Annotated in this window: 51 protein-coding genes, 1 tRNA gene and 3 pseudogenes (1 of these 55 only partly in view); 24 read left to right on the top strand and 31 right to left on the bottom strand. The window is 42.1% G+C overall.

The genetic code is table 11. The annotated features are described in order from the left end of the window. The 9 genes from HEQ19_12150 to HEQ19_12110 form a co-directional block, all read right to left on the bottom strand. Positions 1 to 804, bottom strand: the 5' portion of a protein-coding gene (locus tag HEQ19_12150; protein ID WYM00157.1) for a glycosyltransferase family 4 protein. Its footprint begins 402 nt before the window's first position; 804 of the gene's 1,206 nt are visible here — the first part of the coding sequence; the start codon lies at positions 802 to 804; the stop codon falls past the left edge of the window. Between the two features lie 52 nt (positions 805 to 856). After that, positions 857 to 1,654: a methyltransferase domain-containing protein gene (locus HEQ19_12145; protein WYM00156.1), complete on the bottom strand. Its 798-nt coding sequence runs from the start codon at positions 1,652 to 1,654 to the stop codon at positions 857 to 859. A 47-nt stretch (positions 1,655 to 1,701) separates the two neighbouring features. Further along, entirely contained in the window at positions 1,702 to 2,886 is a 1,185-nt protein-coding gene (locus tag HEQ19_12140; GenBank protein ID WYM00155.1) for a glycosyltransferase family 4 protein, read from the bottom strand. Between the two features lie 48 nt (positions 2,887 to 2,934). Then, positions 2,935 to 4,290 carry an O-antigen ligase family protein gene (locus HEQ19_12135; GenBank protein WYM00154.1) on the bottom strand — a complete coding sequence of 452 codons (1,356 nt, stop codon included), beginning with the start codon at positions 4,288 to 4,290 and terminating at the stop codon, positions 2,935 to 2,937. A gap of 136 nt (positions 4,291 to 4,426) precedes the next feature. Further along, on the bottom strand, positions 4,427 to 6,469 hold the full coding sequence (locus tag HEQ19_12130; protein ID WYM00153.1) for a GNVR domain-containing protein: 2,043 nt from the start codon (positions 6,467 to 6,469) through the stop codon (positions 4,427 to 4,429). A gap of 127 nt (positions 6,470 to 6,596) precedes the next feature. Further along, the gene (locus HEQ19_12125; protein ID WYM00152.1) at positions 6,597 to 7,106 is read right to left on the bottom strand and encodes a glycosyltransferase; all 510 of its coding nucleotides are present in this window, start codon (positions 7,104 to 7,106) and stop codon (positions 6,597 to 6,599) included. After that, entirely contained in the window at positions 7,103 to 7,573 is a 471-nt protein-coding gene (gene pssD / locus HEQ19_12120) for a PssD/Cps14F family polysaccharide biosynthesis glycosyltransferase (protein ID WYM03373.2), read from the bottom strand. Before pssD ends, HEQ19_12125 begins: the two co-directional genes overlap by 4 nt. A 1,493-nt stretch (positions 7,574 to 9,066) precedes the next feature. Then, positions 9,067 to 10,389: a HEAT repeat domain-containing protein gene (locus tag HEQ19_12115; GenBank protein ID WYM00151.1), complete on the bottom strand. Its 1,323-nt coding sequence runs from the start codon at positions 10,387 to 10,389 to the stop codon at positions 9,067 to 9,069. Positions 10,390 to 10,419: 30 nt separating this feature from the next. Further along, positions 10,420 to 10,845, bottom strand: coding sequence for a ubiquinol-cytochrome c reductase iron-sulfur subunit (locus HEQ19_12110; GenBank protein WYM00150.1), 426 nt, complete (start codon positions 10,843 to 10,845; stop codon positions 10,420 to 10,422). A 534-nt stretch (positions 10,846 to 11,379) separates the two neighbouring features. Here HEQ19_12110 and HEQ19_12105 point away from each other — a divergent pair. The 9 genes and pseudogenes from HEQ19_12105 (at position 11,380) to HEQ19_12065 (ending at position 21,938) form a co-directional block, all read left to right on the top strand. Beyond that, positions 11,380 to 12,999: a ferredoxin--nitrite reductase gene (locus HEQ19_12105; GenBank protein ID WYM03372.1), complete on the top strand. Its 1,620-nt coding sequence runs from the start codon at positions 11,380 to 11,382 to the stop codon at positions 12,997 to 12,999. 544 nt (positions 13,000 to 13,543) lie between these two features. After that, the gene (locus HEQ19_12100; protein WYM00149.1) at positions 13,544 to 14,866 is read left to right on the top strand and encodes a CmpA/NrtA family ABC transporter substrate-binding protein; all 1,323 of its coding nucleotides are present in this window, start codon (positions 13,544 to 13,546) and stop codon (positions 14,864 to 14,866) included. Between the two features lie 236 nt (positions 14,867 to 15,102). Further along, on the top strand, positions 15,103 to 15,945 hold the full coding sequence (gene ntrB / locus HEQ19_12095) for a nitrate ABC transporter permease (protein WYM00148.1): 843 nt from the start codon (positions 15,103 to 15,105) through the stop codon (positions 15,943 to 15,945). Between the two features lie 225 nt (positions 15,946 to 16,170). Continuing rightward, positions 16,171 to 16,965 (top strand): annotated as a pseudogene (locus HEQ19_12090) (nitrate ABC transporter ATP-binding protein). Between the two features lie 130 nt (positions 16,966 to 17,095). Continuing rightward, positions 17,096 to 17,944 (top strand): nitrate ABC transporter ATP-binding protein, encoded by an 849-nt coding sequence (locus HEQ19_12085; GenBank protein WYM00146.1) that lies wholly within the window; start codon positions 17,096 to 17,098, stop codon positions 17,942 to 17,944. 189 nt (positions 17,945 to 18,133) lie between these two features. Beyond that, on the top strand, positions 18,134 to 20,332 hold the full coding sequence (locus HEQ19_12080; GenBank protein WYM03371.1) for a nitrate reductase: 2,199 nt from the start codon (positions 18,134 to 18,136) through the stop codon (positions 20,330 to 20,332). A gap of 506 nt (positions 20,333 to 20,838) precedes the next feature. Then, positions 20,839 to 21,291, top strand: a complete 453-nt coding sequence (locus HEQ19_12075) for a phosphate-starvation-inducible PsiE family protein (GenBank protein ID WYM03370.1) — start codon at positions 20,839 to 20,841, stop codon at positions 21,289 to 21,291. A gap of 5 nt (positions 21,292 to 21,296) precedes the next feature. After that, positions 21,297 to 21,749: a nitrate reductase associated protein gene (locus tag HEQ19_12070; protein ID WYM00145.1), complete on the top strand. Its 453-nt coding sequence runs from the start codon at positions 21,297 to 21,299 to the stop codon at positions 21,747 to 21,749. A gap of 45 nt (positions 21,750 to 21,794) precedes the next feature. Continuing rightward, positions 21,795 to 21,938 (top strand): hypothetical protein, encoded by a 144-nt coding sequence (locus tag HEQ19_12065; protein WYM00144.1) that lies wholly within the window; start codon positions 21,795 to 21,797, stop codon positions 21,936 to 21,938. Positions 21,939 to 21,995: 57 nt separating this feature from the next. Here HEQ19_12065 and HEQ19_12060 read toward each other — a convergent pair whose 3' ends face one another. Continuing rightward, positions 21,996 to 22,232: a type II toxin-antitoxin system Phd/YefM family antitoxin gene (locus HEQ19_12060; protein WYM00143.1), complete on the bottom strand. Its 237-nt coding sequence runs from the start codon at positions 22,230 to 22,232 to the stop codon at positions 21,996 to 21,998. Positions 22,233 to 22,719: 487 nt separating this feature from the next. Here HEQ19_12060 and HEQ19_12055 point away from each other — a divergent pair, with 487 nt between their 5' ends. Next, a complete protein-coding gene (locus HEQ19_12055) occupies positions 22,720 to 24,087 on the top strand; it encodes a PrsW family glutamic-type intramembrane protease (protein ID WYM00142.1) in 1,368 nt (455 codons plus the stop codon). A 465-nt stretch (positions 24,088 to 24,552) separates the two neighbouring features. On the opposite strand, the gene HEQ19_12050 is transcribed toward HEQ19_12055, so the two are convergent. The 7 genes and pseudogenes from HEQ19_12050 to HEQ19_12020 form a co-directional block, all read right to left on the bottom strand. Further along, positions 24,553 to 24,726 (bottom strand): hypothetical protein, encoded by a 174-nt coding sequence (locus tag HEQ19_12050; GenBank protein WYM00141.1) that lies wholly within the window; start codon positions 24,724 to 24,726, stop codon positions 24,553 to 24,555. 101 nt (positions 24,727 to 24,827) lie between these two features. Beyond that, complete coding sequence (locus HEQ19_12045) at positions 24,828 to 25,475, bottom strand: hypothetical protein (protein WYM00140.1); 648 nt, start codon at positions 25,473 to 25,475, stop codon at positions 24,828 to 24,830. A gap of 248 nt (positions 25,476 to 25,723) precedes the next feature. Further along, a complete protein-coding gene (locus tag HEQ19_12040) occupies positions 25,724 to 27,307 on the bottom strand; it encodes a CHAT domain-containing protein (GenBank protein WYM03369.1) in 1,584 nt (527 codons plus the stop codon). Between the two features lie 355 nt (positions 27,308 to 27,662). Further along, a pseudogene (locus HEQ19_12035) lies at positions 27,663 to 27,821 on the bottom strand (RNA-guided endonuclease TnpB family protein). A 265-nt stretch (positions 27,822 to 28,086) separates the two neighbouring features. After that, a tRNA-Pro gene (locus HEQ19_12030) sits at positions 28,087 to 28,160 on the bottom strand. 179 nt (positions 28,161 to 28,339) lie between these two features. Further along, positions 28,340 to 28,891: a GNAT family N-acetyltransferase gene (locus HEQ19_12025; protein WYM00139.1), complete on the bottom strand. Its 552-nt coding sequence runs from the start codon at positions 28,889 to 28,891 to the stop codon at positions 28,340 to 28,342. Positions 28,892 to 29,173: 282 nt separating this feature from the next. Next, positions 29,174 to 29,278 (bottom strand): annotated as a pseudogene (locus HEQ19_12020) (zinc ribbon domain-containing protein). Between the two features lie 325 nt (positions 29,279 to 29,603). On the opposite strand from HEQ19_12020, the gene HEQ19_12015 reads away from it, so the two are divergent. Both HEQ19_12015 and HEQ19_12010 read left to right on the top strand, forming a co-directional pair. Next, positions 29,604 to 30,323 (top strand): hypothetical protein, encoded by a 720-nt coding sequence (locus tag HEQ19_12015; GenBank protein ID WYM00138.1) that lies wholly within the window; start codon positions 29,604 to 29,606, stop codon positions 30,321 to 30,323. A 203-nt stretch (positions 30,324 to 30,526) separates the two neighbouring features. After that, complete coding sequence (locus tag HEQ19_12010) at positions 30,527 to 31,447, top strand: alpha/beta hydrolase (protein ID WYM00137.1); 921 nt, start codon at positions 30,527 to 30,529, stop codon at positions 31,445 to 31,447. Here HEQ19_12010 and tsaD read toward each other — a convergent pair. Continuing rightward, entirely contained in the window at positions 31,432 to 32,481 is a 1,050-nt protein-coding gene (tsaD, locus tag HEQ19_12005; GenBank protein WYM00136.1) for a tRNA (adenosine(37)-N6)-threonylcarbamoyltransferase complex transferase subunit TsaD, read from the bottom strand. The genes HEQ19_12010 and tsaD overlap by 16 nt on opposite strands. Positions 32,482 to 32,771: 290 nt before the next feature. Here tsaD and HEQ19_12000 point away from each other — a divergent pair, with 290 nt between their 5' ends. From HEQ19_12000 to HEQ19_11990, 3 genes are all read left to right on the top strand, one after another. Then, positions 32,772 to 33,266 (top strand): Photosystem I reaction center subunit III, encoded by a 495-nt coding sequence (locus tag HEQ19_12000; GenBank protein WYM00135.1) that lies wholly within the window; start codon positions 32,772 to 32,774, stop codon positions 33,264 to 33,266. Between the two features lie 43 nt (positions 33,267 to 33,309). Further along, a complete protein-coding gene (gene psaJ, locus HEQ19_11995; protein ID WYM00134.1) occupies positions 33,310 to 33,456 on the top strand; it encodes a photosystem I reaction center subunit IX in 147 nt (48 codons plus the stop codon). A 146-nt stretch (positions 33,457 to 33,602) separates the two neighbouring features. Continuing rightward, positions 33,603 to 34,121 (top strand): photosystem I reaction center protein subunit XI, encoded by a 519-nt coding sequence (locus tag HEQ19_11990; protein ID WYM00133.1) that lies wholly within the window; start codon positions 33,603 to 33,605, stop codon positions 34,119 to 34,121. A 150-nt stretch (positions 34,122 to 34,271) separates the two neighbouring features. Here the strand turns inward: HEQ19_11990 and gmk are convergent, their stop codons facing one another. Then, the gene (gene gmk, locus HEQ19_11985; GenBank protein WYM00132.1) at positions 34,272 to 34,871 is read right to left on the bottom strand and encodes a guanylate kinase; all 600 of its coding nucleotides are present in this window, start codon (positions 34,869 to 34,871) and stop codon (positions 34,272 to 34,274) included. Between the two features lie 173 nt (positions 34,872 to 35,044). Next, on the bottom strand, positions 35,045 to 35,311 hold the full coding sequence (locus HEQ19_11980) for a DUF370 domain-containing protein (protein WYM03368.1): 267 nt from the start codon (positions 35,309 to 35,311) through the stop codon (positions 35,045 to 35,047). A 328-nt stretch (positions 35,312 to 35,639) separates the two neighbouring features. On the opposite strand from HEQ19_11980, the gene HEQ19_11975 reads away from it, so the two are divergent. Next, positions 35,640 to 36,515, top strand: a complete 876-nt coding sequence (locus tag HEQ19_11975; GenBank protein ID WYM00131.1) for an Rpn family recombination-promoting nuclease/putative transposase — start codon at positions 35,640 to 35,642, stop codon at positions 36,513 to 36,515. Between the two features lie 36 nt (positions 36,516 to 36,551). On the opposite strand, the gene HEQ19_11970 is transcribed toward HEQ19_11975, so the two are convergent. The 3 genes from HEQ19_11970 to HEQ19_11960 form a co-directional block, all read right to left on the bottom strand. Next, positions 36,552 to 36,791 (bottom strand): hypothetical protein, encoded by a 240-nt coding sequence (locus HEQ19_11970; protein ID WYM00130.1) that lies wholly within the window; start codon positions 36,789 to 36,791, stop codon positions 36,552 to 36,554. A 251-nt stretch (positions 36,792 to 37,042) separates the two neighbouring features. Next, positions 37,043 to 37,597, bottom strand: a complete 555-nt coding sequence (locus HEQ19_11965; GenBank protein ID WYM03367.1) for a phosphate-starvation-inducible PsiE family protein — start codon at positions 37,595 to 37,597, stop codon at positions 37,043 to 37,045. Positions 37,598 to 37,678: 81 nt separating this feature from the next. After that, entirely contained in the window at positions 37,679 to 38,635 is a 957-nt protein-coding gene (locus tag HEQ19_11960) for a tetratricopeptide repeat protein (protein WYM00129.1), read from the bottom strand. 283 nt (positions 38,636 to 38,918) lie between these two features. On the opposite strand from HEQ19_11960, the gene HEQ19_11955 reads away from it, so the two are divergent. After that, positions 38,919 to 41,006, top strand: a complete 2,088-nt coding sequence (locus HEQ19_11955; protein WYM00128.1) for an elongation factor G — start codon at positions 38,919 to 38,921, stop codon at positions 41,004 to 41,006. 406 nt (positions 41,007 to 41,412) lie between these two features. After that, positions 41,413 to 42,513: a DNA (cytosine-5-)-methyltransferase gene (gene dcm / locus HEQ19_11950; GenBank protein WYM00127.1), complete on the top strand. Its 1,101-nt coding sequence runs from the start codon at positions 41,413 to 41,415 to the stop codon at positions 42,511 to 42,513. Positions 42,514 to 43,218: 705 nt separating this feature from the next. Here the strand turns inward: dcm and HEQ19_30920 are convergent. Next, entirely contained in the window at positions 43,219 to 43,500 is a 282-nt protein-coding gene (locus HEQ19_30920) for a hypothetical protein (GenBank protein ID WZI67191.1), read from the bottom strand. A 216-nt stretch (positions 43,501 to 43,716) separates the two neighbouring features. Between HEQ19_30920 and HEQ19_11940 the strand changes: the two genes are divergently transcribed. After that, a complete protein-coding gene (locus HEQ19_11940) occupies positions 43,717 to 44,613 on the top strand; it encodes an SPFH domain-containing protein (GenBank protein WYM00126.1) in 897 nt (298 codons plus the stop codon). A 312-nt stretch (positions 44,614 to 44,925) separates the two neighbouring features. On the opposite strand, the gene rpsU is transcribed toward HEQ19_11940, so the two are convergent. Further along, a complete protein-coding gene (gene rpsU, locus HEQ19_11935) occupies positions 44,926 to 45,114 on the bottom strand; it encodes a 30S ribosomal protein S21 (GenBank protein WYM00125.1) in 189 nt (62 codons plus the stop codon). Between the two features lie 444 nt (positions 45,115 to 45,558). Continuing rightward, on the bottom strand, positions 45,559 to 45,864 hold the full coding sequence (locus tag HEQ19_11930) for an RNA-binding protein (GenBank protein WYM00124.1): 306 nt from the start codon (positions 45,862 to 45,864) through the stop codon (positions 45,559 to 45,561). A gap of 490 nt (positions 45,865 to 46,354) precedes the next feature. Between HEQ19_11930 and HEQ19_11925 the strand changes: the two genes are divergently transcribed. Next, the gene (locus tag HEQ19_11925) at positions 46,355 to 46,540 is read left to right on the top strand and encodes a DDE transposase family protein (protein ID WYM03366.2); all 186 of its coding nucleotides are present in this window, start codon (positions 46,355 to 46,357) and stop codon (positions 46,538 to 46,540) included. Positions 46,541 to 46,622: 82 nt separating this feature from the next. Here HEQ19_11925 and ctpC read toward each other — a convergent pair whose 3' ends face one another. Both ctpC and ispG read right to left on the bottom strand, forming a co-directional pair. Continuing rightward, positions 46,623 to 47,906 carry a carboxyl-terminal processing protease CtpC gene (gene ctpC / locus HEQ19_11920; GenBank protein WYM00123.1) on the bottom strand — a complete coding sequence of 428 codons (1,284 nt, stop codon included), beginning with the start codon at positions 47,904 to 47,906 and terminating at the stop codon, positions 46,623 to 46,625. Between the two features lie 239 nt (positions 47,907 to 48,145). After that, positions 48,146 to 49,372, bottom strand: coding sequence for a (E)-4-hydroxy-3-methylbut-2-enyl-diphosphate synthase (ispG, locus tag HEQ19_11915; GenBank protein ID WYM00122.1), 1,227 nt, complete (start codon positions 49,370 to 49,372; stop codon positions 48,146 to 48,148). A gap of 430 nt (positions 49,373 to 49,802) precedes the next feature. On the opposite strand from ispG, the gene HEQ19_11910 reads away from it, so the two are divergent. After that, positions 49,803 to 50,843, top strand: coding sequence for an isochorismatase (locus HEQ19_11910; protein ID WYM00121.1), 1,041 nt, complete (start codon positions 49,803 to 49,805; stop codon positions 50,841 to 50,843). Positions 50,844 to 52,106: 1,263 nt separating this feature from the next. Further along, positions 52,107 to 52,307, top strand: a complete 201-nt coding sequence (locus HEQ19_11905; protein ID WYM00120.1) for a hypothetical protein — start codon at positions 52,107 to 52,109, stop codon at positions 52,305 to 52,307. A 386-nt stretch (positions 52,308 to 52,693) separates the two neighbouring features. On the opposite strand, the gene HEQ19_11900 is transcribed toward HEQ19_11905, so the two are convergent. Beyond that, positions 52,694 to 53,569, bottom strand: a complete 876-nt coding sequence (locus HEQ19_11900) for a M23 family metallopeptidase (protein WYM00119.1) — start codon at positions 53,567 to 53,569, stop codon at positions 52,694 to 52,696. A 366-nt stretch (positions 53,570 to 53,935) separates the two neighbouring features. On the opposite strand from HEQ19_11900, the gene HEQ19_11895 reads away from it, so the two are divergent. Beyond that, complete coding sequence (locus HEQ19_11895) at positions 53,936 to 55,141, top strand: HhoA/HhoB/HtrA family serine endopeptidase (GenBank protein WYM00118.1); 1,206 nt, start codon at positions 53,936 to 53,938, stop codon at positions 55,139 to 55,141. Positions 55,142 to 55,221: 80 nt separating this feature from the next. On the opposite strand, the gene HEQ19_11890 is transcribed toward HEQ19_11895, so the two are convergent. Together HEQ19_11890 and tnpA are read right to left on the bottom strand one after the other, a co-directional pair. Continuing rightward, complete coding sequence (locus HEQ19_11890) at positions 55,222 to 55,566, bottom strand: DUF760 domain-containing protein (GenBank protein ID WYM00117.1); 345 nt, start codon at positions 55,564 to 55,566, stop codon at positions 55,222 to 55,224. Positions 55,567 to 55,779: 213 nt separating this feature from the next. Then, positions 55,780 to 56,187 (bottom strand): IS200/IS605 family transposase, encoded by a 408-nt coding sequence (tnpA, locus tag HEQ19_11885; protein ID WYM00116.1) that lies wholly within the window; start codon positions 56,185 to 56,187, stop codon positions 55,780 to 55,782. A 103-nt stretch (positions 56,188 to 56,290) separates the two neighbouring features. Between tnpA and HEQ19_11880 the strand changes: the two genes are divergently transcribed. Then, positions 56,291 to 57,598, top strand: coding sequence for a transposase (locus HEQ19_11880; GenBank protein ID WYM03365.1), 1,308 nt, complete (start codon positions 56,291 to 56,293; stop codon positions 57,596 to 57,598). Positions 57,599 to 57,671 lie beyond the last annotated feature (73 nt).

The following is a 57,671-nucleotide window of genomic DNA, read 5'->3' as shown; positions in this document are numbered from 1 at the left end:
CTCCATTTGACCCCGACCGCAGATGAGGTAGTAGACATCAAGCCCATCAGCTAACAGGGCGGGCAAATGTTCAATAACCCGGTCAAAACCTTTGCGTCTGACTAAGCGCCCTACTGACAATATCACAATTGCGTCTTGGGGAATTTGATATTTCTGGCGTATCTGTGAGCGGAGAATATTTTCTTGCTTGAGACTTACCTGACCAAATTTTTCTGGTCTGACAGTTGGGTGGATAATCTGAATAGGTCGCTCAACTTCAAAATTCTCTTTTAGGTAGTTTTGAGTGAAGCTACTATTGCATACAATTATTTTACTACGCTGGAGTGTCCACTCAAATAGCCATCGAAAAAAAGGATTTTTTAACGGGCAAAGTACATCATCTCCGTGGAGGTAAATAAAGCACTCAATCGGCAATAAATAACTTAGCAAGAGTAAAGCAGGAAAGTCGTAGCCGTGGCACCACTCTATATAACGATAATGATAGCGTTGATATAGGCGAATGCCTAATACTACTGACCAGAACATATTCAGAATTTGTTTTAAAATACCCCCTAAAGGTCCAAAAAGCCCAGGTGGTGGCATCGGCCAGCGGTATATTGGAAATGTTTGTATCTGGTCAAATTTGCCGTCATCTGCACATGCAGAGGAAAGAACGATGACACTTTTGGGGTCTTGCAAACAGCGATTATAGGCATACTCCTGAATACCGCCTTGATTAGGAAAAAAGGTACGGGAGATTACCAGAATATTTGGTTTATGATCTTGTGCGCTGATGGAAGTTATAGATTGTGAAAAAGTCCACATTATATTACTTATAAAATCACGATGACTTCTACCGTTTGTTGCTGTTCAATTCTCAAATAGATTCATCTTTATTTTCTGAAGATATTGGTTTTTTGCAGCAATATATATCTTCTCTTTCTGGTAAACAGTATTTTGTCATTATCTCCTTTCCTAATTCTTTAACGTAATCCTCTACCTTAACTATAAAACCAGCTTTTTCCAGCCTATCTTTGTAATCCAAGCCATAAACTCTGACATGATCATCTTTACCAAATAAACGTTCTCTATCTTTAGGTGATGTGATACTAAAATCTTCAAATGTGTTTTCCCGTTCGTAGTCCAGTGGTACTTGTAAGATTGCCCAACCACCCGGCTTAAGAACTCGAAATAACTCGCTCATAGCTTGATGATCATCGGGGATATGTTCTAAAACATGACTACACAAAATCACATCAAAGGAGTTTTCTGGGGCTTGAATGTTTGTGATGTCCATTTCAACCTTAGCAAATGGTGCATTTAAACCTGCACCGATATATTCAAGATTGGATCTGTAATTTAAGGCTAGGAAGAAAAAATACTCCGGACAAACATGAAGAACTCGTAACTTATCAACAAACAAATTAGTTTTATTTTGTAAATACAACCATAAAACTCGATGTCTTTCCAAGGAATTACATTTTGGACAAACAGCATTAACTCTATTATTAACCCCACCCGTCCTGAATTGACGAAACTGGTTGCCACAGCAAGGACAAATAAACTTATTTCCGGCATACCATATAGACTGCAAGTCTCCGGTAATTTGCATGACGGTAGGCAAGGTCTGTTTGGGTAAAACTTTTTTAGCTATATCTCTGATATACGATGGCATTGAACTATCCTCTAAATGCAAGTAAATTTAATTGTGGTCGAAACAAATTAGTACACTTTGTTTAACTCTTTTTCGTCGGTATTTATCGAAATTAATTCAGTGATTTGCATCATTTGTTGCGTGTATTTACTCACGCTACAATTTTGCATTACCCAATTTTTTGCTTGAGTTAAAACTTCTGAAGTATTCTGATGATTGCTAATACGAATAATTGCCTCACATACGGCTTTTGGGTCATGAGGATCGACCATCCACTCAGGGGCAAAGTGACTTAAAATTTCCCCGATTCCGCCTGTGCAACTACCAACTACTGGAACACCAAAGGCGATCGCTTCCACAATGATGCGTCCAAATGGTTCCCTCGGAGCAAGGCTTACGACAATATCTGCATAATTATAGTAATTTTGTATCGCTAGGGTTGGGGGTAAGACCGTAAAATAATCAGCAACGCCTGCATTTTTCGCACTTTTGAGCAATTCCTGAGTATAGATTTGATTAGGAGATAAATCTTGCCCAATGACTACGCCGTGGAATTTGTGACCGCTCGCATGTAGGTGCGCTAAAACAGGAATCAGCGCCCGTAGATTTTTGTCACCAATACTGTGAGGCTGATTAATTCTTGATGGCGTCAAGATAATCTTTGCCCCGGATTCAAGTATTGGTTGTAACTCAGATGGAGGATGAGATTTAACCTGAGACTGAAAACTTTCTGTAGCCACAGGTTGATACATAACTCCCCGAATGTTGGACACAAACTGACGAACATGTTGAGCCGTGAAGTTAGAGTTGCAAATACCAACTGGTGCAAGACTAGCAAACATAAGCTTTCGCAGCAAATAGCCTGCATAATTGTATGACAGTGCTAAATCGTGAAAAAAGTGAAAAATCTGACGACCACTCCAACGAAGACGTGGGCTAGCCCACAGAAGGATTAATTGCAACCGGCGATCAACACAGTTGTCTAACAACAAGGGGTAATCTGTCGGTTGCTGATTTACCCATTTCAGTGCTTTTGTGCAAAATTCACTTTGGCTATTTGCTGCAATTGATTTCAGGTAAGCCCCTTGTCCTGCTTGGAGTAAATACTTTTCCATCACAGAATCAGCTTGCACTAAAACACATAATGATTCTGCTTGCTTCAACTGCTCAAACCCTTGAATCAATAACGAGAGTGTCACTACTGTTCCTCCGACTGCATTACAGGCTCCTGGTAAGATTAAAAGTTTTCGCATAATTTTTTTTGATTGAAAATATCAAGTATTTTGAATTGCTATCAACTATTAACTCATCGGAAATTTATGTATTGAAAATTCTGATTGCTTACCTTGATTTATATGAGATTTTTGCAAGATAGTACACAACAAAAGAAGGAATAATTCTAAACCGAGAAACTCAGTGACAGAAGAAGCAAGGGTGAAGTAAAGCAGCATGAGAAAACAACAAAGTGGTCTATCTTTTCGTGTTTTGCAAAGTTGCACCAGTAAGGATATATAAAAGGCGAGGAAAACTCCAGTACCTACTAACCCCGATTTATATAACAAAGTTCCTAAAATAAAACTTTCAGAACCAAGTCCAGCAAACTCATATCCTGGTACAACCGAAGGTCCATTCACTCCATGTCCCCACAAAGGTTCTTCAATAAAACTTTCCCAGGTTCGCTGATAGATTTTTTGCCGCCCTTCAGTTGATTCTTTGCGAAAATTACTAGTTGTTTCCACAGTATTACTGTAAGTGTCAGCGATATAATTAGTCACTGAAGGTACAGAAAATGTCGCAAAACTGGCGATCGCAAATAGCGCTAACATAAATGTAATTCCTCGAGTTTTGCCAGTTGTTAATATCCACCGTACAACCAGCACCACCGACAAAGACAACCAAGCGTTACGTGCTTGAGCAATCAGTATTAATAATGTACAGGCTGCTAATATCGACCTAGACCACAAGAGATTTTTTAGATCCAGAGCAATCAGACCCGCAAAGCCTATTGCAAAGGAAGAAACTGTTGGATGGGGAAAAAAGAAATTATGACGATATAGTCCACCAAAACCTTTCTCTGTCAAATAATATGGAACTAAAAAGTTCCCAACACTACCCAAATTTGCTGGGTTGTAGGCTCCCTTATCTGTCAATACTGCGTAAAGAGTTCGAGGAGGAGTATAGTATGGTTCTCTAATCACAAAGTGACAAAATATCCACCAAAGTATCATCATACAGATGGTAAAGGAAAAAGCCCAGGCAACTGGTTGCAGACGCACGCGAATGTTATTGCTTTGAATATACCAAAGTAATATTCCCACGCAACCCCAGGTGATCAGTGGATCTATTAACACTCTTGGTGCAATTTCTGGTGAATTCATACCATAAGAAAGTGACCGGTAAAAACTAAATAATATGATTCCAATTACTTCTATATTGGGAGGTGATAGGCGAATCTTGCGATTAGTTTTTAGTTCATAAAATACTATGGCACACATCCATAATAGTAACATTACCCCCCAGCCAATAACCCACCAAATGGGGATTAAAATAATTCCCAAACATACGACTTTTTCGGCTTGGGTTAATGCCTGAGTACGAAGCCATATTCCCTGAAATATGGCATTTTTATTTTCATGTGTTTTTGAGATAAAATTCATTGATGCGATTGAAAAATGTAAAGATTTGAGTCAAATACCTACCCATGAAAAATGTTAAAATTCCTTAATATACATGATATTTTCTCCTCTCAAATAACTTGAATTAATGGCAATTTACTTTTTCTATTTATTTGTTCTACGAGTTGACCTGGGTATTATCGCGTTTGTAGATGTACCCTTCCCCCCGTTGCTCAACAGCATTAAGCGCTAGACCGATAACTTGGGCATTATGGCGATTCAATTGTTCTAGGGTGTCCTGCACCATATAGCGATCGCTCACTCCTAAGCGAATTACCATCAACACATTAGCGATCGCCTTTGCCATTAAGGCTGTTTCACTAGTTGCTGCAACTGGTGCGCTATCAACAATCACGTAATCGTAATCGCTTGTGGCTTGAATAGCATTTAAATACCGTTCAAATTCCCCACGCGCTACAAACTCAACTATTTTGCCGTTGGCTATGGGCGCTGCTGGTAATAGATTCAAGTTAGGGCTAATTGACACTGGTGTCGGTAAAGAGTTTGCGTCCTTCGTTAAAAAATAGCCAAAATGCTGGCTCATCTTTGTCCTGTGGAAATCACCATCAACTATCAGCACTCGAAACCCTAACACTACTAAAGCTTTAGCTAGTCCCAAAGTTACTAGTGTTTTACCTTCTCCTGGCGTTGAACTAGTAATCATCAGGCGACGGTTTTCTAATTGCATGAGGCTAATAGTAGAAGCAAGCCTTTGAAACTCTATTTCCGTCGATTCGGTATCCAATCTCAATGTGGAAGATTTGAAAGTAGAAATCCGCCCCAGTACAGGTAATTCTATTTCTTGCAAATCCTTTGGTTTTAGTAGGGGGTTACGAGACTCGAAGAATGAGATTAGAGCAGCGCTACCCAAAATAGATGTCAAAATACCACCAAGGAAAATCAAAGAGCGTTTCGGGGTTGTTGGTTTGAAGTCTACAGAAGGTTGATCGAGAACTTGCACATTTGGATAGGCATTAAAGGCGGTGATCTTCCCTTGTTCTAACTGAGCTACAATCCCTTTATAGAGACCTTCTGCAATATCGTATCGACGCTGTAAATCCAACAACCTAGCTTGTTGGGTGGATATTTTGCTCAGTTCCATTTGCAGTTTATTCACCTGTTGCTGAAGTTTTATCGACTCTTGTTGCAGCCCTTTACTCTCAGCGTCAGCCTGAATCAGATCGGCAATTAAGTCCATAGTTGTATCTTTGAAGTTATTACCACCAAAGCTGGTATCTAATCCTTCAGCATTGGGCACCAAGGAAGTTCGTTGTTGGTTCAGTGCAGCAATTAATTCCTGACGCTTTTGTTGCAATGATTTAATTCTAGGATGTTCATTAGTAAAGTCTCCTTGTTGAACTGCAATATCGGTATCTATTTCGGATAACTTCTGTCGCAGTGCTTGATATTCTTTGTTTTGACTCAAGCGTAAAGAGCTAATAGCCACTTTTGGAGTCATCCCTACTTGTGCGGATAGTATTTGGGAACGTGTCGCTGCTGCTTGCGCTTGGGCAACTGCCTGTGTCTGTGATATTCTTGTAGACTTGATGGCTTCAACCAAATTTTTGGTCTGATCTTCGCTGCTAACCAACCCTGTGGACTGCTTGTATTTTGCTAATTGATTCTTTGCTATCTCCAAGTTGCGTTCAGCTTCTTGCAACTGACTCTGGGTAAATTGCTCTCTAGCAGATGCTACTCCTTGACGGAGTTCATTTACACGAAGTTGATAACTTTCAATCAGTCTTTGTGACCTTTGTTTTGCTAGTTCGGGTAGAGAACCTATCGCCTCTACTTTAATTGTTGTGGACTGATCTACTGCCTTGACTTTAAACAATTTTTTGTACCTCTCAAGGCTGGGATACTTATTTTTTTCTGGGTCAGATGACCAAACAGAACTGATCACATCATTACTAGTAATGATAGATGTTTGTACTTGCAGTGGGCTGAGTTCGTTAGTAAATGCAATTCCTTGGTCTTTGAGTTGCCCCAATGTCCCCAAACTTGCATCTAGATTTGTTGTCGTATCCGGTAAAATCAGTTGTGTGCCAGCTGTCCAAGTTTTCGGCGATAATACAGAAATCGCTAGTGTTGCGCTAAGAATGGCACTGTTTAACCCAACCAGAGGCAACCAATGCCTTTTGATGATTGCAGATGCCTTCACAGTTTTAAACCTTATTAATAATTTAGACTATCAGCAAGTATTAATACTGCTCGATTAAGGCGATAATCTGGAGTTAAACTCCTACCGCCTTGTATGTGATGCCCAAACAATGAATCAACACAACAGTTTATGAGATTAACTGAACTTTTGTATTTGCAGGAGGATATTGATTCAAAAGATAATCTGTTAGCTTTGGTCCACCAAATAGTTGTCCCTGCAAAATAGGCGGGGGCTGTAAGATTGCTTGTTCAATAGCATCTATAGACATCATGTGTTTGATACCATACTTTGCTATTGCTTCAGCAAACCTCATCTGATGATCGTCTACATGCTCTCCGTAGCGTTGCAGCCTTGGTAAGATCACAAAATGCGCTTTACGAGCTACCAACATCCTTGTAGAACCTTGCCCTGCATGGGAAATAACTAAGCGAGAAGCATCTACTAATTTCATTAATTCCTCTGAAGTAACTGTTGATTCTAAAGTTACTAAAGGGTGTCCTACTAATACAGAGATGTCGCTAGTACCGTACTGCACAAAAATTTTCTCGGAAATCACACCACGGTCTAAGAGGATTTTCAACCAAATAATCGCACGGTCAAATGGAAAGGATATCGTCCCTAAAGTCATTAAAATCATGAGACATAACCTCGGAAAATGGCTTTATTATATTTCTGACAAAGCTCTGGCCATTGAACGTAAAATTCGTCAGATATTAGGTAGACTAACTTACCGGAGATACTTAATTCGTTAGGGCGAGAAATGCTTTCGATAAAAATAAATTTCATGCCCATTATTTTAGCTAAAAAGCCAAAATTGATAGCTAAACTTGCCCCTGTTGAAATCACCAAATCTGGTTTTTCTCGACGGAGAATTCTCAAAGTTTCCGGAATATTTAGCAAAAGACCTAATACATCTCTTGGTGCTTGATAAGGTAGCCAATGTACCCTCTCTTCCTTGTCAAGGATTGTCGTATCTTTTTGGCGATCGCTCACCCAAACCCTATCATGCACTGACCAGAAAGACCTAAGACTTTTCATGGTTGCAAAGTGCCCACCAGAGGTACAGACCAACATTAACTTGAGTTTTTTTGAGGTTCCTTGCATAACTAATCGCAATGCATATTGAAATACATGCATCTAAGTCAATAAACTATCCCTACGACTAGTACTGCTGCACAAAATTCGCTCATTCAAAATTCAAAAATCTTATAAAGTAAGATTTTGAGCGATTTTGAATCATAGCTTTATTTGCGCCATCCTGTACTCGTAGTCCGCCACGCCAACAATGCTAGGTGAATTGATTTGTTCGTGGTTGCGCTTTAGCACTCTTGATTGTCAGACCGCTAAAATGCAACTACTAACAACCCCTCAAAGTTCCTGTGGTGGAGTAATAGTTAGATAGAACTACTATTTGATTTTTGCAAAATTTTCAACCCGACAAATTGCGTCAAGCCACAGCGTAAATAGCGGTATCTTAACTAACCGCTAGCTTTATATATAATTTATACCACTATAAGTAATTCGTCGTATACTTTTTTGGTTATCTTTAATTAATCTTCATATTTACTTCATGCAAGCTTTGTAATACCTCATGCGGATGCCAAGACAAAGCCTGAAAACAAGTCAGAATAAACCTTGTAGCTATATCCACAGTCCCATGAGATTGTCAATCATTATTATTTAATGAAAGAAAAATCTGTATATTTTTGCATCTAGAAGAGGAAAATTCGTTCATATTACACTGTAAGTACTTTTTGTCAATAAGTCTAAATACATGATTTTGTGCATTTTAAATCATCCATACTACGTCCGAACTAAGTATATTTTTTTTTACAAGAAGGTTAATGGGCAACTCGAATCAGTCAACCAATTTTGGATTTTGGATTTGCGTGCTTCGCAGCGTAAAGCCTACGGCGTAGCGTAAAGCGACGTAGGAGCGTCTTTTAGCTTAACCCGGCAGAAGCCCCACACCATACCCGAAGTTGGTGTGGGATGAATGACGGGATAAAAACGAGACGCCCTCTAATTGTTTGTACCGCAGGTAAAACAGATTAGAGGGCAGTTGAGCTTTTATCAATATCTTGAGATAGGTAATCACTTCTTGCTAGAATATAGTAAGTGACGACAAAGCCTAAAATGCTGGTCTAACATAGTACCTTCTCCCAAAGGGAGAGGCTGCGCCAAGAAAACTGAAAATATGGGGTTTTATAGGGAAATGCAACCGTGTATGCGTTGCTACCTCCTGTAAGTAAAATTTTCAAGGAAACTAGTTTGAACTTGGAATTTTTTTAAGACCAAGAGTGGGGCAGGGCACGTACCTCACTATAAAATGCTGTGGTGGGAAAAATGGAGTACCACTAAAGAAGTTCCTGATATCCTTAACAGGACTCGGAAGCCTACACCACATTGCTTGCAATTGGTGTATGAGTGTCACATTTTTACGCTCGTATCCCAAAAAATCTAAAATCCAAAACTTGTACTGAGCGTTCGCGCAGCGTCCCGCTCTTAAGTCGTTGGCGTAGCCTCTGTCTACGACACGCTACGCGAACGTAGAGAAGTATCCAAAATCTAAAATTCGCAGCGTCAACCATCAACCCTCATCTGTCCCACTCCGCCAAGGCGATCGCTATTCCCTGTTGCAAGTGTGGTGTGAGTATAGGGTTATTTGCTAGCTGATGTAATTGTTGATATGCAATTTCTGAATCAAGATTTTTGAGTGCGGCGATCGCGTGCAATCTCACGACTGGATCTTGATCTGCTAACAGCAAAATCAAGGATTCAATCGCCTCGATTCTACCTAATTGACCTAAAGATAAGGCGATCGCACTCTTGAAGCTGGCAATTTCCGTGGCTTTGTGCTTTGATTGCAGTGTTGCCAACAAAATTTCTGCAGCTAGTTGAGTTAGCTGTGGCTGTTGTACTCTCCCCAGAACCGTGACAATTTCTTGACAAATTGTTCTTTCTGTGGATTGATTCAGTGCTTGTTGCAAATACTGCACAGCGGATAGGGTCCCCATCCAGCTAAAAGCGCGGACAATTTCGAGTTGTAACTTCAGGGGTGTGTACGGTGATATCAGCACGCGAAATAAGTGCTGGGTAGCTGTATCACCACCCATGCGAGAAAGGGCGATCGCCGTTGCACAACTCACATCTTCGTTCAAGTCATACAGCCACGGTTGCAATTTCGTCACCAAATCTAATGCTTCGCATAAATCAGGGCGACAACCTAACCCCAATACAGCGGCCTGTCTGACCCCAGAAGCTAAATCATCCAAAGCCTTGACCAGAACCGGTGGTACACGTTCATCATCAAATCGGCTGAGGGCTTCAATCGCCGCAGCCCTGACAGCAGGTTGTCGATCTGCCACTACACCCAACAGAGGTACAATAGTTTCTGGATGTGGGATATAACAGAGCGATCGCACTGCCAACAGGCGTGTATTTTCATCTATTAAAAGTTCCGAAAGTGGCGCAATAGCCACAGTACCCATTTGTCCCAAAGCAGTGGACGCCATCGCCTTGAGTTCTTCATTTTCTTCTTTGTGCAATAACTCCACCAGAGGGGGAATTACATCTGGGTGTTTAAACTCCCCCAGAGTCCGCGCCGCATACCAGCGTAATTCTTCCTCTGCATCTTCATCTTTTAAGATATCAATTAGTGGCGCGATGGCAATATTCCCCAAGTTAGTCAACACCTTGGTAATCTCCCAGCGTTGCTGAAAATCCCCCATTTCTAAAATTGAGAGTGCTAATTCCAGCAGTGTTTCTTGATGTTTAACTATTTCTTTGTCTGGAGAATTTTCGCCTAAAATTATTATTTGTTGTAGATATTGAATCAACGATGACCAATCAGCAGCATCATGTGCCGCTAAGTCGGTCGGCGTAAATAAACCATACTGGCTTTCTTCGTCATTTGTCATTGGTCATTGGTCATTTGTCAAATAACAAATTTACGTTGTTTTCACCAAAACAGAATTTCCCTCAATTTTGACGGCGTAAGTTTTGAGCGGTTTTTCGGCAGGGCCTGTTCGTACTTTACCATCACCCCCAAATTCTGCATCATGACAGGGACAGGCGAATTTTTTATCTTTACCTTTCCATGCTACCGTGCAACCTTTATGAGTACAGGTAGGGTTAACAGCAATGAGATTTGCGGTTTTAGATGTACCGACTACCAACACAGGCCCAACCGGTGAATTTTCGGCAAGCAATTGACCAGTTTTATCTAATTCTGCCTTAGTACCCACCGATTGCCAACCGCTACCTGCAGAAGCACTCGGTGCTGTTGTCTCGGAAGAACAGGCTGCGATCGCTACAGGTAAAGAACTCGCTAGCCAACCCAAACCCACCCAATTGATAAAATCACGACGTTTCATAAAACTACCGGATACATGTAAAAACCATCTCCTTTAGGATACCAATAGTCAATGGTAGATTTAACCGCTTATCGCCAGAGAAAATCAGAGTTTTTGGAGTGCAAAGCTTTGCGCCTCAAACCACAGCTTTGATGTAAAAAATGCATAACCATAATCCTGTTTCAGCAATCAGAAACATATTTTGTAACAATTTATACTATTTTTAGGAAAACACCAACTTAATCTTAGGTTGATTGCAATTGTTACATCTTCGATATCCGAACAGCCATTACAGGTTGACGGTTGACGGTTGAGGGTTGAATATTTTTGGATTTGGAAATCCTTAAATAACTAAATATATAGTAATAGGGGACTTCCAATTTAAAAATTTTTCGATCCGCCTAAATCCCCCGTAAAAAGGGGGACTTTGAAGGCTTTTTTAAGGGGGGTTGGGGGTATCTAAGACTTTGAAAACATGCGCTAACCCCCAGTCCCCAGCGATGCACTGAGCTTGCCGAAGTGTCCCCAATCGAAAATCTAAAATCCAAAATTGGTATGACAGACACAGCTACTACCACTACAGCCAGTTTCAACAAGTTTGAGAAACTCAAACAAGAAAAAGATGGACTCGCGATTAAAGGGGAGATAGAGAAATTTGCTGTCTTAGGCTGGGAAGCGATGGACGAAACAGATCGTGATCATCGACTAAAATGGATGGGGGTATTTTTTCGCCCAGTCACCCCCGGCAAATTTATGATGCGGATGCGGATGCCTAATGGTATCCTGATGAGTAAACAGATGCGGGTGTTAGCGGAAGTTTTGCAGCGCTACGGTGATGATGGTAGCGCCGACATTACTACCAGACAAAATATCCAATTGCGGGGAATTAGGATTGAAGACTTACCGGATATATTTAATAAATTTAGCGCCGTTGGCTTAACCACCGTCCAATCAGGGATGGATAACGTCCGCAATATCACAGGTGATCCGGTAGCGGGGTTAGATGCAGATGAGTTATTTGATACCAGAGGATTGGTACAGCAAATCCAAGACATGCTGACCAATAATGGAGTTGGTAACGCAGAATTTACCAACCTACCGCGTAAATTTAACATTGCGATCGCTGGTGGTAAAGACAACTCAGTTCATGCGGAAATCAACGATTTAGCTTTTGTGCCGGCGTTTAAAGAAGGGATGAGTGACTCTTTATTAGGGACTGGGGAAGAATCTTCCCAATCGCCAGCTTTTGGGTTTAATATCCTAGTTGGTGGCTTTTTCTCAGCCAAACGGTGTGAAGCGGCGATTCCGCTGAATGCTTGGATACCACCAGAAGACGTAGTGAGTGTATGTAGAGCCATTTTGGAAGTTTATCGCGACCACGGTTTACGTGCTAATCGACAAAAAGCCCGTTTGATGTGGTTGATTGATGAATGGGGTATAGAAAAATTCCGCAAAGAAGTAGAAAACCGTTGGGGTAAATCCTTTTTACCCGCAGCAGCAAAAGACGAAATCGATTGGGAAAAACGGGATCATGTCGGAATATATAAACAAAAACAATTAGAATTAAATTACGTAGGCTTGCATATTCCAGTGGGTCGGTTGTACGCTGAAGATATGTTGGAAATTGGGCGATTAGCGGAAGTTTACGGCAATGGTGAAATCCGAATTACCGTAGAACAAAATCTGATTATCCCCAATATACCAGATTCCCGGTTAGCAACATTTTTAACGGAACCTTTACTTCAAAGGTTTAAAATTGACCCTGGTTTACTGGCGCGATCGCTAGTTTCTTGTACAGGCGCACAATTTTGTAACTTCGCACTCATAGAAACCAAAAACCGCGCTTTGGTGATGGTTAAAGCCTTAGAAGCAGAGTTAATTCTCACTCGTCCTGTGAGAATTCACTGGACAGGGTGTCCTAACTCCTGCGGACAACCGCAAGTGGCCGATATTGGCTTAATGGGCACAAAAACGCGCAAAAATGGCAAAACCTTAGAAGGCGTTGACATCTACATGGGCGGTAAAGTCGGTAAAAATGCTCAATTGGGAACTTGTGTAACCAAAGGTGTACCATGCGAAGACTTACAGCCAGTATTACGAGAATTACTCATCGAACATTTTGGCGCACAACCGAGGATACAAACCTTAGTATCCCACGAAAGTGAGGGAACTTAAAAAAATGAATCCATCAAACTTGAAGTGGTGGACAGTTAACAATTAAGTAGGTCGGCGCAAATAAACGTGACTATCTTTGGTCATCATTTGTGATTTGTCATTGGTGATTGGTAAGGATTTCAGGCACGTAATATAGTTTGGTTTATTCCTACCGACTTAACAGTCAACCGTCAACACAAAAGATAATTGCGAATTGCTTACAGCGGTTTTCAGGTAAATGAACCACATCTTTATATCTCACGCAAAGGCGCATTCGCGTAGCGTCTCGTAGAGAAGGCGCAAAGGAAGAAAGAAATACAAATATCAGCTTGTGGTCTAAATAGATGAAAACTGCTGTAAATGTTGCGATCGCTCTTGATTGCATGGATAGCTTAAAGGGATAATTTTGATGGTCTAAACTGAAAGCCCTTTTCAGCTTTGGATTTCCTAGTTCATTTGTTCCTATTGAAAAGGCTGATAGTCTCCACTTAGCAACAATTGGCAAATATCACCCTTTTGCAACCTAGACCAAAATATCTACTCAAAAAATAACACCAGACACACAATGAGTAATCTTTCGCGCAGAAATTTCATTATAACCACAGGTGCTGCTGCTGCTAGTACTATCTTGATTCACGGTTGCTCATCCAATGGATCAAGTGCAGACAACTCCACGCCTAATACTACAGCTAATCCCGCATCTAACGTTACCGCTGTAGGTAATGCGCCAAAAGTCGAAACCACCAAAGCCAAATTAGGATTCATTCCCCTAACTGATGCGGCTCCCCTGATTATAGCCAAAGAGAAAGGCTTCTTTGCCAAATATGGCATGACCGATGTCGAACTCAAAAAAGAAAAATCATGGGTTGTAGTTCGTGAAAACTTAAAAATCGGTTCAGCTGGTGATGGTATTGATGGATCGCATATCCTCAGCCCCATGCCCTACCAAATCAGTATCACCGACAAAGTACCACTGTACATTTTGGCGAGGTTAAATCTTAACGGTCAGGCCATCTCCGTCGCCGAAAAATTTAAAGACTTGAAAGTTTCAGCAGATAGCAAAAGCTTGAAAGCGGCTGTAGATAAAGCCAAAGCCGATAAAAAAGCTCTAAAAGCCGCTGTCACCTTTCCCGGTGGTACCCACGATTTATGGATGCGCTACTGGTTAGCATCTGGCGGTATCGATCCTAACCAAGATGTAGGTTTAGAAGTCGTACCACCCCCGCAAATGGTAGCCAATGTAAAATCTGGCACCGTAGACGCCTTTTGTGTGGGAGAACCTTGGAATGCTCAATTAGTCAGCCAAAAATTGGGTTACACCGCTTTAGTGACAGGTGAACTGTGGAACAACCACCCAGAAAAAGCCTTTACCATGCGGAAAGATTGGGTAGATAAAAATCCCAATTCAACACAGGCTTTGTTAATGGGAATAATAGAAGCACAGCAATGGTGCGACAAACCCGAAAATAAAGAAGAAATGTGTAAAATTTGCTCAGACCGTAAATACTTTAACGTCGCTGTTGCTGATATTTTAGAGCGATTCAGAGGCAATATTGACTACGGCGATGGACGCACAGTTAAAGACTTTCAATATCGGATGAAATTCTGGGCAGATAACGCTTCCTATCCTTACAAAAGTCATGATATTTGGTTCTTAACAGAAAACATCCGTTGGGGAAAACTACCCGCTGATACTAAAGTCAAAGAACTCGTAGATCAAGTAAACAAAGAAGACTTGTGGAAACAAGCAGCTAAAGCCCTTGGTGTTGCTGCTGCTGAAATTCCTACTAGCACTTCTCGTGGTGTCGAAACTTTCTTTGATGGCGTCAAATTTGACCCAGAAAAACCTGAAGAGTACTTGAATAGCTTGAAAATCAAGAAAGCTTAATTTGACTGCAAAACAAACTATTTATGTGGTTAACATCATAAGTTGGGGATTCACCACATAAACAGAGATTTTCAGACATTGAAATTCAAAATAAACAGGAAATATTGAGAAATGCTGCATCAATTACTGGGCTAAAAAATCGGCAAATTGCAGTTTTATTTAGCCCATTTTTAACAACTGCAAACAGAACCAAAAAACTGACGTACGTACATAATCTTAATTGGAGAAGCTAGAAAATGACCGCAACCCTTGGAAGTCGTACTAAAAAACGAAATTCGCAGAATAAGACTGCCAATTTTTTATCAAAAAAAGTTGTACCTCCACTAGTAGCGCTCATCATATTTTTAACTATTTGGCAATTACTCTGCTCAAGTTCTGATTCTAATTTGCCAGGACCAATCAAAGTTTTTCAAGATACTTGGGACCCGTTTATCATTAACCCATTCTTTGATAATGGTGAAAATGATAAAGGATTAGGTTGGCAAATACTCACAAGTTTAGGAAGAGTAGGTTTAGGTTTCAGTCTAGCAGCGATTGTAGGCGTTATCTTTGGCATCATTATTGGAGCCAATCAATTAATTTATAGTGCCGTAGACCCCATATTTCAGGTACTACGAACAGTTCCACCCTTGGCTTGGTTGCCTATTTCTTTAGCAGCATTTCGCCAAGCTAATCCCTCAGCGATTTTCGTGATTTTCATCACATCTATTTGGCCGATTCTGATTAATACAACAGTTGGTGTACAACAAATACCCCAAGACTACAGAAACGTTGCTAGAGTATTAAAGCTTTCGGGATTCAAGTATTTCATAAAAATTCTATTTCCAGCCACAGTTCCTTACATATTCACCGGCTTAAGAATTGGTATTGGCTTATCTTGGTTAGCAATTGTAGCCGCCGAAATGTTAGTTGGTGGTGTGGGAATCGGCTCGTTTATTTGGGATGCATTCAACACTAATACTGCAACTAATCTCAGTGAAATGATTTTGGCACTAATTTATGTAGGCTTAGTAGGATTAATGCTAGATAGATTAGTTGGTTTCATTGCGAAGAAAGTAGTTTCTGAAGAACAAAAATAGTCATTGGTCATTAGTCATTACTCATCACTCATCACTCATCACTCATCACTCATTACTCATCACTCATCACTCATTACTCATCACTCATTACTCATTACTCATCACTCATCACTCATCACTCATCACTCATCACTCATCACTCATCACTCATCACTCATTACTCATTACTCATTACTCATTACTCATTACTCACTCATCACTCATTACTCAAAGAACAAATAACAGATGATAACCTTTGTAGAAATAGACCACGTTGACCGAATATTTGAACTACCAAATGGTGGTAAATATATCGCGCTGAAAAATATTCAACTAAAAATTAGACAAGGCGAATTTGTTTCCTTAGTTGGACACTCTGGTTGCGGTAAATCGACCCTACTCAACATCATCGCCGGTTTAGACAAAGCGAACTTTGGCGGTGTGATATTAGAAGGAAGAGAAGTCACAGAACCAGGCCCAGACAGGATGGTCGTCTTCCAAAACTATTCCCTGCTACCTTGGCTAACAGTGCGAGAAAACATCGCCTTAGCAGTGGATGAAGTTTATCATAATCAACCCAAAACCGCACGCCAAGCCATTGTTGAAGAACACATTGATATGGTGGGATTGCGCCAAGCAGCAAAGAAGCGTCCTAGTCAATTATCTGGAGGGATGAAACAACGGGTAGCGATCGCCAGGGCTTTAGCAATTCGTCCCAAATTATTATTGCTAGATGAACCATTTGGTGCATTAGATGCTTTAACAAGGGGTAGTTTGCAGGAACAACTGATGAAAATCTGCAACGAACACAACCTGACCTGTGTAATGGTAACTCATGATGTTGATGAAGCGCTATTATTGAGCGATCGCATCGTTCTGCTCACCAATGGACCCGAAGCCCATATCGGCCAAATTATCGAAGTCAATGTCCCCCGTCCCCGTCAACGCCTAGAAGTAGTCAACCATCCCAGTTATTACAATTTGCGGAATGAAATGATTGACTTTCTCAATCAACAAAAACTGGCGAAGAAACAGAAAGCTTTACAGACTTAAATACCATTTGGATAAAAGATTTACTTTTTTAAACGCAGAGGGACGCTGAGGATTTTTGAGGAAAGTTTGCGACGAAGTAATGAATTGCTGTAGTCAGTGAGTGAAAATAAAGATAACTATGCAAGTAGCTAAAAAAAATCAAAACACAACCCAAGTTAATCCATTGCTATCACCGAAAGCAGAGAATTTTTTGGTAATTGATGGCGTTAGCAAAATTTACCCAACGCCTGACGGTCCTTATACGGTTTTAGATGGAGTTGACCTGAAAGTTCGTGAATCGGAATTTGTTTGCATTATTGGTCATTCTGGCTGTGGTAAATCTACGCTGTTAAACATGGTTTCTGGGTTCAACTCCCCCACCGATGGGATAGTCTTACTGCAAGATCAACCTATCACTGAACCAGGCCCAGACAGAATGATGGTATTCCAAAACTACTGTTTACTACCGTGGCTAAGTGTCTTTGAAAATGTGTATTTAGCTGTAGATTCAGTATTTCCCAAAAAACCCAGAGCAGAAAAACGAGCTATTGTCAAGGAACATTTGGCGATGGTGGGATTAACAGAAGCCGCAGACAAAAAACCCAGTCAAATTTCTGGGGGAATGAAGCAACGAGTGGCGATCGCCCGCGCCCTTTCTATTCGTCCTCAAGTCTTGATTCTTGATGAACCTTTCGGTGCATTAGACGCTATCACTAAAGAAGAATTACAAGAAGAATTGCTGCAAATCTGGCGCGAACATCAAGTCACAATTCTGATGATTACTCATGACATTGATGAAGCACTATTTTTAGCAGACCGAGTGGTCATGATGACTAACGGACCAGCCGCTAAAATTGGCGAAATTCTCAATGTTCCCTTCCCCCGTCCCCGCAACCGTAAACGCATCATGGAAGACCCTCAATACTATAACTTACGGAACTATGCCCTAGACTTCCTCTATCGTCGCTACGCTCACAATGATGAATAAAAAAGAGAAAAAAGGAAAGATTAAAAATATCCTTCCTCTTCTCTTGCGAAACCTGATTATTCCCTTCCTAGCCTAAGATTACCTATAAATTTTTTGCTTCTTCTCTGCGAGACGCTCCGCGAATGCGTCTTTGCGCCTACCCTACGGGAACGACTTCGTCGAATGCGTGAGCTAAAAATTCTTTCGATTATGAGTGAATTTACCAAAACCGTCTGTCCTTACTGTGGCGTTGGCTGTGGACTAGAAGTTTCCCCCCCAGCCCAACCAGGAAAAGCGACTCATCGAGATAGCCAAGGAAATCCAATTTGGCGGGTACGGGGCGATAAAGCGCACCCATCCAGCCAGGGTATGGTTTGTGTCAAAGGCGCGACAATTGCCGAATCTTTAGATAAAAATAGACTTCATTACCCAATGGTGCGAGAATCTTTAGATCAAGAGTTTCGCTGCGTCAGTTGGGATGAGGTTTTTGATATCATCACCAAGCGGATTCAAAATGTGCGCTTTACCCAAGGGTCTGAAGCTATATGTATGTATGGTTCTGGTCAGTTTCAAACTGAAGATTATTACATCGCCCAAAAACTATTAAAAGGATGTCTAGGTACAAATAATTTTGACGCTAACTCTCGTTTATGTATGTCTAGTGCTGTATCTGGATATATTCAAAGTTTTGGCGCTGATGGACCTCCCTGCTGTTATGAAGATTTGGAATTAACTGACTGTGCATTTTTAATTGGCACCAATACGGCGGAATGTCACCCAATTGTTTTCAATCGACTGGCGAAATATCACAAAAAAAATCGTCATGTGAAAATGATTGTGGTTGATCCACGGCGCACACCAACTGCAGAAGCTGCGGATTTACATTTAGCCATTCGTCCTGGTACGGATATCGATTTATTAAATGGTATCGCTCATTTATTAATGCGCTGGAATTATATTGATTTAGAATTTATTGACGACTGTACCAGCAATTTTTCTGCATACGCTGAGGTGATTCGCCACTATTCTCCAGATGTCGTAGCAAATCGCTGTGGAATTAGTATTGAAGATTTAGAAACCGCAGCTAAATATTGGGGTCAATCTCAGCGGGTGCTTTCTTTGTGGTCAATGGGTGTGAATCAATCCAGTGAGGGTACGGCTAAGGTCAGAAGTATTATTAATTTGCACCTGATGACTGGACAGATTGGTCAGCCAGGGGCTGGGCCTTTTTCTCTTACTGGTCAGCCAAATGCAATGGGAGGAAGGGAAGCCGGCGGTTTGGCGCATTTGTTACCCGGTTATCGGTCAATTAAAAATCCCCAGCATCGGGCTGAAGTTGAACAATTTTGGGGATTGAAACCAGGTCAAATTTCGCCTCATCCTGGTTTGACCGCTTGGGATATGATTACTAGTTTGGAAGCAGACGCAGTGGGTTTATTGTGGATTGCGGCGACTAACCCAGCTGTGAGTATGCCAGATTTAGAAAGGACAAAAAAGGCATTATTGCGATCGCCTTTCACAATTTACCAAGACGCCTACTATCCTACAGAAACTACAGCTTACGCCCACATCCTCCTACCTGCAGCCCAATGGGGTGAGAAAACTGGCGTGATGACAAATTCTGAACGCATGGTAACTCTATCTCCAGCTTTCCGCCAACCACCACAACAAGCAAAAGCTGATTGGGAAATTTTCGCCGAAGTTGGACGCCGATTAGGTTTTGTGGAACAATTTACTTTTGCTAACTCCGCTGAAGTTTATGCTGAATTCGCCCAACTAACTCGCGATCGCCCTTGCGATATGTCGGGTATCAGTCACGAACAATTGACAATCAGCCCTATTCAATGGCCAAGTCCTGAAAAAAGTTATGAGTCAGAATCACTCCTCACTCCTCACTCTAAAAGACTGTACACCGATCTGCGCTTTCATACCCCTGATGGACGGGCGCGATTTGGGGCTTATCACTCGCGGGGGTTAGCCGAACCACCAGACCCGAATTATCCTTTTGTCTTAACTACTGGAAGACTTTATGGACATTGGCACACCCTAACACGTACCGGGCGCATTGAGAAAATTCAGCAAATGCATCCCGAACCGTTTATTGAGATTCACCCCCGTGATGCTGTAAAGTTAGCAATTACAGACAATTCTTGGGTAGAAGTGCGATCGCGTCGCGGTCAAGCCAGGTTTCCCGCTAAGGTCACAAAGGCGATCGCCCCTGGTACAGTGTTTATTCCCATGCATTGGGGTGCCCTATGGGCTAACCAAGCCGAAGCCAACGCCCTCACCCATTCAGCATCTTGTCCTGATTCCCTACAACCAGAATTAAAAGCTTGTGCAGTGCAGCTATTACCAATTTCTCTTGAAATTGTAGTCAAAAACTGTCAACTACAGTCCTCACAATGGTAAGCTGCTAAATATACGCCCAAATAAATAATTTAGTAATTTAATGAATAAGCAATAATCTATAGTCATGATTTATTTATTTTGACTATAGATTATTGTCTGTTTACCAAAAGCTCATTTTAAAATCCCCATCCACAGATCGGGGATTTTCTCAGTACGGGCGGTGTCTCCCCCCCCGACACAATACTGCGTAGGATTTGCAGGGGAGGCAGGGGAGGCAGGGGAAGCAGGGGAGGCAAAACTCTTCCCCTGCCTCCATTTCTCCCCCTGCTCCCCCTGCTTGCCTCAACCAAGAAATTCCAAAACCTACGCAGTATTGCCCCCCGACACACGAGAGTAAATAGGGTAACTCTACACTGGCTTTAGCTATGCAAAATCATAAAAAAACACCGCAAAAGAACTGGTCACCCATCCGTAAGGCTTCTTTGTTCAATCCTTTAGATTTATCTACACGATTTTACTTTTTACTGTTTACTGTCCATTTTTTAGTTAAAAATAAGGTGCAGCAAATGAATAAATTATCCAGAAAAATTATAGATATTCTCAAAAAAGATGAGCCATTTATGCACCTCATCGAAAATCTCGAAGTTATAGTTTCAAAGATTTTATCTGTGTTTATGGTGGTTGTCATCTTATTAGCAGTTGGAGATTTGGCATTTTTTATATTTGAAGAATTAATTTACACGCAACCAGGAGATTTCAACAAAATCTTATTTAAAATATTTGGTTTGTTTCTCAATATTTTGATTGCCTTAGAAATTTTAGAAAATATTACGGGATATTTGAAGAAACACGTTTTACAGGTTGAATTGGTGATTGTAACATCTTTAATTGCCATAGCTCGTAAAATTATTATTCTTGATCTAAAAGCAACCGAAGGAATTGAAATAATTGGTCTGGGAATCGCTATTTTATCTCTATCAATTAGTTACTTGATAATTCGCACCAGCAATTCTAGATAGAAAACATGTCAAATTTCTTTGAATTTGAAGCAGATTTTGTAGACTCTCTCCGTTGCATACCCATGCAAGTACGTTACAAACTCGATACCTGTGGAATTAAGTTAAAATTATCTGATTGGAGCCAAATGACTGTAGCTGAACATCTAGCTTTAGTCGAATTACCTTGCACTACACCAACGGAAATTCAATCTTACCAAGACTATCTTCAGGCATTGATTTTACAACGCAGCGGCACACCAGCAGCAAAATTGCCCATTGAGCCTGAACCAGCATGGATGGACTCTACCACTGTCCCACCTAGTGTACAGGAAAAAGCTCAAGAAATCGGTGTTAACCTCACACCCGAAAAATGGGCAAGTTTAAATCCCTTACAGCGTTTTGCGCTGATTAAACTCAGCCGTTCTGGACATGAAAACAAAAATTTTCACAAAGCGATCGCTGAATTTCATCTGATTTAGTCATTGGTCATTGGTCATTGGTCATTAGTCATTAGTCATTAGTCATTGGTCATTGGTCATTGGTCATTGGTCATTGGTCATTGGTCATTGGTCATTGGTCATTGGTCATTGGTCATTGGTCATTGGTCATTGGTCATTGGTCATTGGTCATTGGTCATTGGTCATTGGTCATTGGTCATTGGTCATTAATGAGAAAATAATTCTTTAGTTCGGAAATGATGTTTGTATCTAACAAGTATAAATAGCTCATTTTGAAAACTCAATATCATCTAATGGTAATAATCCTTCGTCCACGTCGGTAAAGTCTTCGTCCAGTGGTTCAAGGGTGGAAAGGGTTTGGAGGAGGGATTTTTTCTTGATGAGCGAAATAATGGCGAAGGGGATACCGTTTTGGGTAATAGTGAGGGGTTCGCCTGTTTTTTGGGCTTGGTTGAGTAGGGTTTGGACGGTTTCGGGGAGGTCGGAAAGGGTGATTTGTGTCATGGTGGGTTCTGGGGTTAGGGGATGGGGACTTGGCGCACATCTATTTTACCTGTGACGGCGTTGGTGATGAGGGCGGTAAGGATAGTAACGACAGTTGTGTCCCAAGGCCTTGCGCCCTGGAAGATTATCGAACGACGCCAAAAACCCTGATTTTCCCGTGCTATCAGGGGTCAAACCTACCATTCGCGACTCAGTATCCTTCAAATAAAATTTTCAGAAATTAAATTGCTACTAGGTTTTACGAATAAATTACTAATACTTTCGATAATTAATACTCCCAACAAATCAGGCTGATGACTAACTGCTAGCCGCCAGAATACCTGTCAAGATGGGGTAAGACAATTTTGATTTTTTCCTCTGGTCAATTTTCGATTTATGAGCAGTTAGTAAAGCTATAGTGTATTTAGCAATGCTGCGATTGATGTGGCTACGCTTAATTCTACTGTCAACGTATTTTTATAATTATTAAAACACGCACTCTAACTCGATGACAGGCAAAAACGCAAGACATAATGCATTTCTGCGGCTAGTGTCTGGTAATGGAGCAACCTTTGGGTCAGAATCTCGTTACTCATTGCTCCCCAGTAAAGAAGTAGTAATTGGACGCGACCCCAGCTGTCAGGTTGTCTTGGATGCCATGATGTATCGGATGGTATCTCGTCGTCATGCGGTGGTTCGTCCCCTCTCTTCCTCTCCAGATCACAAATTTAGCTGGTTAATTTGTGATTTAGATAGTGCCAATGGTACTTATTTAAATGGACAACGCTTACAAGGTTGTCAGGAATTACACCCAGGCGATCGCATTTCTTTGGGGGCTGATGGGCCACAATTTGTATTTGAACACGAATCCGTCTCCCCCGCTACGGTGATGACAAAGCCAGCAGGTCATGTTCCATCGGCGGTTAACTCCCAAGGACAATTAAAGCCTGACTCGGTTAGTTTCACCCAACTGTTTCCGATTATTTCCACTGGTAAAGATTTAACTCGTAAAGCTTACCTTGTACCGGGAATTCTTACAGTAGTATTTGTAGTGCTGATGTTCGCTACGGTCGGTCGGCCACAAGCAAATCAAGTAATTGTCGCCAGTTACATAGCCTTCGCTGCTTACTTTTTTGTTTACCAACTTTGTGGTAAACAGAAGCCTTGGTGGGTAATAATTCCTGTAGCTTTGGGCACAATGGTAATTTTGCTCAGTCCCCTATTGGATTTCTTTATTTTCGTATTTCGCGGCGTACTCCCTGGTAAATTGCCCTCAGAGCAAGATTCGATCACCTTCACAGAATTGCTGGTACGGATGTTTTTTGGCGCTGGCTTGATGGAGGAATTACTTAAGGCCTTGCCTGTATTGGGGGCATTTTTAATCGGTAGCCTTTTGCGTTCTCCTTGGCGGGAACGGATAGGCGTCTGGGAACCTCTAGATGGCATTCTCCTAGGAACCGCTTCTGCTGTAGGCTTTACTTTGCTAGAAACTCTCGGACAGTATGTGCCTGATATCACCCAAAATGTCGCTCAACAGGCGGGGGTAGGGGCTGGTCAATTGGTGGGTTTACAGTTGCTAATTCCCCGAATTTTAGGCTCAGTGGCCGGACACATGGCTTATAGCGGCTATCTGGGCTATTTTATTGGTTTGGCTGTTCTCAAACCCCGTCAAGCTTGGCAGATTCTCCCCGTAGGTTATGTTAGCGCCGCCGCACTTCACGCTTTGTGGAACGCTACCGGATCGATTAATGCTTTGTTGCTGGTGGTTGTTGGGGTGTTGTCTTATGCTTTTTTGATGGCAGCAATTCTCAAGGCCCGGGCTTTATCACCGACGCGATCGCAAAACTTTGCTACCCGTTTTATCGATCCCAAATAAAAAATAAAAAATCACACAAGCAATATTTGCACACCTAATTGCCGTTTTTGTGGTAATTATCAAAATCAAGCCTAAATAGTTCCAAATCACATAGTCAAATATAGTCAGACTTATGCAATTTAGCTTTAAGCGACTCTACTTTCAGCATGGACACGCTTAAATAGTGGAGTTATCCGCCTTGGATGTACTACCAGACACCCCCTATCCCTTAGAATAGACGGCTCTTGCGTGTGTAGCGTGCTTAATTATTAATGAAAGTCGATTAAATTGCTTTAATAACAAGGCTTACAGGCGTTTATAATTTGATTTTTAGTAACAGTAGCTCAAATACAAAAAATAATGGCTTTTATCGGAGCCACGCAAGGGTTTCAAACTTATTTTTTAACAAATTCAGCACGCTAAGTACGGAAGAGCCGATATGCTTGACTAGAAAACTTAATCAATCTGTTGGAGAATTTAAGGCTTCTACAATTTTTTCGGTTTTGCGCTTTGCCCTGATATCTTTTTCGGGTCGTAATCAACAATTACCGTACCCGTGGGAAGTTGCTCTGTTGGATATGGTATTTTACCTGCTTTGTCATGTCGCCAAGCGGTAAGGTACGAAATCCCCAAGGTTTTAGCATAATCAGATAATTTCATTAGGACTGTCTTTTAGACTATATCTGACTATGCTAGACTATATTTTGTTTAAAGTTTTATCATACCTGTCAATTGAATCTAAGTCTACTTACAGTATACATTTAAGATTCCAATGGTAAGGTATTTAGTTTTGTGAGAGCATAGTAGGAGATTGCTAAAGTAACTTTTGCTTGCTCGATTTCCGATAAAGTTCTCCAGTCGCGATTCTCAAGATTACTAATGACAGAGGCTGCGTTTTGGGCTTCACTACTTCGCATAGCATAGGCGTAAGGACGTGCTAATACCAAAAGATCTTCCGCCGCCCACATGGGTAATACCGACTGAACGCACTGAATCAGCTGTTCGCCAATAGATTCAGTGCTAGTAAAAATTTCAGTCGCTTGCTGGGCGATCGCTTTGAGCCAGTATTCGGGTATAGCAGAAGCAAAGGCTGTTTCTAAATTTTCTTGAAGATTACCAAGAATCGATTGATTTGTATTATTGTTGTAGTATACACAATCAGAAATCTCTGACCAAACCGTGTCTAGTTGGCTGTAAAAAGCTTGCGATTGTGTTGTTAGTTCTTGTTCGAGCAAATCGTCGATAATAAACTGCTGTTCTAGTTGAGCAAAATAAGCTTCTGATTCTTCATCAGATGGATTCCAGGGATAAGTAGCATCTTCGGGTTCTAGTAATGCTGCTAACAAATCTAACTCCACCTGAGTTGACATTGAATGTAAAGTATCTAGAGCGTTAATTTTACTAATCATTTTTTGTCTCCTGATTAATTCTTTGGGCGTATTGACAGCTACACGTTTAACAATTGCTTTTCCGCAAAAAATTTTTATTTTTTCGGAAGTAAAAAACTGGTGAATGGTTGATGAGAATACGTAAGCCCTGAGTTGTCAGTGCAAAGTAGTCAGTGGAATAAGTAATTTTTCAGCGTAAAAAATACTAGTACCCAGTCCCCAATCCCCAGCGATGCACTGAGCTTGCCGAAGTGTCCCCAGTCCCCAGTTCACGCATCTTCAATAATCAACTCCCAGATTTCACCTCTGGTCGAGCTACCAAATTTTAACTGCATTCCCGACTTTAAAGGGACCTCCTCGCGGAGAATTTGTTGCCAACCATTAGAGCTTAAAAACCAGGTTGTACCGTAGGAAGATAAATCTTGCAGATAATAGGTTCGTACCGGAGTAGTACCAATGAAATTATTTCGTCCTAGAATTTCGGCTTGGCGTCTAGAAACTGAAGGATCAGGGATGACGATATCATTATCTTTCGTGCGACCGATGCGGGTAACGCCAGAACGTAATACCCAAGTTTTTCCTCCCGGAGCAAGCGATCGCAAATAGGCTGTAGGTACCGTAGAAGCTATGCCAGGCATGATAGTATCTGGTAGCTCGGTCACACTTTCATCAAAACCTTTAATCAGTTCGCCATTATAATCTGGATGTAAGTAGAGAACTGGTAAAGTCCAACCTGGTTGATTAAACTTATATACTGTTAATAACTCTTGCCTAGCCACCGCTACAGCTTGATCAATTGGCTGGCGCGATCGCAAGGCTTCGGTAAAAGCTTGAATAAAGCTGTGGCTTTCTTGGTCAGCAATTTTATCCCGCATTGCTAAAACTGCAGGCACTCCATGACGGATCAGCACTTCTGCTAAACTGCTAGAGGGCAGTGCTTTATTATTGATAGCTGCTGGTTGTGCCCCCCAACAGGCATTAAAAACTGCCAGTTTCACACCATTACGGGTCAATACTTGCGCCAATTCTATGCCATTGATATTCATCTGGGTCTGCAAAAACAGTAACCCACCATCTGGGTCTGGGAGTCCGTGACCAGCGTAAAAAAAGACGTTGTATGTTTTAGTTTCTAACTCTTGAATCAACTCCTGTGGAGTTGGTTGCAAAAGTGTATGTACCATGCAAGGTGCATAAGCTGGAGAATTGCTACCAACAGCACCAGTATTAGCCAGAGTTTGCGCTAAAATTTGTGATTCTTGTTCCAATTGCAGGTTTTTATCTTCTCCTAAAACCAGGAGGATATTTAAAGCCTGATCTATTCGCAAATAGGGCAGTGACTCTACTTCACTAGTGGTGCGACTAAATAGTATATCTTGGGAGAGAGAGATTGCCGATTGCCCCGCTTCACGCTGCATAATTTCCCAAGGTAGAGCAATCAGATGGGGGTCACGAATTTCTAATCGAAAGCGTAAACGTGTATGCTGACCGATAGCAATCCCACAACTGCGTTCCAGACTCCCAAGAATTTGTCCGTCAAATAACCAGCGCCAGAGAGTTATTCCCAAGTATTGCATCAGACGACTACTGTAACTAGTTGGCTGCCCTGAAGGAGGTACAATCCAATTTATCAGTGGTGGGTTTGTCTTTTGAGGCGTTGAACCAGGGAAAATATCTAAAGGAGTCTGACCAGCAAACATCTGTTGCCATTCTAGCCAAATTTGAGACAGTTCTACAGGCCAGATACAATCATGTAGAACATAGCCGCTGGGATAAGGCGCCTTCACCACCCAAATCGCGAAGTTATCAGTACCAGTATTTATCAGACGAGCGATCGCCAAGTTTAGAGATGGCAATTGAGTCATTAAACTAATAAATTAAGGGAGGAAAACCTTTTTTGTCGCTAATCTTTTTGTTACAATTTTTGTAAAACAGAGCTATTGCAGACCTTGACCCTCCGAATTTTGGATTTTGGATTTTGGATACTTCTCTACGAACGCGAGTGCGTGTCGTAGACAGAGGCTACGCCAACGACTTCCCTGCGGGACGCTGCGCGAACGCTCAGTACAAGTTTTGGATTTTAGATTTTTGGGGTACCTTGCAGACCCCTAGTGGGTGGAAAAATCTAAAAGACGCTCCTACGTCGCTCTAAGCCAAGCTATGCCGTAGGCTTTACGCTACGCTATCGTCAATCTAAAATCCAAAATTGGTTGACCTTTGGGCAGCAGATTGTCGAGCCATTGAGTTTAATTCAAGATCCAGTACCGGACAATATTTATTGAGGTCATATCTACCGACATCCTTGTTATCCATCCAATAGCCTAAACACTTATTTTGAATAAATTCAGATGTAAGGATAGCCTCATCAATAGCACCATAGTGCTTTTCCTTTTCCTTTACTTTGAACTCTTATACAATCATTAGCGACAGGATTTACAACTGTCGTATGTTAGCACATAATACATAAACCCGTCCTATTAGTCCACCAAGGTAACTTTACCAGCTAAAGCAGATTTTCAAATTCTCTGAAAAACCTATACCCAGCAAAGTTTCTGTGGTGGACTAATAGAAGTACGGGGTTTTAGACCCAAATTTATGATCAAATTGGATCTTGATGCTGTATTACAATTTGAAATCGGGATGACAGGATTTGAACCTGCGGCATCCTGCTCCCAAAGCAGGCGCGCTACCAAGCTGCGCTACATCCCGGCGCAATCAATCTACTTTTTAGTAGATTGGTTTTAATCTTAACATAACTTCCTTGGAATCTACCAGCCAAGATATAGAAAATAAAATTTGGGTTGATTTAGCAAAATCTTGGTTGACTTAAACAAGTATATCAGATTTTTTGGCTCTTGCGTAACCAGGCATTTTATTTGGATCGAGGATTAGTGAGGATACCAAAACATGCCTTTTATTCCTTCTGGATCGGCCATGAAACCCATAGTCCGATAGAAATCTACCACATGGGGGTCAGCGAAAAGAGTGACATTGCTAATTTCTTCACTTCTCAATTTTTTCAGGACATATTTCATCAGCGCCTTACCCAGTCCTTTACCTTGAAAGTCTGGGTGAACCACCACATCCCAAATAGTGGCATTAAAAGCATGATCTGAGGTAGCACGGGCAAAACCAATCAGCCGCCTTTGATTTCCTCGCACTTGCCACATTGTGGCCACGAGAAAACTATGCTCAATGGCTTTTTTTACTTTTCTCAGAGGACGACGCGACCAACCAACTGCATCACAGAGTTCCTCTAATTCATACAGATCGATATCTCGCTCTGTGCTGAAAACGATGCGCTCTGCGCTCCGCGCTGCATCCGAGGGATCGCTGGAGCGAGATTTACCTCCAACTTCGCCCGTATGTTCTTCCAGGGGAGTTGTTCTAGTGGTCGCTGTAGAGTCAGAAGTACTAAACCAAGTTTTCCAAAAACCCATGCCGACGTGGTTCGGGTAGTATAAGTGAACTACCTACACCGATTTGGAGTACCAAATAGGGTGTAGGCTTCTGGTGCATTTCTCAATGCCGCCAGAACTTCCTTTCAACTTTAGCATTTTGTTTTGACATACCGTTACATAAGACCTATTCATAACTACTCACAAATAGACAAATCTACTCATGTTATGTAGTTTGATGCTTACTTCCTGCTACCCTCCGGGAACGCTAAGAGCGAACATTCTGGCAACGTCGGCGTTAACCAGTCCACAGGCTAAAACTGTCTAACTGACAGCTTGACTCAAATTGATTGCTGCGTTTAAATCTCGGTCAATCATCAAGCCGCAGTTACCACATTCAAACACTCGCTCATTCAAGGTGAGTGTTTCTTTTTTGGTTCCACTTGGTTAGGACTTACGCATGAGTTAGGAAAAATCAAGGGTTTGGATTGGGCATGGGGTATGGGGCATAGAGACCGAAAAATTAACCAATGCCCAATGCCCAATGCCCAATGCCCAGGAATAGCCTCGCCGCGTAAGTCCTGTTGGTTTATGAGTAGCAATTAAGATGTTTTTCACCTGTTTAAGACAACGCAACAGTCTTTAGTCTAGTATGAATAACCATTTTACCATTTTTGAGGATAAATTGATTGAATGTTTTTAACACCATCTTGAGCTTTAGGTTCAACAAAGCAAGCGAGTCTTACCCCGAACGATGGCTTCTGGTTTAAAATCTTCGACACTGGAACTTCTAAAGCGCTTTAACCGAGCCTTTCCCCAGTTTTATGAGCAATTTGTCAGCAGTGAGATTCAACTGCAAAATTTACGCCTAGCCTATCGCCTCTATAAAACCAGACGCGCGGTGATCGAGCTGAAACCGGAAGGTAGCAAAAGTGCCCTGCATTTTGCCTACCGCAACCAGTCTTTTCTCCTCAGCGATATTTTTGGTGTCCTGGCGGCTTACGGGCTAACTATCCACGGTTTAAGTCTATACGGTCAGATTCGACCGCCAATGCTAGTGTTTATCAAACTGTTGGTATCTCGTGGTAGCAAAGCCTTGACCGAGAAAACCGCAGAAAACGTTTGTCGCGCCATTCGTGAGGCGCTAGGAGGGCGATTTGAGGTAGAAGAGATGTTGGCAGTCGAATTCAATCTTGATGCTGGCTTAGAACAGGTACAGACAGAGTTCTATGTCGATCCAGTCTTTCATCTTCCTGCCTTAGTAATTGAAGCTGATAATCAACCAGGAATATTTTACAAAGTGATGTACGCCATCTGGCAGGAAGACCTGCTAGTAGTCAATGCTAATTTGCTGGTTTGGCGAGGACGTACAAGGTTAATTCTTTACTTATTGGGACCAAATGAAAGTCTCATTCCTGAATACCTGGGGCACAAAATTGCTGAAGGAGTGCGACAACGGTTGTTGGGGAAATAAAAAAAGTGAGGAGTTTGGAGTGACTGTATTTAGTCAGACCCCAATACTGCGTAGGTTTTGGAATTTCTTGGTTGAGGCAAGCTCTTGGAGCAGGGGGAGAAATGGAGGCTGGCGTTGAGTTTTGCCTCCCCTGCTTCCCCTGCCTCCCCTGCAAATCCTACGCAGTATTGAGTCAGACCCACCCTTGAGGGTACGATATAGGTATGGCAACCATAGAAATCTTGGGCGTTCCACACGCATACGAGCTAACGGCTCCCACGTCATACCCCCATGCTTTAGTTTTTATCCACGGTTGGCTCAATAGCCGTGGATACTGGCAGCCTGTGATTTCCCGTCTGTCAGTAGATTTACAGTGCCTATCGTATGATTTACGGGGTTTTGGTGAATCTCAGTCCCAACCAGAAACCGATTTTAGTCTGGGAGAAAGTTCTGTCCAACTAAATCGCAGTTCGAGTAGTGCAGTTGGTTCACCCTTCGATTCTGTTTATACTCCAGCTGCCTATGCTCAGGATTTAGCTTTGCTGCTGCAACAGATGAATATTACCAGTGCTTGGCTGATTGGGCACTCCTTGGGAGGTACAATTGCCCTCAAGGCGGCGGCTCAGATGCCTGATTGTGTTAAGGGAGTCATCTGTATCAATGCTGGGGGTGGCATTTATCTTAAAGAAGCGTTTGAGCAGTTTCGTTCGGCGGGGCAGAGATTTTTACAAGTGCGACCTCGCTGGCTTTCTCAAATACCTTGGATTGATTTGCTGTTTACCAGAGCTAGTGTGGTACATCCGCTAGAGCGCTCTTGGGCGCGTCAGCGAGTGATTGATTTTGTCGTGGCTGACCCTGAAGCTGCTCTGGGAACGCTCCTAGACTCGACGACTGAGGAAGAAATTAACCGCTTACCTGAACTAGTCTCTCAACTTAAGCAACCAGTTTATTTTTTGGCTGGTGCCCAAGACAAGGTGATGGAACCGAAGTATGTTCGCCATTTAGCTAGCTTTCACCCACTTTTTCAATATTCTGGCGACAATGTGATTGAAATTCCTGATTGTGGACACTTGGCAATGTTAGAACAACCCGATGCCGTTGCTCGTCATGTTCGCGCAATTGTCAGTTGTCATTTGTCAGATTGATATAACTTCATCACCTGGGTCAGGGATAGTCTAGATTCAACGCCTAGGTCTAGACCAGAGGTATGACCTAGGGAAAGATGTTCTGCGGCGGCGCAGGCGATCATGGCGGCGTTATCGGTACAAAATTTGAGGGGTGGGAAGATGACTCGGAGGTTATGCTGCGTTGCTGCTATTTGTAAATGTTTTCTTAGTCCACTGTTAGCGGCTACCCCACCACCAACCGTAATGGTGTCTAAACCATAATCGAGGGCACAGGCGATCGCCTTTTTGGTGAGCGATCGCGCTACGGTTTCTTGGAAGCTGGCTGCTAAATCAGCGATCGGCACTTCTCCCTGTTCTTTCTCTAATTGCTGCACTAAACGCAGCACTGCTGTCTTTAAGCCGCTAAAACTCCCATCATAGGGATGATATCCCCCACTGGGTAGGGAAACTTTGCCCAATGGCAGGGTGAAGGCTTGGGGATTTCCTTGTTGTGCCAGTCTGTCAATTACTGGACCACCGGGGTATCCCAGTTTTAACAACCGCGCTACTTTATCAAAGGCTTCGCCTGCAGCATCATCACGGGTTTGACCTAGGGTTTCGTATATACCACAATCCTTGACGTAAATCAAGCTTGTATGTCCGCCGGAAACCAGTAAGCTAAGAAAAGGGGGATTTAAATTCGGTTCACTCAAGTAAGTTGCGTAAATGTGACCTTCGAGGTGGTGAACTCCCAAAAACGGCTTTTTATGTACCATCGCTAAGGTTTTGGCTGCGGTTAACCCCACTAACAGCGCTCCTACTAGTCCTGGGGCACAGGTGGCTGCTATGCCATGAATGTGATCCCAGCCTATATGGCTCTGTTCCAAGGCTTGGGCGATTAACTCATTGATTGTTTCCAAGTGCTGGCGCGAGGCGACTTCTGGCACTACTCCGCCATACTGCTGATGGATGGGAATTTGTGAAGCTATCAGGCTGCTATACACTTGTCGATTGTTAACAATCGCTACAGCAGTTTCATCACAACTAGTCTCTATCGCTAAAACGGTTGGCATTGTCAGTTGTTAAATGAGTTAGGAGTTAGGAGTGAGTAGGGGCGGAAGGACTTACACCCATAGTGGGGTAAGAAATCATACATTAGGCATTTTTTATACTCTAGCCCATGAATTAGCACTGGCTACTGGAGAGGGAATTGTTTGAGAAGCTTTAACTTTTATTTACTTAAACTTTACTCGGTTCCCGCCCAAGAGTATGATGACTTCCTAGTTATGCAAATTAAAGATTGTACAAGCCGCTTCGTTTTGTACAAAAAACTTTTTGTTTTGTAATAAAAGGAAACAACTTCATGAGACGATTGTTTGCTTTGCTGTTAGCTGTGAGTCTTTGGTTCAACTTTGCCCCAGAAGCAAAAGCCCTGGGAGCTGACCTTGTACCTTGTAAAGACTCTCCTGCATTTCAGGAATTGGCAGCAAATGCCCGGAACACTACCGCTGATCCCGAAGGTGGTAAAAAGCGATTTGAACGTTATTCTCAGGCGCTGTGCGGACCTGAGGGTTATCCTCACTTGATTGTTGATGGTCGTCTTGATCGTGCTGGAGACTTCCTCATTCCCAGCATTCTGTTTCTGTATATTACTGGTTGGATTGGTTGGGTAGGTCGCGCCTATCTGCAAGCTATCCAGAAAGGATCTGACACCGAACAAAAAGAAATTCAAATCGATCTGGCTGTGGCGTTACCAATCATCGCTACAGGCTTTGCTTGGCCAGTAGCAGCTGTCAAGGAATTCTTGTCCGGCGAATTAACAGCCAAGGATTCAGAAATCACTGTTTCCCCACGCTAACTAATTCTGTTTAACCCATTCACTTGTTTTGGAGACTAATTCTATGGCAGACAAAGGCGACCAAACATCTCATTTTGTGAAGTTTCTGACCACAGCACCTGTGATCACTACCATCTGGTTGACAATTACAGCGGGTATTTTGATTGAATTTAACCGCTTTTTCCCCGATCTGCTTTTCCACCCCTTGTAAGCAATTGCAAGCTGGATTTTAGCAATTTGAGTGTGTGGTTTTGTGCTTAAATAATGTAATTATGCCCCTTGGCTTAATTTAGTTAAAGCCAACACTCAAATAGATAATCAGACATTCTAATTTAGAGTTAGAGGCGAACATAAAATATGGCGCAAGCAGTAAATGCATCAAAAAACCTCGCCAGCGACCCCAGAAATCGGGAAGTTGTGTTTCCAGCAGGAGGAAATCCCCAGATAGGTAACCTGGAAACTCCAGTTAATTCTTCTCCCTTTGTGAAGTGGTTCATTAATAACTTACCTGCCTATCGCCCTGGTTTAACTCCTTTCAGACGGGGACTGGAGATTGGCCAAGCTCACGGTTACTTGCTGTTTGGTCCGTTTGCTAAATTGGGTCCCCTGCGGGATACATCTAGCGCTAATTTAGCTGGCTTATTGGGAAGCATCGGTTTGGTTGTGGTTCTCACCGCGTGCCTATCCTTGTATGCCAACAGCAATCCTCCTAAAGCACTTGCCAGTGTTACTGTACCCAATACTCCGGATGCTTTTACCTCCAAAGAAGGCTGGAATAATTTCGCCAGTGCTTTCTTAATTGGTGGTATTGGTGGTGCGCTAGTCGCTTACTTTTTGACTATTAATCTAGGACTAATTCAAGGTCTGGTAGGTTAATTAGTTGTTAGGAGTAGGGAGTGAGGAAACTCTTGACTCCCTCCTCCTAACGGGTTATTAGAGGAAAATACACGCAGAAAGCCATAGTTCTTTCTATGTGTCCTTAGTTATTTCCTGCTCATTTTCAGCAGTTGCAGTTCCCCAGCCCAATTATGCAAATAAAGCTGCCTCGATTGTATTTAACGCGGTTTCAAAATCGTCATTCACGATTTGAAGATTAAATTCATTTGCAGCGTTTATTTCTTCCTGGGCAAGATTTAGACGACGGGCGATCGCTTCTTCGGAGTCTTGTCCGCGACCACGTATCCGTTTTTCCAATTCATTAAAGGAAGGCGGCAAAATAAAAATGGTCAGGGCGTCAGGAAAGGAAGTGCAAATTTGTCTTGCACCTTCTAGTTCAATTTCTAGCACCACTAACTTGCCAGACTGAACCTGGTTAAGTACAGCTTCACGAGGGGTGCCGTAATAATTACCAGCAAATTCCGCCCATTCCAAGAATTCGCCTTGAGCAACCAATTGTTCAAACTTGCTGCGAGCAATAAAGTAATAATGTTTCCCATTTACTTCCCCAGGGCGGGGAGAGCGCGTCGTCGCGGATACAGAATAATATAGATCCGGATGACGCTGCAAGAGCGATCGCAATAAAGTTCCTTTACCGACCCCACTAGGGCCGGTGAGAACGATTAGCCTACCTAGAGGCGGGGATTCTTGAGTAGTGGCACCAATCTGGATGGGTAGAACTTGCATCATCCGCTAAACCTGTGAATTATCAATAGACATTATTCATTAGCCATTAGTCTTATGTTCGTTGCCCAAGCAACTATTGACTAAAGAATTTGTAGCACGGGTGACAGAAAAATCGTCTATTTCACATGGTACTGCTATATGGTGCCAAAAGGATAGGGCTTTTGACCCACCCCTAGTTAATTATCTACATTCTGATGCTCACGGGAAACCACAAAGCGATTCGCTACCGTTTCCGGTTGAATCGCCGACAGAATTACGTGGCTAGAATCAGTGATAATTACAGCCCTAGTCCGGCGACCGTAAGTTGCATCAATTAGCTGACCTCTGTCTCTTGCATCGGTTATGATCCGCTTAATCGGAGCCGATTCTGGACTAACAATGGCTACTACTCGATTGGCAGAAACGATGTTACCGAACCCGATATTGATTAACTGAATTTCCATAAAATAACTGTCCCCAAATGCACTATAAAAAGCCGATACGGAATTCTTTTCCATGTTATCCCTAAAGAACGGGAGTTACAACGCTTAAATTCACGCCAGCCTTTGCTTTTACATAATAAATGCTTATTTTAGCTCTTTATAAGCTAATTTTATTTAAAATATACCCAAAGGAATATGCAAAATCCTGCTAATACAAGTTGCCACTAATTTGGACTTAAAATGCTTTAGGAAAGCGGGGTGAAGAGAAGTCCCGTTAAACGAAAATATAAGCGATCGCCATTTTTTGATATTTTTTTAAATAAAGAATTTAATCTCCGTCAACACCAGCGTGCAAACCGACAAAATTTTCTATAACTTATTCCAGGCTTTCCCCAGTATATTTTTTGCCATTATTGGAGAAACATCTGACAATTCCAACGCTTATGAGTTCGTGTCTGTTGAACTCAAAGACACTGCGTTCCGTATTGATGGTGTTTTCATTCCCACAAATCAAAGCACACATCAACCCCTTTACTTTGCTGAAGTCCAGTTTCAGCTAGACACCAATTTTTATAGACGGTTCTTTGCTGAAATATTTCTTTACTTGCGCCAAAACCCATCTGTTAACTTTTGGCGTGCTGTGGTCATCTATCCTCAACGTAATTTAGACCCAGATGACCAAATACCCTATCGCTTATTGCTAGACAGTCCCCAGGTCCAACGCATTTATTTAGATGAGTTAGGTTCAGTGGGTGAAAACTCAATGCAACTGGCAATTGTGCAATTAATTATAGAAAGCGAAGAGACAGCAGTTGATCGGGGTAGACAATTAATCTTGCAGGCTAGAAGCGAACTGACAGATGAAAAGACCAAAAAGCAAATTGTAGAATTAATAGAAACTATCCTGTTGTACAAATTTACAAGACTTAGCAGAGAGGAGTTGACAGCAATGTTGGGTATTGATGAGGAATTCAAAAAAACGAGGATGTATCAATCTATTAAGCAGGACGGCTTGCAAGAAGGTCGCCAAGAAGGTCGCCAAGAAGGTCGCCAAGAAGGTCGCCAAGAAGGTCGCCAAGAAGGTCGCCAAGAAGGTCAGCTACAAGCTAAATTAGAAGCTGTACCCCGATTATTGGCATTGGGTTTAAGTGTAGAACAAATCGCACAAGCTTTGGATTTGAGTATGGAACAAGTCCAGCAAGCAGCCCAGAGTCAGCCTAGCTGATAGCAAATACTGCTTGCTATTTCTCGATCAGCAACTTTACATTTTACCGTGTTGCATTACTTGTTGCAGATGGTGGCGAATCTCTTGTGTTTGCTCAATTTCAGATTGCCGCAATTTTTGGAACAATTCTATACAGGGCTGAGAGTTAACTTCCTGTGCATCTTTGATGTAATGTTCGTAAGCTTTAACTGCTTGGGCTTTGTTCTGCAACACGGTAATAAAATCATACTCTAGGTTGCTAATAGGCTCTTGAGAATGTCCGTTACCAGTAGTCATAAATTTACCCGCTTTTAGGTTGATAATTAATTTCTACTCACCCTAAAAGAATGATTCATCTACCTAAAAGCTTAAGAAAGGGCGGGGATGGGGAGGATTGAGAGGAGAGGGGGAGAATAATAACTCGAAATTTCTAACTTGTGTACGGGCGGGTTTATTTTGAATGTAGTCTACCCACAGATTTACTCGTTAACCCGGCCTTACCCACTCCTAACTCCTAACTCCCCTTGCTTACTGTTGGCTATTCCGAATTATCCGCGAGGTAGTTTTTCGTCACAATTATGTGAATATTGAAATTCCAACTCGTTATGCCGTTCTCGGTTTCCTTGATACACAATTGGGCACAACTTAGTATTAGCACTGATGCAATCCATGTGTGGGGTTTTGGCACACACTACCAGTAACCCACCTAAAATTAATAGTAAACCACAAATTGCTGCTGTCTGAAATGAGGAAATTTCTAGGGCACCGTGAACAACTACTTCTCGCAGCACAGATACAATTGTCACTTCAACTGCGACTCCTACAGAAATACTATGTTCTTGCAAGTAAACCATTAGGAGTCGAAATAATTCCACCAAAATCAACACAAATAGTATTTTTGCTGTCACTATTTTGTAGTCTAGTGACTGCGTAATAGCAATAGCTATGCCCCACAATTGTAACAACATTACGGCAAATAAACCTAAACACAAGACAATAACAATTAAGTCTTGGAAGGCTTCCATGTTGCGAACAATTGCATGACGATCTAACCAGCGATCGCAAAATAAAAATTGACTCTTGAAGCGCTTTTTCATGTACATTTCCATTGCAATTGAACTTCGCACGACACCAGCCAATCCACCCAATAATTCTATTGTTACGCAATGTGAATAATTCGCGCCTCAGCGAGGTTGGTAATTAGGTTGGTAATTTAAATTTTGTGCTTGTTGTAACAATTGATTGGCATTTCTTGCCCATTCACTATTACCCTGGGCATTATATAAATCTCTGGCATATTGGAATACTTGCGCCGCCTCTGGATACTGGCGTAACTGCATAAAAACTAACCCTGCACCATAGTAGGCGTTGGGATAGTTGGAGTTGGCTGTGGCTGATTTTCTAAATGACTCCAAGGCTTCTGGCAGTTTTTTTTGACTCAACCAAATCGAACCAAGATTATAGTGAGCTTCTGGATAATTTGGATTAATTTTTAATGCTTTGCGAAAAGCTTCTTTTGCTTGATCAATTTTGCCTTGTTGCAGGTAAACTAACCCTAAATGATAGGCAGGTTCTGGGGCATTATTACTATATTGTATCGCCTTTTTAAAAGCTGCAATTGCCCGTTCCCAATCTCGTTGCTGCTCTCGGAGCAAACCTAAATTATAGTGGGCAAAACCTAGTTGAGAATCCAGTTCAATCGCCCTTTGTAAATAATCGTTAGCTAACTGTAAATTATTCCCTTCTAACAAGGCTCCGCCTAAATTTGCAAAAGCGGGGGCAAATTTGGGATCGGCTAGAGTCGCTCGATAAAATGCATCTGCAGCAGGTTGTAATTGTCCAATTTGTCGCAATGCTAAACCCAAATTATAGTGTGCTGGTGCAAATGTGGGATCTAGTTGAGTGGCTTGACGAAAAGCGGCGATCGCATCTTGTACTCTACCCGCCTGAATCGCCTGTAACCCCTGATTTAACAAGTTTGTGGCTGTTTGATTGCCATATTGTGCCAGTTGGGAGTGGTGGAGTGGTGAGGTGGTGGGGTGATGGGGTGATAGGGAGAAAGAGGGAGAGACAATGCTGTCAAGCAGCAATATTAAACTGACTATTCCGGCTAGGCGATATTCAGAGAATGATAATCCCATTGATTTTCTGACTGGCAAGACTTTAGGTTACGTTTACTTCACAAAATCGGTCGTCCAACTCGCAAGAGTTTACAAAAGTTTAATATTTAGGATAAAAGTTTGTGATTATTAACTTTTATTGAGCTAAATCTTACGACACACTACAATTTTTTTATGTTCCAATTAAAAGGAGGATAATAACAAGTTAACGAGGGGATAATTCTCCCTCCTGCATAACAATTTTAAATCCCGGTAATAAACATAATCATGCGGTGAGGCATGACCTACCGCAAGGAAGGTTTTTATGAACGAAAAAGTAAAATCGGGTTCGCGGAATGTGGCAATTGTCGGTCCTTATTTAAGTGGAAAAACCACTCTATTAGAGAGCTTGTTATTTGTGTCTGGGGCAATTTCCCGCAAGGGTAATGTTAAGGATGGTAACACCGTCGGTGATAGTGCGAATGAGTCACGCGATCGCCGGATGAGTGTCGAAGTCAGCGCAGCTAGCACAGAGTATAGCGAGATTCGCTTCACCTTTATTGACTGTCCAGGTTCAGTAGAATTTGCCCAAGAAACCTATAATGCTTTAATGGGAGTTGATGCGGCAATTGTAGTTTGCGAACCCATCCGCGACCGAGTTATGACCTTAGCGCCCCTATTTAAATTCCTCGACGACTGGGAAATACCCCACCTCGTCTTTGTGAACAAAATGGATCGGGCAAATATTCACGTTTTAGAAACATTACACGCCCTCAAAGCCGTTTCTAGCCGTCCCTTGGTAGCCCACCAATATCCCATCATGCAAAGAGAAGTTGGAGCGGCGGAAGCCGCCGCTCCAAACTTCGGGGGGGAACAGCTAACGGGCTTTATAGATATGGTCAGCGAACAAGCATATCAATATCATCCAGGCGCACCGGCTGACCCGATTCCTTTTCCCGACAACCTGAAAGAAGAAGAACATATAGCACGGGCCGAAATGCTCGAAGCTTTAGCAAATTTTGACGACCATTTACTTGAAGAACTTTTAGAAGATATCGAACCACCCCAAGAAGAAATCCTCAAAGATTTGAAAATGGAATTAGGGGCGGATTTAGTTGTACCAGTGTTCTTTGGTATCGCTGAACAAGATTATGGCGTTCGCCCTTTACTAGAAGCCCTGTTACGGGAAGCCCCCGAACCAGAAATCACCGCAGAACGTCGCTTAAGCAAAATCGGCGCTACTCCCCTAGCCCAAGTATTGAAAACCTACTACACTCCCCAAGGTGGTAAACTTTCCCTAGTGCGTGTTTGGCAAGGTACATTAACGGAAGGACTTGTTCTCAACGGCGTTCGTGCTGGGGGAATTTATCGCCTCATGGGACAACAACAGCAGATGATGAATGAAGCTGTTGCTGGTGAAATTGTGGCTTTAAGCCGTTTAGAAGGAATTAAAACCGGCGATATACTTTCAAGTGATTCCCAATTAGTTGAGGAATTACCCAAAGCTAAACAATCGCCACAAGTGTATGCTCTGGCTATCACGCCCGAAAAGCGTAACGACGAAGTAAAACTCAGCAGCGCTATCGCCAAACTGTTAGAAGAAGATCCTTCCCTTGCTTGGGAACAACATGGCGACACCCACGAAGTGATCCTTTGGGGACAAGGGGAGATACATTTACAAGTCGCTTTAGACAGACTGCGCCGAAAATATAACTTGGCGATGACAACTCACCTCCCACAAGTTCCTTACAAAGAAACCATCCGCAAACCTGTAGCCGCAGTTCATGGACGCTACAAGCACCAAAGTGGTGGACACGGACAGTTTGGCGATGTCTTCCTGGATATTCAACCCCTACCACGGGGCGAAGGCTTTAACTTCCGAGAAACCATTGTAGGCGGTGTAGTTCCCAAACAATATATCCCTGGGGTAGAAATGGGTGTGCGGGAATTTCTCACACATGGCCCCTTGGGCTTCCCAATGGTAGATCTAGCAGTCACTCTTACCAATGGTTCCTACCACAACGTCGATAGTTCCGAACAAGCCTTTAAACAAGCAGCCCGTCTAGCGATGCAAACGGGGATACCCAAAGCCCAACCCACCCTCTTAGAACCAATTCTGCGGGTGCTGGTGTCAACACCTAGTGAATTTACCGCCAAAGTTCTGCAACTGGTGAGTGGTAGAAGGGGACAAATTTTAGGCTATGAAGGCAGAAATGATTGGCAAGGGTGGGATAATATTTCCGCTTACTTACCCCAAGCAGAAATGCAAAACTTTATTGTCGAGCTGCGATCGCAAACTCTCGGCGTTGGTTCTTTCCACTGGGAATATGACCATCTGCAGGAGGTACCAGAAAAGCTGGCTGGACGTGTCTTGACTATGAATGGTCATGGCGGTAACGGTAACGGTAAATAATTTTGGATCTGTTGAGAATCTATTGAGTTGATATTTAGGGACACTTCTTGTGAGTGTCCTTCATTTTATGTAGATTTTCTAGATTTGTAGCATTCGTGATAGGTTAAGGTGATGAACAATTTGTCAATGAGTAATAGTGCTGAAAATTGAGTCGAAAATACGGTTTGAAAATACAATTTTCACTCCAGTGATGCCTACGGCGGCTTAATCTACCCTTAATCTTTAGACCGATCATTTATTCAAGCGCTCAGACCTCAGTACACACGTAAATTGAATACGTCTGAAACTGGCTATGTTTCAGGATAATTACGAATTGACAAACGTAATTTAGTCTTAAACTATCACAAATGGATTTGTAGTAAGTGTGATCGTGTATAGTTATTAAACGTATCTGCCAATAAATTTTATGCGTCCAAAATCAGGCTTACCTAAAAGAAAAGCTTTAAAAAGAAAACCTATTTTTGAGTATGGATTTAAAGATCATCCAAATGTAAAAAACTATATAAACTCTACCCTGCTACAATCATATAACTCTGGAGGTTATATAAATGCTATCTCATTATTTTCTGGCTGTGGTGGTCTTGATCTAGGTTTTTTAGGAGGTTTTGCTTTTCTTGATAAAAAATATCAAGCTCTTCCATATAAGATAGTTCAAGCCTATGATATTGATGCAAAAGCTACTCAAACTTATGCATTAAATCTCTCAAACGATGTCACTACAGTAGATCTTACTAGTTTAGATATACAATCATTACCCCCAGCTAATATTCTTCTGGGAGGATTTCCATGCCAAGATTTTTCATCATGTGGTCATAAAAAAGGATTTCAAGGGACTAGAGGCGAATTATATACTGTAATGAAAAATTACATGAATATACATAAGCCAGAAATCGTAGTAGGAGAAAATGTACCTTTTTTAGAAAAACTTGAAAATGGATCTATCTTAAGGCACATTCTAAATGAATTTGCATCAGTTGGCTATATTTTTAAGGTTTGGAAAATTTATTGCCCAGACTTTGGATTACCTCAAAGTCGAACAAGATTATTTTTAATTGGAGTTCGCTCTGATATTAAATCATTTCCACAACCTCCTACTCCAGAATTATTCTTTAAGTACGTCTCAATTGATGAAGCTATAGGAGATTTAATTGAAATCACTGATGAGACTATACCTAACCAAACTCAGTATTTTGTAGCCACAAAAGCTACAAAAGGAGCCGGTCAGGGCGATCAAAAATCTAAATATGGAGAAATTGCTTACACAGTCAGAGCAAATACAAAAGCAAGGGTTCACTTTCATTATTCCCTAGACCGCCGATTAACAGTCAGAGAATGTGCAAGACTTCAATCATTTCCTGATGAGTTTATCTTTCCTCATTCGGCAAGTCAAAATATACTTCAAATAGGAAATGCCGTACCACCAATAATTGGTCATTTAATAGCTAAACAGATTTATAGTTTTATCGAAAATAATCCTGGCATGATAAAAAAATATGATAATCAATGACGGCAACAATAAATATTTAAATATCCTTTTGCAACCTATTAAACTATGTTCAGAATATACCCCTAAATTTGGTACATCTAATCAAAAGGGAACCACATTAATAGAATTTAAAGATTTATATGGTTCAGATCCTTTATACCACTGGATAGGATTTGATTCCGATTTCATGTACGCTGCACATAAAGCAGCCGGGGGAATAACTTCTCTTTATAGACAGTTAGGCATTGGTTGTGAAAGACTAATTCGTTAAATTATAGCAGATCAATTACATCTAAATCAAGAACAAGTAATTTGGGGATATGAAATTCAAAAAGATGACGGTTCTACTGCCAAATTAACACTTGATGCCAAAATTTCCTTATCCGATTTAGAAAATAATTGCGATCGAGAAATAATAAACGAGTGGCTAAAATTAGCATCCACCAAACTGGGACTTGATGAAAACCGTTCCCAGAATATAGTCGGTGCGGTATTTGAAATACGTCAAGGATATAAGAGTGCAGATTCAAAAAGGCAGAATGCTGATCTTCTTAATGCAATTCGAGCTTATAATGAGAATTTTATTCCAGTAATGATGGTATTATCTTCTCAGATAAATACTATAGTCTTAAAAAGATATCAGACCGCTCAATTATTAGTTTTAGTGGGTATTTTACATGATGACCCAACCATCAGCACTTATGCATTTTGTGAGCGAGTTTTAAATTACTCTCTTGAGGATTTTTTTAGAACTAACTCTGATTTTATAAAATCAGAAATAAATAATACTCTAGAATCTCTTTTAAAGCCATAATTTTTGTTACGAAGCAATCGCCGAGTCCTGGTTGTCGCCATGAAAAACTCTCCCATCACTTGGGTACTAATGACTGCTTTCCCAGAACGAATCAATTGATCAGTAACCGCCATCGCCCGTTCTTGCTTGGCTGTATCCAGAAAGTCGTAGATATAAACAAGAATACTGGTATCAAGAAAAACCCTACCGTTCATAGAGGTCTTCTCTTTTCCAGTCCCGATCTCCTGGTTGCGCTGGTCGAGTAGGGATAACCGCTCCCATGCTCCCGCTGAAGTAGAAAGTAAAGTCTAGGTTTGTCTAGGTTTTATATAGCAGAATCGCAAACTCTCGGCGTTAGTTCATTTTCATAATTTTTCCAACAGCCTCTGTTAGTTAAATGTTGATTAACCTTAACTACACAGAGGAATCTTATGACTTTTCTAATCTCCCTTCTGACCAGCCTGATAGCTATTTTTGTCTATCTCAATTCAGAAAATATCAATCGTGGACGCAATCGCTTGGCAATTCAGGGGATTACCATTTTGATAGGTGCTATAGCTGCAATTATCTCCCTGTCAAAAGTTTTTGTGATCGTTCCCCCTGGGAATGTCGGAGTCGTCAACTCGTTTGGTCAGGTTGACAAAAATGCTCTCAATCCAGGTATGCACTTGCTGAATCCTTTTGTCAAGGTGATTAATTTTTCCACTCGACTGAAGGATGTCAAAGAAAACGTAGACATCACATCCCAAGAAGGATTAAGTTTAAATGTTGATGTCAGTCTCCAATACAAGCTTGATCCGCAAAAAGCAGCGGTATTTTATCAAACTATTGGGACCGATGAGAGACAATTAATAATTTCTCGATTCCGTTCTACTATTCGTGCTATTACGGCGAATTATCCAGCCGCAGCTATTTACTCTAGCAAACGTCAAGAGATAGCTCAACAGATTAACCAACAACTCATCCAACAGTTACCCGCCTTGGGTTTTGTCGTCGATGAAGCCCTGCTGCGAAATGTTAAAATGCCTGATAATCTGCAAGCTGCTATTCAGGATAGACTCAAGTCAGAACAACAAAGCCAGCAGATGAAATTCGTGTTAGAAAGAGAACGTCAAGAAGCCGAACGTAAACGCATTGAGGCGAAAGGCGTAGCTGATTCCCAAAAAATTATCTCTGCTGGACTCAACAACCAAGTACTGCAATTGCGGACTATTGAAGCCACTGAAAAACTAGCTCAATCTCCCAATTCTAAAATTGTTGTTCTTGGTTCTGGAAAAGGGGGCGTACCTATTCTCATACAGCCCGATTCAGAAACAGCCAAGCCTTAAATTGAGTATAATTACTTATTGACAATTGCGCGTGACTTTTAATTTAAAACCAATTGCGTCTCTCCCGTCCCTAATAAAAGGCGGGCGAGACGCCCACGTTTCAATTGCAATCTGATTCTTGCAAGCCTACACTGTACCGGAGGTCAGTGTAGGTAGTTGACTGATAAAGGCATACCTAAGCAACTTTGATGCTAAATAGACAAGCCCCTCTGGGGTTTAACATTGCTAAACCCCTAGGACAGATGTGGCTTTTTCAGTAAAGAAAACCCTCATAGATTTGACGAGGGCATTGATTAATCTCTATGTCACTGATCAAGTACGGAAACGTCGTTTACCTTGTCTGTGCTTGGCAACTTCTTTACGCTTGCGTTTTTCAATGGGCGTTTCAAAGTGACGATGCTTCCTCATGTCTTGAAAAATCCCAGCCTTAGAAACTTCTCGCTTAAATCGGCGTAAGGCTGACTCAATGTGTTCATTGTCACCCACTACTATTTGGGTCATTATCTCTCCTGCTAAATTGACTTGGTTAACCCTCTTTCGTCATTCTCTGATAAATTAACAATTTTTCGACGTTATAGCCAACGAAGAATTAAAATTATAACCCACCTTGACGGAAGAGGGGTAATGGCTTATATTAATAAGCCTTCTTGTTAGTGACATACTCCCACACTGACTGCAAGCAGTACAGTGTAGGCTTCTCAGCGACTCCCGGTATTCCGTCGGACATTAACTGAGCTTTGTTTTGAGTCCACGAGATGCCCCTCCGCAGACTTTGTAGCTTGCTTCCCCATAGGGGTACAAGTACCAAAAAGTATGTTCTACCTTAGTACCGCTAGAATTTTACCCATTCAGTGTGGGGCTTCTGCTGTTTTAGCTAAAATGGAAAACAAGGCGGACTCCTTGTCTGACCTGAAAATTCGGTTTGCAAATTTCAGGTTTCAAAGCTTAGTAGCGGTTACGGGAGCCGCCACCGTATCCTCCCCGATTTCCACCAGATGAACCTCTGTCTTCTCTGGGCTTGGCTTTGTTAACTTTTAGATCCCGACCCATCCATTCAGCACCGTCAAGGGCGGAAATCGCAGCTGCTTCTTCAGCTTCGGTTCCCATTTCCACAAATCCGAAACCCCGTAGTTGCCCTGTTTCGCGGTCAGTAGGTAGTTGAACACGACGTACAGTGCCGTATTTGGCAAAAACATCACTTAAGGTGTCTTGGGTAACTTCGTAAGAAAGGTTGCCTACATAAATTGACATTAATCATCTCCAAAATTATTACACTCGTTGAGATTTAAATTTCGGAGAAAAGTCTGTAAATACCAAAAGGTAAAAGCCTGTCAATACTAAAAACAAAAATACTCACCGAATTAACTCTCGTTTTCTAGGATGACATAGAAGCCAGTTCTTTGCATCCAGTAAATTATTCATTCACCAATAATCTGAAGTACCCCTTTTTGCTTGGCTGAAAAATTTGCTCTCCAGTTTCAACTACAGCAATGACGGTCTTATTCGTCTTTCGGGTTTCCCGTCTCATCCGCCGTTGCCACGTTAGGTATTCCTATTACTGGGAGTTCGCAACTCAATCCGATGATGGTCTTACACAGCGTCCACAGGCAGCCGCCCATCTTCCATAGGCAGTTTGATCAGAAGCAGGGAGCTCTTAGCGATTTGGTGAGTAGGTTCCCCTGTTGGTGTCGCTTATTATAACATGGGAACCGCAGGAAAAAACAAAATTTTCATGTTCATTATGACTAATTCAGAAAACTGGTATATTGTCAAGCGTAAGAGTGAAAATTGCGAGATAGTCCCCGGTGAGGAAGTTAAGGGCGATAATCCACAGATTATAGAACAGTGGAGGCCGTTTACCTCACAAGCAGAGGCGATCGCCCGTCGGGTTGGACTGATTAGATCTCGTAAATGTCAACCAATTTAAATACAGGCATAAATCATCCAAGTCTTGTGGTGTGGGCATTTTGCCCGCCACGAGTAGACCTCACACCTCACTCCTCACCTATTCATTTTTCCGCGCTTGTAGTGCCTTTTGCAGCAATTTGTTTGCCTATCACTTCCACGGCTTTTGCAAATTGGGGGTCTGCTAGGGTCGCGAGTTTATCACGCTCATGAAGCCACAATTGCTGCTTTTGGGCATCGGTCAAATCCACTTTCACATCTGGATCAATGCCATGCTTATTAATATCTTTACCACTAGGGGTATGATATTTCGCAATTGTTACCGCTACTCCTGAACCATCTTCCAAAGGACGCACAGACTGCACTAAACCTTTACCAAAGGTTTGAGTACCGACTAAAACTGCTCGTCTGTTGTCTTGCAATGCGCCTGAAAGGATTTCACTCGCACTAGCTGAACCTTTATCCACCAACACTACCAGCGGTTTATTGGTCAGCGCTTTTCCGTTGGCTACTTCTCGCTCTTGCTCACCTTGACGGTCAATCGTGGAGACAATTGTACCTTGATTGAGCCACATGCGGGCAATGTCTACACTAGCGAATAGTAAACCACCAGGATTACCACGCAGATCCAGAACATATCCTGCAACCTTTTTGGTTTCTAAATTCCGGATGGCATTTTGCATTTCCTTGCTAGCATTAGCACTAAACTGGTTCAGGCGAATATAACCCAGATTACCAGCCGGAGTCTGCTTTTGCGAAAACTTCACCGGATGGATTTCAATTTTGGCGCGGGTGATTTCAAACCGTTTGACTTGACCGCTACGCTGAATTACTAGCTTAACTTTCGTTCCAGATTCCCCTCGAATCAAGGATACAGCCATGTTGGTATCCATACCCTTAGTGCTTTTCCCATCAATTGAGAGAATCGCATCCTTGGAAAGAATCCCCGCCTTAAATGCTGGTGTATCCTCAATAGGCGCAATCACAACCAGTTGCTTTGTTTTTTCATCCTGACTGATTGTGATTCCAATACCTGTAAGTTCCCCAGAGGTATCCACCTGCATATTTTTGAATTCATCTGGGTCCATGAACCGGGTGTAGGGGTCATTTAGCTTTTTCAGCATTTCCCGGATGGATTTATAAGCTTCTTTCTGATTGCTGTAAGATTTACTCAAATACTCCTTCCGTACAGCCTGCCAATCTAACTGATTAAAAGTACCGTCTACATATTGGCGCTGAACAATTTGCCAAACTTCGTCTATCAATTCTTTCGGACTTTCTTTAAATAAAGCCTGACCTCGTGAGTGAATGCCAAGGCTAGTAACAGCAATCGTTGAGAGCGTCACTGCCGTAGCACCCAAAACCAGCCTACTTTTTGTAATCACCATAATGACAGCTGCGCCAGAGGGAAAATATTTTATATTCAGTATGCCCAATCTAACACAGGGTATCACTGTAACGACTGGACATGTATTCTTATTTCACGAAAATAGTTGCTAATCCGGCGACCTGTGTGGTGTGCGTTACAAGTTTTTAGTTGGGGATTGGGGATTAGGGATTGGGGATTAGGGATTGGGAAAATTATTTCCTCATCTCCCCAGCCCCCAGTCCCCAGCCCCCAGTCATCCTAGGGTTCTACCCAGCGTCCATCAGCTTTGATCAGGTTAATCAATTCTTCCACGCCTTTGTCTTCTGGGACTTTTTTAATTTCTTCTCTGCCACGATATAAAGAAATGTAACCAGGCGTCTTACCAACATAGCCATAGTCAGCATCCGCCATTTCTCCTGGTCCATTGACAATACAACCCATAACTGCTATGTCTAGACCTGTGAGGTGTTTGGTTGCTTCTCGGACTGTGTGCAGGACTTCTTCCAAGTTAAACAAAGTACGTCCGCAGGAAGGACAGGCGACGTATTCCACCATAGTTTTCCGCAATCCTAAAGCTTGCAGAATGCTGTAGCAGACGGGAATTTCTTTTTCTGGTGCTTCTGTGAGTGACACACGAATTGTATCGCCAATGCCATCAGCGAGCAATGTGGCAATGCCTGCTGTGGATTTAATCCGTCCATATTCACCATCACCTGCTTCTGTGACGCCCAAATGCAGGGGATAATCCATACCCAGTTCATCCATGCGCTGGGCCATGAGACGATAGGCGGCTATCATTACAGGCACCCGTGAGGCTTTCATCGAAATCACGATATTGCGAAAATCTAACGATTCACAAATGCGAATGAATTCTAAAGCAGATTCCACCATTCCTTCTGGGGTATCACCGTAGGTAAATAGCATTCGTTCAGCGAGAGAACCATGATTTACACCAATTCGCATCGCCTTATCTTGATCTCGCAGAGAAACCACCAAAGGTTCTAAGGTTTCGCGGATTTTTTCGCCAATTTCTGCAAATTCGGCTTTGGTGTATTCGGTTCTATTGGTGTTTGGCTTTTCAAACACATACAAACCAGGATTAATTCTGACTTTCTCAATGTGCTTGGCGACTTCCAAAGCGATTTTCATCCCATTGTGATGCACATCAGCAACTATAGGCACATCTCGGTAAGTTTTGATTAATTTTTCCTTAATTTCCGCCAAAGCTTTAGCATGAGCCAGACTAGGCACAGTCACGCGCACGATTTCACAGCCAATCTCGTGCAGACGCCGAATACCAGCCACGGAACCATCGATATCTAGGGTGTCTTCGTTAATCATCGATTGCACCACCACAGGATAGCTACCCCCAATGGTGACATTTCCCACCTTTACAGGTCGGGTTTTACGTCTTTTGATAGATGTATCAAAAGTGGGTTGATTAGATATGGTGTTTACAGTTGTAAATGTGGGTAGAGTTTGCATATCCTCAATAGGTAGATTTGCTGCAGCGAAAATATTAAATCAGAAAAGGTGCTGTTTCTCAGATTGCCACAGGTAGAACGTTTTTGGCCGATGCCAGAGCAAAAAAAGGATAAAGTCACACAGCAACACAAGGCAAGATAAATTTATAGATTTTGCTGATTTTTGAGAATTAGCAATATCAACCTCGATTTTCTCAGTAGCGATCGCCTGATTACTGAGTGACAAATATTATCATTTTACCACTCGTAAATTAACTCAGGCAGAAGTTGTATCAGTTCCTGTTTTGGATGATATAAAAAATTCATCCCCACCCTGCGAGTACACTGAGTGTGGGGACTTTGGCGTGTTGTGATATAGAGCAGCCAACAGATTTATTCGGCCTTCTACCAACTAGGCGATCGCCCACACTCCCAGCTACAGATAATTTTGTATGAACACCCAAAACACAACCCAACTCCCGATTCCCCCACACTTTAACCCCCAAAAAGTGGGCGAAGTCTGGCGCGTACCCTACCAAGAATGCGCCACCGCAGCAGAATCATGGACTAAACAACACAATATCCAACCAGCATCTGCTGACCAAACCCGCGTTGCTCTACTATTAATTGATGTGCAAAATACCTTTTGCATCCCTGGATTTGAATTATTTGTAGGTGGTAAATCTGGCACGGCTGCAGTGGAAGACAATCAGCGATTGTGTGAATTTATCTATCGCAATTTGAGTTTAATTACATCAATTGTACCTACATTAGACACCCACACAGCAACACAAATTTTCCATCCCATCTTTTGGGTGAACGCCCAGGGAGAACATCCCACGCCAGCAGCTACAAACATTACTCCAGTCGATATCGAACAAGGTATCTGGAAAGTTAACCCAGCAGTAGCTAACAGTATTACGAATGGGGATTATGAATTATTACAAAAACACGCTTACCACTACGTTAAACAACTAAATCAAGATGGTAAATATCCCCTCACAGTTTGGCCTTACCATTCCATGTTAGGCGGAATTGGTCATGCTTTAGTTTCAGCGGTAGAAGAAGCAATATTTTTTCATTGTATTGCTCGTCAAAATCAAACACAATTTGAACTCAAAGGTGAGAATCCCTTAACAGAAAACTATTCTATTTTACGTCCAGAAGTTTTGGTAGACTTTGAACAACGTCCACTTGGACAAAAGAATACACGGTTAATTCAACAACTTTTAGAATTTGATGCTGTCATTATCGGCGGACAAGCTAAAAGTCACTGCGTTGCTTGGACAATTGACGATTTATTAACAGAAATTAAACAGGTAAATACCAACTTTGCCCAAAAAATCTATTTATTAGCAGATTGCACTTCCCCCGTAGTTGTACCGGGTGTAGTAGACTACACAGAACAGGCAGATGCAGCATTTGCCAGATTTGCCGATGCAGGAATGCATATCATCAAATCTACGCAAATAATAGACCACTTGCCAAAGTAGATTTTTTGAATTTGGTCATTTGTTATTGGTCATTGGTCATTATTTAGCTTAACCCGGCAGAAGCCCCACACCATACCCGAAGTTGGTGTGGGATGAATGACGGGATAAAAACGAGACGCCCTCTAATTGTTTTTTACCGCAAGTAAAACAGATTAGAGGGCAGTTGAGTTTTTATCAATATCTTGAGATAGGTAATCACTTCTTGCTAGAATATATAAGTGACGACAAAGCCTAAAATGCTGGTCTAACATAGTACCTTCTCCCAAAGGGAGAGGCTGCGCCAAGAAAACTGAAAATATGGGGTTTTATAGGGAAATGCAACCGTGTATGCGTTGCTACCTCCTGTAAGTAAAATTTTCAAGGAAACTAGTTTGAACTTGCAATTTTTTTAAGACCAAGAGTGGGGCAGGGCACGTACCTCACTATAAAATGCTGTGGTGGGAAAAATGGAGTACCACTAAAGAAGTTCCTGATATCCTTAACAGGACTCGGAAGCCTACACCACATTGCTTGCAATTGGTGTAGGAGTGTCACTTGAGTCCAATACACTCCCCGGATTTCTCACCACAATTCTCAAAGCCTTATAAAATCTAGATTCCGGTTTTTCACACAAATCAAAACATAACCTGTCAAACGATTTTGGATACTTCTCTACGTTCGCGTAGCGTGTCGTAGACAGAGGCTACGCCAACGACTTAAGAGCGGGACGCTGCGCGTAGCTTGCTTCCACGTAGTGGTACGCTCAGTACAAGTTTTGGATACTTCTCTACGTTCGCGTAGCGTGTCGTAGACAGAGGCTACGCCAACGACTTAAGAGCGGGACGCTGCGCGTAGCTTGCTTCCACGTAGTGGTACGCTCAGTACAAGTTTTGGATACTTCTCTACGTTCGCGTAGCGTGTCGTAGACAGAGGCTACGCCAACGACTTAAGAGGGGGACGCTGCGCGTAGCTTGCTTCCACGTAGTGGTACGCTCAGTACAAGTTTTGGATTGACCCCGATCACAAGGAGCAAACAATTTTAGATTTGGGATACTTCTCTACGTTCGCGTAGCGTGTCGTAGACAGAGGCTACGCCAACGACTTAAGAGCGGGACGCTGCGCGTAGCTTGCTTCCACGTAGTGGTACGCTCAGTACAAGTTTTGGATTTTGGATTAAATCTAAAATCTAAAATCTAAAATTCTGCGGGACCTGCAAGGAACCGAAACAATCTAAAATCTAAAATCTAAAATCTAAAATTGGCTTGGTCGAAGGGATGCAATGATGTGCATACATTCATCCGTCAGAATGGTCATCTTCCAGGAATTCAATCGGGTGAAGATATGAAGAATACTGGCGTAAATCTCGCCGGATTTGCGATGAACCTGTTGCAAAAGTTGGAAGAGTTAACCCTCCATCTCATACATCAGGACAACACCATTCGTGACCAGCAAAAACGCATTGAACAATTGGAAAATCGCCATTGATAATTTCCCTAACTTCACCCAAAGAGGCTAAGAGAGGGGGTAACACCCATTTTTGGGCTATCTGAGGACGATTGTCGTTCGGAGCGCAAAGCCTTGTGCCCGAACGACAATCGAATAAGGGCAAAAACCCTGATTTTCCAACTTTGCTCAAAAAATCTATTTAATGTACATGAATGAGATTTTTTGTCAATGCGTAACTCCTAATTTCTAGCCCTTTCAAGGTGAGGAGTAAAATCCGTTTTTTTCTCTGCGCTGTCTGCGTCCTCTGCGGTTAAAAGCGGTTAAAAAGTCATTTATTTAACCACCGAGACACAGAGGACACAGAGAGAAGAGATGAAAAAGAGATTTCTTGAGCAAAATTTTTACCCACCTTGAAAGGGTTACTCCTAATTTCTTAAATAACCCTTGGGATCTTGCGCCACCCAACCGATAGAAGAACTAGCACGCACTTCAAAATGTAGATGGGGTTGAGTGGAAGTAGGTTGTCCAGTGGTGCCAACAGTCCCTAACAAATCTCCGGTATTGACTTGCTGACCAACAGTAACTTTGATACTGTCAAGATGGGCGTAGCGGCTTTGCAGTCCACCACTGTGGTTAATAATTACCAATTTGCCATAACTACCCTGTTCATTGGCAAAAGCGACAGTTCCCGGTGCGATCGCTTGTACAGAAGTTCCCACTGTTGCTAATAAATCTACCCCGCTATGGAAAAACACATCACCTGTAGCGGGATTAATTTGCCAGCCATAAGCTAACGCCACAGTAGCAACTTCTGGTAAGGGATAGCCAGTGAAGTTACTAGGGGGAGTAGTAGGGGTGGGGGGCTGAGTTACAGGACGATTGAGGGAGCGATTTCCTCCCGGAACAAACACAACTCTAGGGTCTTTTTGACAGCCATTCACTTCAAACAGCGCATCGGCACGGATTTTGTACTTTGCTGCTACTTGTCGCCAGGTTTGACCGCGAGGAACTTCTACGACAATCCCATTGTAGGGAGGAATTTGAAGTATGCTGCCAACGCTTACTTTACCATTTTTTACTACTGGATTCATACTAATAATAGTCGCAGGCATGAGATTGTAGCGTTGGGCTATACTCTCCAAAGTTTCGCCACCAGCAACTATATGACGCCGGAAGCGAGATAGGGCTGGAATCGGACAACTCCCAGCAGCGTTCGCGCTTTTTGTGTTTGGAGGTGTTGATAATAGCCCCACGGCGCCGATTAAACTACAGAGAAACACTAGACGATAGGGACAACTCATGTATGCCAGTGTAGAGAGCGTTAAGTTTCAATTTTAGATTGGGGATTGGGGAATGGGGAATGGGGACTGGGGACTGGGGATGCAATACTGCTCGGTTAAGCCGGAAATCCCGCCCTGCAATAAATTGCGGGCTAATACCTAAAGTACGGGCGCAAGGCCTTGCGCCCCTACAAAGCTTACTGGGTAATCTTCTAACCCATTTCAATGGGTTTAAGCTAAAAGCTAGAAAACAACTACGGCTCTTAACTGAGCAGTGTTGACAAATGACAAATGACAAATGATCAAAAAATTGATCTGTCCACTTGCTGTTTACTTGAATAAACTTAGAAATTAGCAACTGCATTGCTGTACTTAAGCAAAATGATTATGAATTTATCTTTAAAGCAACTTGGCCTTTATTTATCTTTACTTGTAATTGGGGGCGGTGCAGGTTTGTTGGGTAGTGGCTATCTTCTGCGACAAAATGACTCCTTTCAGGAGCTAAAAAATGTCACAGTGGCTTTACCTCCTGAATCTGTAGTTCCTCGTGCTACTCACGGATCTATTGGCGCTACTGGGGGCGATAATGTGAATTTTATTGCTACTGCTGTGCAAAGGGTCGGTCCGGCGGTGGTGCGAATTAATGCTACGCGCAAAGTGGCAAATCCCATCTCTGATGCTTTGAAAAATCCTCTGTTACGGCGATTTTTTGGCGAAGATGAGCAACCAATACCTGAAGAAAGAATTGAGCGCGGTACAGGATCTGGATTTATTTTGAGCCAAGATGGCGAACTACTGACTAATGCTCACGTAGTTTCGGATACCGAAACAGTACAAGTAACCCTCAAGGATGGTCGGACTTTTGAGGGTAAGGTGGTGGGAGTTGATTCTGTGACTGATGTAGCAGTAGTCAAAATTCCTGGTAATAAATTGCCTACAGTGCGGTTAGGAAATTCACAAAACTTAATACCAGGACAGTGGGCGATCGCCATTGGCAATCCCCTCGGTTTAGATAATACTGTCACCATTGGCATTATTAGCGCTACTGACCGCACTAGCGCTCAAGTTGGTGTACCAGACAAGCGTGTAAGCTTTATTCAAACTGATGCAGCAATTAACCCTGGTAACTCTGGCGGACCTTTGTTAAACGCCCAAGGAGAAGTGATTGGCGTCAACACTGCGATTCGCGCCGATGCTCAAGGTCTAGGTTTTGCTATCCCCATTGAAACAGCCGCCCGCATTGCTAATGAACTGTTTACCAAAGGGCGTGTGGAACACCCTTTTTTGGGGATTGAAATGACAGACCTTAATCCTGCTAAAAAACAGCAGATTAATCAAGAAAACAAGCTCAATATTCAGCAGGAAGTTGGTATTGTGATTAAGGGTGTCTTGGATAATTCCCCAGCCAAACAGGCAGGACTGCTTCCGGGAGACGTGATTCAAAAAATTAATCGTAAACCAGTCAGAACTACAGCCCAAGTCCAAAAGGTAGTCGAGTCTAGCAGCGTCGGTGACATTCTAGAAATCGAAGTCAACCGTAACGGTCAAACTCAAACCTTCAAAGTCCAGTCAGGGGTCTATCCCAAAAAGTAGTTATGAGTTATGAGTTGACGGTTGTGAGTAAGTGTTAACTCCTCACTCCTCACTCCCAACTCCTCACTCCTCCACCTCTGTCAACCATTAGACAAATGCTCCAAATGCATTCTTTGTTCCATCTGGCGCAGAAAATACCCCGTCATCATCGCCGATGCTAAAAGACCGGCTAAGTTATCCCTATCTGTTGTAATTTGCACATTGAAATTCTCCGCAGGAAGCATCCCCACAAGCCCTTGGACGTTTTGCGAAATGATTTGCTTAATTTCGGGGCTGACGGACTGGGCTACCCGGGCTAAAACTTCAGGAGACTGATGTTGCAGATATTTGAGTAACTGATTGGGGTTAGTCTCAAAGTGGTCGTTCAGAATTTGATTGGGGTGTTCCTCGGAGTTGTCATTGAGAAAGTCAGGATTAAACACCATTGGCAGTTTTTTTTAGCTTAGTTGCTAATTCTACTGTAAACCATACTCGAAAGTTAAGCTCTTACCCCTAGAAGTTGGAATTTTTTTGGGTTGAGAAGCTCAGATGATTGATTATTCCTCGTCATAGAACCTCGCGGGATGCGGGAAACTCAGACACTTCAGTGCTGAGAGGGAAGCGGCACGAGCGACTTTAGTCGCAGTGTCGTTTTCTTTTTAATTTGAGGCGTGGTGAGGATCTTCAATGTACTTCCTAACTGCCTCGCTACTTATGTTACCAGCAGTACTCACAAAATAACTACTTGTCCACAGCGAGGGAAGCTTCAGAAGTACAGGAAATTCTTTTCTTAGAAGGTAACTACTTCGTCCTTTAAAAGCCTTAATTACTAAATGTGGTGTATCTGTAGGCTTGACGCTAACAAATAAGTGAATATGGTCAGGCGCTACCTCTAGGGCTAGAATATCCCATTTTTTTTCTATAGCTAATTCAGCAAATATCTGCCTAGTTCTAGTTGCTATCTCTCCTGTTAAAACTTTCTTGCGACGTTTAGGTATAAAGACAAAGTGATAGTTAATTAAGTATTTTACATGGTTATGGGTATTATAATCTTCCTGAATCAGCATCCTAGATTAGTAGATATATATTGACTTATCTACTATAGTCAATTAGTATATATAAAGCAACTAATTTTGTAGGTGTTTTAGGGTGGGAAAACCCAATAAAAACATGGGTGTACAACAAGTCCTGTTGTCTCCAGACAAGGAAAAAAAAGCACTATTACAATATCTTTCTGAACAATCAGGAAAACTTTACAACACCGGAGTTTACTTTGCACGACAAACCTTTTTTAAGACAAATAAGTTATTAACAGGTAAGTTTGACTTAGCCTTTGAACCTTCAATTGCTAAGTCAATGCTTGCTCAATCTTTGCCTTCCACGCCAATGCAACAAACTTTAATGTCAGTTACAGAGGCATTTAAGTCTTTCAAAGAATTGAGAAACTTATATTTAAAAGGTGAATTACATTTCAGACCAAAAGCACCGGGATATCTTAAGGGTTCTAAGTTATTCAAAGTTGTGTATCCTAATTCAGGAGGACAAAAACCAACATTAATTAATGGACAACTTAGGTTTTCTCTGGGTTTAACAGTTAGAAGATGGTTTGGGATATCTGAGTTTTTTCTTCCAATGCCATCAAACATTGACTACTCAAAGGTAAAAGAGTTTACGATTCTGCCAAAGAATGGTGCTTTTTATCTAGAAATGTCCTATATAGTGGATAAACAAAAACACGACCTAGATATAAACCAGGCATTATCTATTGACCTTGGAACTGCTGATAATTTAGCTGCTTGTGTCGATACATTGGGTAATTCCTTGTTGATTGATGCTCGTGCAATGAAGGCGATGAATCAACTCTGGAATAAGAAAGTATCGACACGAAAAGAAGGCAAGCCAGAGGTTTATTGGGATAACTGGTTAGACCGTGTAACCCGTAAACGCAACCACCAAATGCGGGATGGCATTAACAAAGCAGCTAAGTTAATTATTGACCACTGTCTTAAACATGGCGTTGGTACTCTAGTAGTTGGATGGAATGAAGGCTTTAAGGAATCTGCTAACATGGGTAGAGTGAACAATCAAAAGTTTGTTCAAATGCCCTTGGGTAAACTGAAAGACAGATTAAAACAACTGTGTGATTTACACGGCATTAGGTTTATTGAAACAGAGGAAGCCTACACGAGCAAGTCGAGCTTTTTAGATGGAGACTCCCTTCCCAAATATGGTGAAAAGCCAGTTGGTTGGAAAGCATCTGGAAAGCGGATTAAGAGAGGGCTGTATCAGTCAGCGAATGGTTCAATTGTGAACGCGGATTTGAACGGAAGCGCGAATATTTTGCGAAAAGTAGCCAGCAATCTAAGCATAGACTTAGGCTTACTGGGTAGGCGGTGTTTGACGACCGCAACGAGAGTTAGACTTTGGGTTCTTCCAAATTCTCCTCTGTCCGTAGAATCTCAGAGTCTTCAGACCTGAGAGTGTCAACCTCCTGAGCTTATCAGCCTTCAACAGGCTTGTAAATTCTATTGGTACAGGATAATTCGTTTTC

The organism is Gloeotrichia echinulata CP02 (assembly GCA_038087035.1).
In the GTDB taxonomy this organism is placed as follows: domain Bacteria; phylum Cyanobacteriota; class Cyanobacteriia; order Cyanobacteriales; family Nostocaceae; genus Gloeotrichia; species Gloeotrichia echinulata.
Note: the sequence above shows the minus strand (reverse complement) of the source record. Positions and strands in the feature narration are given on the sequence as shown.

Coding starts and splice junctions, on each gene's coding strand:
- HEQ19_12145 (WYM00156.1), bottom strand. CDS start 1,654: ATGCCATCGTATATCAGAGATATAGCTAAAAAAGTTTTACCCAAACAG.
- HEQ19_12140 (WYM00155.1), bottom strand. CDS start 2,886: ATGCGAAAACTTTTAATCTTACCAGGAGCCTGTAATGCAGTCGGAGGA.
- HEQ19_12135 (WYM00154.1), bottom strand. CDS start 4,290: ATGAATTTTATCTCAAAAACACATGAAAATAAAAATGCCATATTTCAG.
- HEQ19_12125 (WYM00152.1), bottom strand. CDS start 7,106: ATGATTTTAATGACTTTAGGGACGATATCCTTTCCATTTGACCGTGCG.
- pssD (WYM03373.2), bottom strand. CDS start 7,573: ATGCAAGGAACCTCAAAAAAACTCAAGTTAATGTTGGTCTGTACCTCT.
- HEQ19_12115 (WYM00151.1), bottom strand. CDS start 10,389: ATGACAAATGACGAAGAAAGCCAGTATGGTTTATTTACGCCGACCGAC.
- HEQ19_12110 (WYM00150.1), bottom strand. CDS start 10,845: ATGAAACGTCGTGATTTTATCAATTGGGTGGGTTTGGGTTGGCTAGCG.
- HEQ19_12105 (WYM03372.1), top strand. CDS start 11,380: ATGACAGACACAGCTACTACCACTACAGCCAGTTTCAACAAGTTTGAG.
- HEQ19_12100 (WYM00149.1), top strand. CDS start 13,544: ATGAGTAATCTTTCGCGCAGAAATTTCATTATAACCACAGGTGCTGCT.
- ntrB (WYM00148.1), top strand. CDS start 15,103: ATGACCGCAACCCTTGGAAGTCGTACTAAAAAACGAAATTCGCAGAAT.
- HEQ19_12085 (WYM00146.1), top strand. CDS start 17,096: ATGCAAGTAGCTAAAAAAAATCAAAACACAACCCAAGTTAATCCATTG.
- HEQ19_12080 (WYM03371.1), top strand. CDS start 18,134: ATGAGTGAATTTACCAAAACCGTCTGTCCTTACTGTGGCGTTGGCTGT.
- HEQ19_12075 (WYM03370.1), top strand. CDS start 20,839: ATGAATAAATTATCCAGAAAAATTATAGATATTCTCAAAAAAGATGAG.
- HEQ19_12070 (WYM00145.1), top strand. CDS start 21,297: ATGTCAAATTTCTTTGAATTTGAAGCAGATTTTGTAGACTCTCTCCGT.
- HEQ19_12060 (WYM00143.1), bottom strand. CDS start 22,232: ATGACACAAATCACCCTTTCCGACCTCCCCGAAACCGTCCAAACCCTA.
- HEQ19_12055 (WYM00142.1), top strand. CDS start 22,720: ATGACAGGCAAAAACGCAAGACATAATGCATTTCTGCGGCTAGTGTCT.
- HEQ19_12050 (WYM00141.1), bottom strand. CDS start 24,726: ATGAAATTATCTGATTATGCTAAAACCTTGGGGATTTCGTACCTTACC.
- HEQ19_12045 (WYM00140.1), bottom strand. CDS start 25,475: ATGATTAGTAAAATTAACGCTCTAGATACTTTACATTCAATGTCAACT.
- HEQ19_12025 (WYM00139.1), bottom strand. CDS start 28,891: ATGGGTTTTTGGAAAACTTGGTTTAGTACTTCTGACTCTACAGCGACC.
- HEQ19_12015 (WYM00138.1), top strand. CDS start 29,604: ATGGCTTCTGGTTTAAAATCTTCGACACTGGAACTTCTAAAGCGCTTT.
- HEQ19_12010 (WYM00137.1), top strand. CDS start 30,527: ATGGCAACCATAGAAATCTTGGGCGTTCCACACGCATACGAGCTAACG.
- tsaD (WYM00136.1), bottom strand. CDS start 32,481: ATGCCAACCGTTTTAGCGATAGAGACTAGTTGTGATGAAACTGCTGTA.
- HEQ19_12000 (WYM00135.1), top strand. CDS start 32,772: ATGAGACGATTGTTTGCTTTGCTGTTAGCTGTGAGTCTTTGGTTCAAC.
- psaJ (WYM00134.1), top strand. CDS start 33,310: ATGGCAGACAAAGGCGACCAAACATCTCATTTTGTGAAGTTTCTGACC.
- HEQ19_11990 (WYM00133.1), top strand. CDS start 33,603: ATGGCGCAAGCAGTAAATGCATCAAAAAACCTCGCCAGCGACCCCAGA.
- gmk (WYM00132.1), bottom strand. CDS start 34,871: ATGATGCAAGTTCTACCCATCCAGATTGGTGCCACTACTCAAGAATCC.
- HEQ19_11980 (WYM03368.1), bottom strand. CDS start 35,311: ATGGAAATTCAGTTAATCAATATCGGGTTCGGTAACATCGTTTCTGCC.
- HEQ19_11970 (WYM00130.1), bottom strand. CDS start 36,791: ATGACTACTGGTAACGGACATTCTCAAGAGCCTATTAGCAACCTAGAG.
- HEQ19_11965 (WYM03367.1), bottom strand. CDS start 37,597: ATGTACATGAAAAAGCGCTTCAAGAGTCAATTTTTATTTTGCGATCGC.
- HEQ19_11960 (WYM00129.1), bottom strand. CDS start 38,635: ATGGGATTATCATTCTCTGAATATCGCCTAGCCGGAATAGTCAGTTTA.
- HEQ19_11955 (WYM00128.1), top strand. CDS start 38,919: ATGAACGAAAAAGTAAAATCGGGTTCGCGGAATGTGGCAATTGTCGGT.
- dcm (WYM00127.1), top strand. CDS start 41,413: ATGCGTCCAAAATCAGGCTTACCTAAAAGAAAAGCTTTAAAAAGAAAA.
- HEQ19_30920 (WZI67191.1), bottom strand. CDS start 43,500: ATGAACGGTAGGGTTTTTCTTGATACCAGTATTCTTGTTTATATCTAC.
- HEQ19_11940 (WYM00126.1), top strand. CDS start 43,717: ATGACTTTTCTAATCTCCCTTCTGACCAGCCTGATAGCTATTTTTGTC.
- rpsU (WYM00125.1), bottom strand. CDS start 45,114: ATGACCCAAATAGTAGTGGGTGACAATGAACACATTGAGTCAGCCTTA.
- HEQ19_11930 (WYM00124.1), bottom strand. CDS start 45,864: ATGTCAATTTATGTAGGCAACCTTTCTTACGAAGTTACCCAAGACACC.
- HEQ19_11925 (WYM03366.2), top strand. CDS start 46,355: ATGACTAATTCAGAAAACTGGTATATTGTCAAGCGTAAGAGTGAAAAT.
- ctpC (WYM00123.1), bottom strand. CDS start 47,906: ATGGTGATTACAAAAAGTAGGCTGGTTTTGGGTGCTACGGCAGTGACG.
- ispG (WYM00122.1), bottom strand. CDS start 49,372: ATGCAAACTCTACCCACATTTACAACTGTAAACACCATATCTAATCAA.
- HEQ19_11910 (WYM00121.1), top strand. CDS start 49,803: ATGAACACCCAAAACACAACCCAACTCCCGATTCCCCCACACTTTAAC.
- HEQ19_11900 (WYM00119.1), bottom strand. CDS start 53,569: ATGAGTTGTCCCTATCGTCTAGTGTTTCTCTGTAGTTTAATCGGCGCC.
- HEQ19_11895 (WYM00118.1), top strand. CDS start 53,936: ATGAATTTATCTTTAAAGCAACTTGGCCTTTATTTATCTTTACTTGTA.
- HEQ19_11890 (WYM00117.1), bottom strand. CDS start 55,566: ATGGTGTTTAATCCTGACTTTCTCAATGACAACTCCGAGGAACACCCC.
- tnpA (WYM00116.1), bottom strand. CDS start 56,187: ATGCTGATTCAGGAAGATTATAATACCCATAACCATGTAAAATACTTA.
- HEQ19_11880 (WYM03365.1), top strand. CDS start 56,291: ATGGGTGTACAACAAGTCCTGTTGTCTCCAGACAAGGAAAAAAAAGCA.